57 protein-coding genes and 2 tRNA genes (1 of these 59 running past the window's edge) are annotated in these 57175 nt (G+C 55.5%); 30 read left to right on the top strand and 29 right to left on the bottom strand.

Features of this window, described 5'->3' with window-relative positions; all coding sequences use genetic code 11:
* Positions 1 to 430, bottom strand: partial view of an LL-diaminopimelate aminotransferase gene (locus AUP42_RS11835; protein ID WP_062951813.1) — the beginning only. The gene continues 812 nt to the left of window position 1, outside the view; only the first 430 of its 1242 coding nucleotides appear in the window; its start codon is at positions 428 to 430; its stop codon lies off the left edge, out of view.
* Positions 431 to 567: 137 nt separating this feature from the next.
* Positions 568 to 2070 carry an OmpA family protein gene (locus AUP42_RS11830; protein WP_062951812.1) on the bottom strand — a complete coding sequence of 501 codons (1503 nt, stop codon included), beginning with the start codon at positions 2068 to 2070 and terminating at the stop codon, positions 568 to 570.
* A 265-nt stretch (positions 2071 to 2335) separates the two neighbouring features.
* Here AUP42_RS11830 and AUP42_RS11825 point away from each other — a divergent pair, with 265 nt between their 5' ends.
* Complete coding sequence (locus AUP42_RS11825) at positions 2336 to 4138, top strand: PHA/PHB synthase family protein (RefSeq protein ID WP_062951811.1); 1803 nt, start codon at positions 2336 to 2338, stop codon at positions 4136 to 4138.
* A gap of 76 nt (positions 4139 to 4214) precedes the next feature.
* Positions 4215 to 5090, top strand: coding sequence for an NAD(P)-dependent oxidoreductase (locus tag AUP42_RS11820; RefSeq protein WP_062951810.1), 876 nt, complete (start codon positions 4215 to 4217; stop codon positions 5088 to 5090).
* 2 nt (positions 5091 to 5092) lie between these two features.
* Here AUP42_RS11820 and AUP42_RS11815 read toward each other — a convergent pair whose 3' ends face one another.
* From AUP42_RS11815 to AUP42_RS11805, 3 genes are all read right to left on the bottom strand, one after another.
* Positions 5093 to 6400: a cytochrome-c peroxidase gene (locus tag AUP42_RS11815; RefSeq protein WP_231858255.1), complete on the bottom strand. Its 1308-nt coding sequence runs from the start codon at positions 6398 to 6400 to the stop codon at positions 5093 to 5095.
* Between the two features lie 114 nt (positions 6401 to 6514).
* Complete coding sequence (locus AUP42_RS11810; RefSeq protein WP_062951809.1) at positions 6515 to 7414, bottom strand: DMT family transporter; 900 nt, start codon at positions 7412 to 7414, stop codon at positions 6515 to 6517.
* A 136-nt stretch (positions 7415 to 7550) separates the two neighbouring features.
* On the bottom strand, positions 7551 to 8084 hold the full coding sequence (locus tag AUP42_RS11805) for a gamma carbonic anhydrase family protein (RefSeq protein WP_082824756.1): 534 nt from the start codon (positions 8082 to 8084) through the stop codon (positions 7551 to 7553).
* Positions 8085 to 8226: 142 nt separating this feature from the next.
* On the opposite strand from AUP42_RS11805, the gene AUP42_RS11800 reads away from it, so the two are divergent.
* Positions 8227 to 9081 carry a substrate-binding periplasmic protein gene (locus AUP42_RS11800; RefSeq protein WP_062951807.1) on the top strand — a complete coding sequence of 285 codons (855 nt, stop codon included), beginning with the start codon at positions 8227 to 8229 and terminating at the stop codon, positions 9079 to 9081.
* Between the two features lie 14 nt (positions 9082 to 9095).
* Here AUP42_RS11800 and AUP42_RS11795 read toward each other — a convergent pair whose 3' ends face one another.
* Positions 9096 to 9971, bottom strand: a complete 876-nt coding sequence (locus AUP42_RS11795) for a DMT family transporter (protein ID WP_197468277.1) — start codon at positions 9969 to 9971, stop codon at positions 9096 to 9098.
* A gap of 109 nt (positions 9972 to 10080) precedes the next feature.
* Here AUP42_RS11795 and AUP42_RS11790 point away from each other — a divergent pair, with 109 nt between their 5' ends.
* Positions 10081 to 11490: a PLP-dependent aminotransferase family protein gene (locus AUP42_RS11790; RefSeq protein WP_231858254.1), complete on the top strand. Its 1410-nt coding sequence runs from the start codon at positions 10081 to 10083 to the stop codon at positions 11488 to 11490.
* Positions 11491 to 11556: 66 nt separating this feature from the next.
* Here AUP42_RS11790 and argC read toward each other — a convergent pair whose 3' ends face one another.
* The 3 genes from argC to AUP42_RS11775 all read right to left on the bottom strand — a co-directional run bounded on the left by argC (position 11557) and on the right by AUP42_RS11775 (position 15037).
* On the bottom strand, positions 11557 to 12603 hold the full coding sequence (argC, locus tag AUP42_RS11785; protein ID WP_062951806.1) for an N-acetyl-gamma-glutamyl-phosphate reductase: 1047 nt from the start codon (positions 12601 to 12603) through the stop codon (positions 11557 to 11559).
* A 184-nt stretch (positions 12604 to 12787) separates the two neighbouring features.
* On the bottom strand, positions 12788 to 14116 hold the full coding sequence (locus tag AUP42_RS11780; protein ID WP_062951805.1) for a hypothetical protein: 1329 nt from the start codon (positions 14114 to 14116) through the stop codon (positions 12788 to 12790).
* A gap of 27 nt (positions 14117 to 14143) precedes the next feature.
* Entirely contained in the window at positions 14144 to 15037 is an 894-nt protein-coding gene (locus AUP42_RS11775) for a GNAT family N-acetyltransferase (protein WP_062951804.1), read from the bottom strand.
* 387 nt (positions 15038 to 15424) lie between these two features.
* Between AUP42_RS11775 and AUP42_RS11765 the strand changes: the two genes are divergently transcribed.
* The gene (locus AUP42_RS11765) at positions 15425 to 16588 is read left to right on the top strand and encodes an alpha-hydroxy acid oxidase (RefSeq protein WP_062951802.1); all 1164 of its coding nucleotides are present in this window, start codon (positions 15425 to 15427) and stop codon (positions 16586 to 16588) included.
* Between the two features lie 177 nt (positions 16589 to 16765).
* On the opposite strand, the gene rpsI is transcribed toward AUP42_RS11765, so the two are convergent.
* The 5 genes from rpsI to AUP42_RS11735 form a co-directional block, all read right to left on the bottom strand.
* Positions 16766 to 17251 (bottom strand): 30S ribosomal protein S9, encoded by a 486-nt coding sequence (rpsI, locus tag AUP42_RS11760; RefSeq protein WP_062951801.1) that lies wholly within the window; start codon positions 17249 to 17251, stop codon positions 16766 to 16768.
* Positions 17251 to 17718, bottom strand: a complete 468-nt coding sequence (rplM, locus tag AUP42_RS11755) for a 50S ribosomal protein L13 (RefSeq protein ID WP_007091636.1) — start codon at positions 17716 to 17718, stop codon at positions 17251 to 17253. Before rplM ends, rpsI begins: the two co-directional genes overlap by 1 nt.
* Before the next feature lie 160 nt (positions 17719 to 17878).
* Positions 17879 to 18349 carry a PaaI family thioesterase gene (locus AUP42_RS11750; protein WP_062951800.1) on the bottom strand — a complete coding sequence of 157 codons (471 nt, stop codon included), beginning with the start codon at positions 18347 to 18349 and terminating at the stop codon, positions 17879 to 17881.
* Between the two features lie 153 nt (positions 18350 to 18502).
* Positions 18503 to 19105, bottom strand: a complete 603-nt coding sequence (locus AUP42_RS11745) for a hypothetical protein (RefSeq protein WP_062951799.1) — start codon at positions 19103 to 19105, stop codon at positions 18503 to 18505.
* A gap of 632 nt (positions 19106 to 19737) precedes the next feature.
* Positions 19738 to 20631: a hypothetical protein gene (locus AUP42_RS11735; RefSeq protein ID WP_062951797.1), complete on the bottom strand. Its 894-nt coding sequence runs from the start codon at positions 20629 to 20631 to the stop codon at positions 19738 to 19740.
* A gap of 154 nt (positions 20632 to 20785) precedes the next feature.
* On the opposite strand from AUP42_RS11735, the gene AUP42_RS11730 reads away from it, so the two are divergent.
* Positions 20786 to 21595: an enoyl-CoA hydratase gene (locus tag AUP42_RS11730; RefSeq protein WP_062951796.1), complete on the top strand. Its 810-nt coding sequence runs from the start codon at positions 20786 to 20788 to the stop codon at positions 21593 to 21595.
* An 88-nt stretch (positions 21596 to 21683) separates the two neighbouring features.
* Complete coding sequence (locus AUP42_RS11725; protein WP_062951795.1) at positions 21684 to 22319, top strand: LysE family translocator; 636 nt, start codon at positions 21684 to 21686, stop codon at positions 22317 to 22319.
* Here AUP42_RS11725 and AUP42_RS11720 read toward each other — a convergent pair.
* A complete protein-coding gene (locus tag AUP42_RS11720; protein WP_062951794.1) occupies positions 22291 to 23172 on the bottom strand; it encodes a sulfite oxidase heme-binding subunit YedZ in 882 nt (293 codons plus the stop codon). The genes AUP42_RS11725 and AUP42_RS11720 overlap by 29 nt on opposite strands.
* A gap of 208 nt (positions 23173 to 23380) precedes the next feature.
* Between AUP42_RS11720 and AUP42_RS11715 the strand changes: the two genes are divergently transcribed.
* Positions 23381 to 23824 (top strand): CoA-binding protein, encoded by a 444-nt coding sequence (locus AUP42_RS11715; RefSeq protein ID WP_062951892.1) that lies wholly within the window; start codon positions 23381 to 23383, stop codon positions 23822 to 23824.
* Positions 23825 to 23901: 77 nt separating this feature from the next.
* Here AUP42_RS11715 and AUP42_RS11710 read toward each other — a convergent pair whose 3' ends face one another.
* Positions 23902 to 24330, bottom strand: coding sequence for a hypothetical protein (locus AUP42_RS11710; RefSeq protein WP_231858253.1), 429 nt, complete (start codon positions 24328 to 24330; stop codon positions 23902 to 23904).
* A gap of 386 nt (positions 24331 to 24716) precedes the next feature.
* Complete coding sequence (locus AUP42_RS11705; RefSeq protein ID WP_062951792.1) at positions 24717 to 25616, bottom strand: OmpA family protein; 900 nt, start codon at positions 25614 to 25616, stop codon at positions 24717 to 24719.
* Between the two features lie 242 nt (positions 25617 to 25858).
* On the opposite strand from AUP42_RS11705, the gene AUP42_RS11700 reads away from it, so the two are divergent.
* The 3 genes from AUP42_RS11700 (at position 25859) to AUP42_RS11690 (ending at position 28026) form a co-directional block, all read left to right on the top strand.
* Complete coding sequence (locus tag AUP42_RS11700) at positions 25859 to 26854, top strand: mechanosensitive ion channel family protein (RefSeq protein WP_082824755.1); 996 nt, start codon at positions 25859 to 25861, stop codon at positions 26852 to 26854.
* A 164-nt stretch (positions 26855 to 27018) separates the two neighbouring features.
* The gene (locus AUP42_RS11695; protein ID WP_062951790.1) at positions 27019 to 27600 is read left to right on the top strand and encodes a DJ-1/PfpI family protein; all 582 of its coding nucleotides are present in this window, start codon (positions 27019 to 27021) and stop codon (positions 27598 to 27600) included.
* 39 nt (positions 27601 to 27639) lie between these two features.
* Positions 27640 to 28026: a ribbon-helix-helix domain-containing protein gene (locus tag AUP42_RS11690; protein ID WP_231858252.1), complete on the top strand. Its 387-nt coding sequence runs from the start codon at positions 27640 to 27642 to the stop codon at positions 28024 to 28026.
* 24 nt (positions 28027 to 28050) lie between these two features.
* Here AUP42_RS11690 and AUP42_RS11685 read toward each other — a convergent pair whose 3' ends face one another.
* From AUP42_RS11685 to pyk, 3 genes are all read right to left on the bottom strand, one after another.
* Positions 28051 to 28992 carry a hypothetical protein gene (locus AUP42_RS11685; RefSeq protein ID WP_062951788.1) on the bottom strand — a complete coding sequence of 314 codons (942 nt, stop codon included), beginning with the start codon at positions 28990 to 28992 and terminating at the stop codon, positions 28051 to 28053.
* A 5-nt stretch (positions 28993 to 28997) separates the two neighbouring features.
* Positions 28998 to 30461, bottom strand: a complete 1464-nt coding sequence (locus AUP42_RS11680; protein ID WP_062951787.1) for a DUF2336 domain-containing protein — start codon at positions 30459 to 30461, stop codon at positions 28998 to 29000.
* Positions 30462 to 30807: 346 nt separating this feature from the next.
* Positions 30808 to 32232 (bottom strand): pyruvate kinase, encoded by a 1425-nt coding sequence (pyk, locus tag AUP42_RS11675; RefSeq protein ID WP_062951786.1) that lies wholly within the window; start codon positions 32230 to 32232, stop codon positions 30808 to 30810.
* 309 nt (positions 32233 to 32541) lie between these two features.
* On the opposite strand from pyk, the gene AUP42_RS11670 reads away from it, so the two are divergent.
* The 3 genes from AUP42_RS11670 to AUP42_RS11660 all read left to right on the top strand — a co-directional run bounded on the left by AUP42_RS11670 (position 32542) and on the right by AUP42_RS11660 (position 34357).
* A complete protein-coding gene (locus tag AUP42_RS11670; RefSeq protein ID WP_062951785.1) occupies positions 32542 to 33036 on the top strand; it encodes a deoxycytidylate deaminase in 495 nt (164 codons plus the stop codon).
* Positions 33037 to 33314: 278 nt separating this feature from the next.
* The gene (locus AUP42_RS11665) at positions 33315 to 33809 is read left to right on the top strand and encodes a response regulator (RefSeq protein ID WP_007091654.1); all 495 of its coding nucleotides are present in this window, start codon (positions 33315 to 33317) and stop codon (positions 33807 to 33809) included.
* A complete protein-coding gene (locus AUP42_RS11660) occupies positions 33809 to 34357 on the top strand; it encodes a hypothetical protein (RefSeq protein ID WP_062951784.1) in 549 nt (182 codons plus the stop codon). Before AUP42_RS11665 ends, AUP42_RS11660 begins: the two co-directional genes overlap by 1 nt.
* A gap of 51 nt (positions 34358 to 34408) precedes the next feature.
* Here the strand turns inward: AUP42_RS11660 and AUP42_RS11655 are convergent, their stop codons facing one another.
* Complete coding sequence (locus AUP42_RS11655; protein ID WP_156484607.1) at positions 34409 to 34753, bottom strand: hypothetical protein; 345 nt, start codon at positions 34751 to 34753, stop codon at positions 34409 to 34411.
* Between the two features lie 256 nt (positions 34754 to 35009).
* Here AUP42_RS11655 and AUP42_RS11650 point away from each other — a divergent pair.
* The 9 genes from AUP42_RS11650 (at position 35010) to AUP42_RS11610 (ending at position 42649) form a co-directional block, all read left to right on the top strand.
* Positions 35010 to 35086, top strand: a tRNA-Asp gene (locus tag AUP42_RS11650).
* A gap of 332 nt (positions 35087 to 35418) precedes the next feature.
* A tRNA-Asp gene (locus tag AUP42_RS11645) sits at positions 35419 to 35495 on the top strand.
* Between the two features lie 299 nt (positions 35496 to 35794).
* Entirely contained in the window at positions 35795 to 37384 is a 1590-nt protein-coding gene (locus AUP42_RS11640) for an ABC transporter substrate-binding protein (protein WP_062951782.1), read from the top strand.
* Between the two features lie 15 nt (positions 37385 to 37399).
* Positions 37400 to 38467, top strand: coding sequence for an ABC transporter permease (locus AUP42_RS11635; RefSeq protein ID WP_082824745.1), 1068 nt, complete (start codon positions 37400 to 37402; stop codon positions 38465 to 38467).
* Positions 38468 to 38473: 6 nt separating this feature from the next.
* Positions 38474 to 39397 carry a nickel transporter permease gene (gene nikC, locus AUP42_RS11630; RefSeq protein WP_062951781.1) on the top strand — a complete coding sequence of 308 codons (924 nt, stop codon included), beginning with the start codon at positions 38474 to 38476 and terminating at the stop codon, positions 39395 to 39397.
* Positions 39398 to 39399: 2 nt separating this feature from the next.
* Complete coding sequence (locus tag AUP42_RS11625) at positions 39400 to 40242, top strand: ABC transporter ATP-binding protein (RefSeq protein ID WP_062951780.1); 843 nt, start codon at positions 39400 to 39402, stop codon at positions 40240 to 40242.
* A 7-nt stretch (positions 40243 to 40249) separates the two neighbouring features.
* Positions 40250 to 41023: an ABC transporter ATP-binding protein gene (locus AUP42_RS11620; RefSeq protein WP_082824744.1), complete on the top strand. Its 774-nt coding sequence runs from the start codon at positions 40250 to 40252 to the stop codon at positions 41021 to 41023.
* Between the two features lie 38 nt (positions 41024 to 41061).
* Complete coding sequence (locus AUP42_RS11615) at positions 41062 to 42078, top strand: dipeptidase (RefSeq protein ID WP_062951779.1); 1017 nt, start codon at positions 41062 to 41064, stop codon at positions 42076 to 42078.
* Between the two features lie 16 nt (positions 42079 to 42094).
* Positions 42095 to 42649 carry a hypothetical protein gene (locus AUP42_RS11610; protein ID WP_062951778.1) on the top strand — a complete coding sequence of 185 codons (555 nt, stop codon included), beginning with the start codon at positions 42095 to 42097 and terminating at the stop codon, positions 42647 to 42649.
* A gap of 88 nt (positions 42650 to 42737) precedes the next feature.
* On the opposite strand, the gene AUP42_RS11605 is transcribed toward AUP42_RS11610, so the two are convergent.
* Positions 42738 to 43163, bottom strand: coding sequence for an acyl-CoA thioesterase (locus tag AUP42_RS11605; protein ID WP_062951777.1), 426 nt, complete (start codon positions 43161 to 43163; stop codon positions 42738 to 42740).
* A gap of 291 nt (positions 43164 to 43454) precedes the next feature.
* Between AUP42_RS11605 and parE the strand changes: the two genes are divergently transcribed.
* Together parE and AUP42_RS11595 are read left to right on the top strand one after the other, a co-directional pair.
* Complete coding sequence (parE, locus tag AUP42_RS11600; RefSeq protein WP_062951776.1) at positions 43455 to 45437, top strand: DNA topoisomerase IV subunit B; 1983 nt, start codon at positions 43455 to 43457, stop codon at positions 45435 to 45437.
* Between the two features lie 86 nt (positions 45438 to 45523).
* Positions 45524 to 46444, top strand: coding sequence for a glutaminase (locus tag AUP42_RS11595; protein ID WP_062951775.1), 921 nt, complete (start codon positions 45524 to 45526; stop codon positions 46442 to 46444).
* Positions 46445 to 46483: 39 nt separating this feature from the next.
* Here AUP42_RS11595 and AUP42_RS11590 read toward each other — a convergent pair whose 3' ends face one another.
* Positions 46484 to 47008, bottom strand: coding sequence for a dihydrofolate reductase family protein (locus tag AUP42_RS11590; RefSeq protein WP_062951774.1), 525 nt, complete (start codon positions 47006 to 47008; stop codon positions 46484 to 46486).
* Between the two features lie 81 nt (positions 47009 to 47089).
* Here AUP42_RS11590 and AUP42_RS11585 point away from each other — a divergent pair, with 81 nt between their 5' ends.
* Positions 47090 to 47617 (top strand): TetR/AcrR family transcriptional regulator, encoded by a 528-nt coding sequence (locus tag AUP42_RS11585; protein WP_197467338.1) that lies wholly within the window; start codon positions 47090 to 47092, stop codon positions 47615 to 47617.
* 56 nt (positions 47618 to 47673) lie between these two features.
* Here the strand turns inward: AUP42_RS11585 and AUP42_RS11580 are convergent, their stop codons facing one another.
* The gene (locus AUP42_RS11580; protein WP_082824743.1) at positions 47674 to 48225 is read right to left on the bottom strand and encodes a cytochrome b; all 552 of its coding nucleotides are present in this window, start codon (positions 48223 to 48225) and stop codon (positions 47674 to 47676) included.
* A gap of 138 nt (positions 48226 to 48363) precedes the next feature.
* Between AUP42_RS11580 and AUP42_RS11575 the strand changes: the two genes are divergently transcribed.
* Both AUP42_RS11575 and AUP42_RS11570 read left to right on the top strand, forming a co-directional pair.
* Positions 48364 to 48978 (top strand): hypothetical protein, encoded by a 615-nt coding sequence (locus AUP42_RS11575; protein ID WP_062951771.1) that lies wholly within the window; start codon positions 48364 to 48366, stop codon positions 48976 to 48978.
* 324 nt (positions 48979 to 49302) lie between these two features.
* Complete coding sequence (locus AUP42_RS11570) at positions 49303 to 50142, top strand: substrate-binding periplasmic protein (RefSeq protein WP_197468276.1); 840 nt, start codon at positions 49303 to 49305, stop codon at positions 50140 to 50142.
* Here AUP42_RS11570 and AUP42_RS11565 read toward each other — a convergent pair.
* Both AUP42_RS11565 and AUP42_RS11560 read right to left on the bottom strand, forming a co-directional pair.
* Positions 50139 to 50876, bottom strand: a complete 738-nt coding sequence (locus AUP42_RS11565; protein WP_062951769.1) for an alpha/beta fold hydrolase — start codon at positions 50874 to 50876, stop codon at positions 50139 to 50141. The two genes, AUP42_RS11570 and AUP42_RS11565, sit on opposite strands and share 4 nt — an antisense overlap.
* On the bottom strand, positions 50873 to 51433 hold the full coding sequence (locus tag AUP42_RS11560; RefSeq protein WP_062951768.1) for a hydrolase: 561 nt from the start codon (positions 51431 to 51433) through the stop codon (positions 50873 to 50875). Before AUP42_RS11560 ends, AUP42_RS11565 begins: the two co-directional genes overlap by 4 nt.
* Positions 51434 to 51647: 214 nt before the next feature.
* Between AUP42_RS11560 and AUP42_RS11555 the strand changes: the two genes are divergently transcribed.
* A complete protein-coding gene (locus AUP42_RS11555) occupies positions 51648 to 53492 on the top strand; it encodes a DEAD/DEAH box helicase (RefSeq protein ID WP_062951767.1) in 1845 nt (614 codons plus the stop codon).
* A 91-nt stretch (positions 53493 to 53583) separates the two neighbouring features.
* Here the strand turns inward: AUP42_RS11555 and AUP42_RS11550 are convergent, their stop codons facing one another.
* Both AUP42_RS11550 and AUP42_RS11545 read right to left on the bottom strand, forming a co-directional pair.
* Positions 53584 to 54030: an Rrf2 family transcriptional regulator gene (locus tag AUP42_RS11550; RefSeq protein WP_062951766.1), complete on the bottom strand. Its 447-nt coding sequence runs from the start codon at positions 54028 to 54030 to the stop codon at positions 53584 to 53586.
* Positions 54031 to 54034: 4 nt separating this feature from the next.
* The gene (locus tag AUP42_RS11545; protein WP_231858251.1) at positions 54035 to 54532 is read right to left on the bottom strand and encodes a GNAT family N-acetyltransferase; all 498 of its coding nucleotides are present in this window, start codon (positions 54530 to 54532) and stop codon (positions 54035 to 54037) included.
* A gap of 481 nt (positions 54533 to 55013) precedes the next feature.
* On the opposite strand from AUP42_RS11545, the gene AUP42_RS11540 reads away from it, so the two are divergent.
* Positions 55014 to 55490 (top strand): Lrp/AsnC family transcriptional regulator, encoded by a 477-nt coding sequence (locus AUP42_RS11540; RefSeq protein WP_062951764.1) that lies wholly within the window; start codon positions 55014 to 55016, stop codon positions 55488 to 55490.
* 38 nt (positions 55491 to 55528) lie between these two features.
* Here AUP42_RS11540 and AUP42_RS11535 read toward each other — a convergent pair whose 3' ends face one another.
* The gene (locus tag AUP42_RS11535; protein ID WP_231858250.1) at positions 55529 to 56890 is read right to left on the bottom strand and encodes an MATE family efflux transporter; all 1362 of its coding nucleotides are present in this window, start codon (positions 56888 to 56890) and stop codon (positions 55529 to 55531) included.
* Between the last annotated feature and the right edge of the window lie 285 nt (positions 56891 to 57175).

Below are 57175 nucleotides of genomic sequence, written 5' to 3'. Positions count from 1 at the left end.
TGTGACGCAATGCCGCACCGGCAATAATGAAACCGAACGCATGGATCGGATAGGATGGGTTGGGCACCAGAATGATGTCACCGGGACTGGTGATGGCAGCCGCAAGGTTGGCAAGCCCTTCCTTGGAGCCCAACGTGACAACGGTTTCGGTCTCCGGATCGATATCCACCCCGAAACGACGGCCGTAATAGGCCGCAAGTGCCTTGCGCAGGCCGGGGATACCGCGCGACATCGAATAACCATGGGTGCGCGGGTTCTGGACGGTTTCAACCAGCTTGTCGACAATATGCTGTGGGGTGGCCGGGTCCGGATTGCCCATGCCGAAATCAATAATGTCCTCTCCCGCTCGCCGCGCCGCCGCTTTCATCGCATTTACTTCAGCAAATACGTATGGCGGGAGGCGTTTTATGCGATGGAATTCCTGGGACATTATCCTACATCCTCGTCACTTCGCCGATTTTCGAATTTTCTGCGAAAACCGGATCGTCGAATTGAAAAAAATTGCGCGCCACACGACAAAATGCGGGCGGCGCGCCGTACAATTCGAAGGATGTACCTTTTTTAGGATCAATAATCCATAAAGATTTCAACACGACGGTTTCCGGCCTCACCGGCAGGAACGCCTTCATAATAGCGCGGATCCGCCGATCCATCCGCCCCGACAAAGATCGCGTCAGGGTTAACACCGAGAGACACCAGTTCCGATACCACCGCCGATGCGCGCCGTTCCGAAACCTGACGGTTGATCGCCATGTGTTCTTCAAGGCTCATATTCGCGGTACGCATTGATGCATGACCGATAATCCGAAGGATCCCGCCCGTCTGACGCCATGCCTGGGCAACCTGGCTCAGGACATTGTTATCCGAACCCGACAGGTTGGACGAACCGTGTCCGAACTGGATTTGCGCAATCTGGACTCCGTTGACGCTTGGCCCCAGCGTATCGACGGAACGAACGCCAAGACGTGCGGCCAGAACCTCATTCGCGGTTTCAGCATAAGGCATGGCAGAATCGGACAGATAAGGATTGCCGCCACCGCCAAGCTGGCTTTCATCGACAATTACCGACCCGTTATCGGAATAAACCGAATAATCGAATGCCTGCGCCTGTGCTGCAGGCCCCGACCCCGGGGTCGGTTCATTGGCAAACACGCCTTCACCTTCGGCGAGGCGCTTGTTGTACTGATCCATCACCGGATCGCCGGAAGAGGCCGGGGCAGAACTGGCCGAAGACGCGGCATTACCGGCCTCCGCAGCAACAAGTGCAGCCTCCGCTTTGGCAATCGCAGCACGATCTTCATCGGTCATTTCGGGAGATGAGGGAGCAGCAGGTGCCTTTTCTTCCAGCACTTCCGGCTTTTCAGGTACGGGGGCCGGCGTCGGTACCGGTCCCGAAGTCGGCGCCTTGGCATTCCATTCATCCGCAATTTTCGAACCCGATTGTGCCGATGTTACAGCACTTCCCGTCGCCGCCCCGGCGGCACCTGCTGCTGCCGCGGTTTTGGTTTCAGCAGCCCTGGCTGTGGTTTCAGCCGATTTCTGCATTTCGGTTGCGGTTGATTGCGCTTCGGCAGCCTGTGCTTTTGGTTCTGCCATTGCACTGCTGCTAACCGCCGTCGTTGGTGCCGGGGTGATTTCCGGCTGATCGACATTTGCAGCACTTGGCGCCGGTTCAGGCTGAAGTGCATTGACCGGCGGGGTGCTTTGACGGCGGCCCGACTGGGTATATTGCGCATTCGCCCGGTCCGCAGCAAGCCCGGCAACAAGCGCATCACGTTCCGCATCGCCGGTAACAACCGGCTTGGCGGGTGTATCAGCCAGACGCGGGTAATCTTCGTCTTCACCCGGAATCGGCTGATCCGATTTGGCAGCAGTTTCATCTTCGCCGTCAAAGGCATCACCAATCGATTTGCCCCACTCAACCGGGTTGATCGCATCAGGGACCGAAGAACAGGCGCCCAGCATCAGCACAACAGCAAGCGCCGATCCGGCATGCAGCAATGGCCGCAATTTGATTTTCGCGGACCCGTGCTCCGACCACCGCCATGTCGTCGATTTCAGAACGCCCATTTGATTTCGCTGCTCCAAACTATGTTTTGTGTGACGTTGCCGTTGAAGATTGCGACAAATCCGTCACCTTATAATTCTTGTATTACCCCTCATCAGCGGGCTAGGCTAAGGCCATGATAAGCTTGGGATCAAGCAGAGTTTCAACCCGACACGCTGTTTGAGGGCATTGGATCATAAAACGGGAAAATGATTGCGATATCGCAAAGATCGAATTTCCTGCTTTATGTTCCTATGCTCAGGCGGCCGTATCATAAGGGAATGCGCCATGAACGATCAACAGGCCAAAGAAACCGAAATTCATCTTCCTGATCCCGAGGAACTGTCATCTGCTATGGCAGAAATAGCCGAGAGAAGTCAAAGACTTGTGTCTGACTTCCTCGCCAAACAGGCAGAAGATCCGGAAATTTCCGATCCTGATCCGCTCAATATCGGCTCGGCCTTTGTCGAACTGACCACCCATATGATGCAAAATCCGACCAAACTGGTCGAAGCACAAATGGATCTGTGGCAGCAATATTATATGCTCTGGCACAATACGACGATGCGCATGCTGGGGCAGGAATCGGAACCCGTCGCATCCCCGCAAAAGGGTGATCGCCGTTTCCGCGACGAGGCTTGGGAAAACAACGAATTGTTTGATTTCATCAAGCAATCCTATCTGCTGTCATCTCAATGGATGCAGAATGTCGTCCATAATGTTGACGGGCTGGATGAAAAAACAGCCCAGAAGGTCGAGTTTTATACACGGCAGTTTGCCGATGCGATTTCGCCGACCAACTTCATGATGACCAATCCGGAAGTTCTGCGCGCCACCATCGAAAGTGGCGGCGAAAACCTTCTTAAGGGGCTTAGCAACCTTCTGGACGATCTCGAACGCGGCAAGGGCAAGCTTCAGATCAAAATGACCGATCTGGATGCTTTCAAGATCGGCGAGAATGTCGCAACCACCGAAGGATCCGTGATCGGCCGAACGCCGTTGATGGAATTGCTGCAATACAAACCGGCAACAGACAAGGTCGCGAAGCGCCCGCTGATGATCGTGCCGCCATGGATCAACAAATATTACATTCTTGATCTGCGTCCGGAAAATTCCTTCATCAAGTGGGCTGTTGATCAGGGGCACACGGTGTTTGTCCTGTCCTGGGTCAATCCCGACAGCAAACTGGCCGAAGAAAGCTTTGAAGATTACGGGCGCGATGGTGTGCTGGCAGCACTTGACATGATCGAAAAGGCCACCGGCGAAAAAGAAGTCAATGCAATCGGCTATTGCCTTGGCGGCACGCTTCTATCAGCGATGCTGGCCTATATGGCCAAGGTTGGTGATGAACGGATCAAATCGGCAACCTTCTTTACCACCCTGACCGACTTTGAAAAACCGGGCGAACTTTCGGTCTTTGTCGATGACGAACAGATCGAAAGCCTTGAAAACCGCATGTCGAAAGAAGGCTATCTTGACGGTCGCGATATGGCGATGTCGTTTAACATGCTGCGCGCCAATGATCTGATCTGGTCGTTCGTGGTGAACAACTACATGCTGGGCAAGGACCCCTTCCCGTTCGACCTGCTGTACTGGAACTCCGATTCGACCCGGATGCCCAAAGCCATGCACAGTTTCTATCTGCGCAATATGTATAACAAGAACCTGCTGCGCGAACCCGGTGGCATTACGATTCTGGGTGAAAAGATCGACCTGCGCGATATCAAAATTCCGGTCTATTTCCTGTCCACCCGTGAAGATCACATCGCCCCGTGGCAGGCAACCTATGCCGGAACGCAACTGATGTCGGGTCAGGTGAAATTCGTCCTTTCGGCGTCGGGTCATATTGCCGGTGTGGTTAATCCACCCGCCGCCAAGAAATACTGCTACTGGACATACAACCGCAATCCCGCCAATCCCGACGACTGGATCGCCAAGGCCACCCAGCATGAAGGATCATGGTGGACCGACTGGCAGAACTGGATCAGCCGCCGTTCGGGTGGTCAGGTCGAAGCCCGCAAACCGGGCGACGGCAAGCTTAAGGTGCTTGGCCCGGCACCGGGTGAATATGTCAAAGTGCAGCTTTCCTGATTATCCGTCATAACTGGAATTTCCGGCCCGCCCGAGATGGCGGGCCGTTTCTTTGGCCCTAAGGACAATAGATATCATGCCTCAGAAAATCGGCTTCCTTGGCGCAGGACGCATGGCATCAGCAATGATTTCCCGCCTGCTGGAACAGGGTTATCCGGTCAAGGTCTGGAACCGCAGCCCGGAAAAGATCAAGCCACTCGCTGCCAAGGGTGCGACTGCCTGTAACACGCCGGCCGAAGCTGCAAATGATGTTGACGCCATCATTTCCTTCATGGCCGACGATATCGCTGCCGAAGCCGTCTGGCTCGGCGAAAATGGTGCGCTTTGCGCAATGACACCGGGCGCCCTTGCCATCGAATGTTCCACCCTTTCACACGGCTTCGTCCTGGAACTCTCAAACAAGGTCATGACTGCGGGCCGCCTTTATATCGATGCGCCGGTTACTGCTGTTCCGGCACAGGTCGCTGCAGGGGAAACAATGTTTTTGATCGGTGCGGAAAAAGTCGCCCTTGAACAGGCTCGCCCGATCATGGAAGCCGTTGCCAACCGTATCGTGCATTTCGGCCCTGTCGGATCGGGTACGGTCTATAAGCTGATGAACAACCTTTTGGGCGCGGTCCATATTGCTGCCGCCGCCGAACTGGTCGCGGTCGCACAAAAGGCAGGACTGGATGGCAATCTGGTTGCCGATGCATTTGCCAATGGTGCCGTCGCCAGCCGGGCCGGTGTCATGACAATCCCAGGCATGATCAGCGGCAATCATATCGAAGGCATTCATTTTACAACTGCGTTACGCGCCAAGGATGCCGGTTATGCCATGTGGCTTGCCGATGAACTTGGCCTTGACCTGCCAGTCGGCCGATCTGCCACCGAGATGTTTGATCGCGCAATCGAAGCTGGATTTGGCGACCTTGCGCAAAGTGCGGTGCTGGAAACAATTCGCGGCAGGTAGGCCTATTTCTTCTTGGCCTTGGCAGCGGCTTCTTCCTGCTCGGCCAGAAGCGGCTCGTATCGCGCATCGGTCAGCGTTTTAAGAAACGCGACCAGCGCATCAATGCGCTTGGTATCAAGCGCATCTCCCTGCTCCAGCTCTTTAAGGGAAATGGTTTCGGGGACCTCGGCATCACCCCAGGGCTGTTTGGTTTCCGGGTTAAGTTGGGCCGATTTCGCGCGGCTGTTATATTTGTTGTAGAATTTGATCACGGTCCGCAGATCGGCAAACACGCCGTTATGCATATACGGCCCGGTCACCGCGACATTGCGAAGCCCGGGCGTTTTGTATTTGCCCTTATGCGCAACATCATCAATCGCCGGATTATCCAGAAGCCCGTTATCGGTAAAATCGGGGTCCTTGTTATTCTCGTTGCGTACCGCCACGTTCCGCGGCACACCGATATTGTGATATTCGTAATTGGTGAATGTCTCGCCCTCTGCCGTAGGCGACGTTTTTAGCTGATGGCACACATTGCAATTGGTAAATTGCTGCGAGAAGAAAAGCACACGCCCCAATTCTTCCTGCGGCGTCATTTTGTATTCCCCGCGCAGGAACCGGTCATATTTTGAATCAAATGGCGAAAACTGATCAGTACGCTCGAACGCGGCAATCGCGTCCGTCATCGCCGCATAAGCACGATCCGTATCATTCCAGACACCGTCACCAAACAGCGCCTTGAAGCTTTCAACATAATCATCATCTTCCTTAAGACGCGCGACAACGGCTGCCTTGTCGGGCATGCCCATTTCAACCGGATTTAACGGTGGCCCGCCAGCCTGCTCTGCGAGATTCCTTGCGCGTCCATCCCAGAACTGCCCGCCAACCGGCGTCCCGTCCTCCTTGAAATGGAAATCGGGTGCGAACTTGGCATAAGCCGCCATTGGTGCATTGCGATCGCCAAGCGAGCTGCCATCATCGCCAAGCGAAAAGGCGCCCTTGGCTATTTCGCCACGCGGATCGCGGAATGCGGTTGTCGGTTCATGACAACTTGCACAGGCCTGCGTCCTGTTTTTCGAAAGATTGGTATCGAAATAAAGTGCCTCCCCCAACGCTGCCTTATCGGCAAACGGGGAGGTATTGCTTGCCAGTTCGCTCAGCAAGACAGCAGGCGGTTTTTGCATCTGTGTCGGGATGCCATCGGCTGCCTGTGCAGCGCTGTTAATAGCGCCAGTGCTGATACCAGCCATCAACATCGTGGTTGCGAAGACACAACCAAGGCCAAGAAACCTGCGAACAGGAAAGCTGGAAACAGACGGCAAGACAGGCATATTCGATATCCGGCATTCAATATTGGCCGCATTATCGCGACCAATAATCACTTACAACATCCTAATTGCACCTTGCCTTGATAAAGGTCAATGGTACCAGCCGGATAATTCAGCTTAGATCGCAACCTTGGGACGGCGCCCCATCATCGGCAACAATTGTACTCCGATGATCGCCGCAAGGATCACCCCGCAACCGGCATATTCGGCGGGTGCCAGTCGTTCTCCAAGGAAGAATGCCCCGGCGATTGCGGCAAATACCGCCTCCGCACTCATGATGATCGCGGCATCTGCGGCCTCGGTATAATTCTGGGCCACCGCCTGCAGGGTAAAGGCGATCCCCGCCGACATGATCCCGGCATAGAGGATTTCAAACCCGGCATTGTAGATATCGGCAAAGCTGAAAGTCTCAAGCATGCCGCCCATCGCCATGCCGAAAATACCGGTAATGAAGAATTGCACCGTCGCGACCAGTGCCGGGGCGTTGGTCCGGGTCACCATTACACCGATCATCACCACCTGAACGGCCCAGAAAAGCGCACTTCCCATGACCCAGAAATCACCGGCCCCAAGCGCCGACAGGTTACCACCACTCAGCAGATACGTACCGAAAACACACATCACGCCCCCCGGCCAAACCGACCAGTGGGGCTTTGTCCGAAACACCATAAAAGCCAGAACCGGCACCAGCGGCACATAAAATGCCGTCAGAAAGGCCGCATTGGTGACGGTGGTATCCATGATGCCGATCTGCTGAAGGATGCTGGCCAGATACATCGAAACGCCGGTAAAGATCAGGCCAAGCTTGTTAGCCCTCGAAAGCGTGCGTCCTTCGCGCTTCATTCTGCGCACTTCACGAAGGGCAAACGGCAACACCACAAACGTCCCCAACAGGAACCGTACACCGGTAAAATATTGCGGGCCGATATTGTCCATGCTGGTTTGCTGGACGACAAAAGTCGTACCCCAAATAAGGGCAACAAAAACGATTACGGCATTCGCCTGCCAACGCGTCATTTCCCGGTTCCGTTTTCTGGTCGCCGGGCGTGGTGGCGCGCGGCAGGTTATATGTTTTTATGGATATCTGAATTGCTTGCTAACGCAGGGTCCTGACGCAGGCAAGAAGTTCCTTGGCGTTCGACAATCGCAGTTGTCATTCAGATTTCAGGTCATCTGGAATTGTCACACGATATTCCTGCCCAAGATCGGCATAACGATCCGCGGAAACTTTGAAAAATTCGATTTCTTCCTGTGTCAGGTCACGCACCTTGCGCGCCGGAACACCGGCCCAAAGTTCCCCCGCCGGAATACGTTTCCCCGGTGCCAGAAGCGCACCGGCTCCAAGCATCGCCCCCTGCTCGATCACGCAACCATCCATGACAGTAGCACTCATGCCGACGAAACTTCTGTCTTCGAGCGTGCAGGCATGGATGACAGCAGAATGGCCGATGGTCACATCGTCCCCGATATAGGTGCCGAACTTGCCCTTGGCGACATGCACCATGGTCAGGTCCTGAATATTGGTGCGCGATCCGATGCGGATTTCATGGACGTCACCACGGATGACACAGCCAAACCAGATCCCGGTTTCCGCCCCGATTTCAACATCGCCGGTGATTGTCGCATTCGGCGCGATAAAGGCCGTTTCATCAATGGTGGGGCGCACCCCGCGATAGGTCAGGATCATGGTCTGACGACCTTTCAATTGTAGGATCATTTTTGACTGGCTCTGCACCTGCCCCTTACCGGGACAATAGCGGCATCTTGATTTGACAGTTTAAATTCTAACATGTGGATATGGAAACCCCGTTCTCATCCAAATCGTGATCATGCCAGCACATCGGAAATTTGACCTCCCAAAACGACCCAGACAGCTTGTCGGCTTCATTCTGCTGGCTGCGATCATTATTGTATGTGGTGTCGCAATTACCAGGGATGCGCGCGCGCAGTCAGAACCTCTTCGTCAGGGACAATTGCGTGCCGCTTTTTCGGTATGGGAACCGTTTGTGATTGATGACGCGTCGGGACCACACGGGATCGATATGGCGATCCTGACCGAACTGTCGCACCGTATGGGCAAGGTTCTCGTGCTTCAGCCCTGCCCGTGGCGGCGGTGTCTTAAAATGCTTGAAGAAGGTGATATCGACGTTCTTTCAAGCTTTGCCTACACAGCCGAACGCGAAAAATTCGCGTTTTACATCAAGCCCGCCTATAGCCGTGTCAGCCCGGTATTTTATGTCCGACAGGGCAAGAACACCCAGATATCACAATATAACGACCTCAAAACGCTTGCAGTCGGCTCCGTGGTTGACTCTCGCTATTTCGAGCCATTCGACAGCGACACATCACTGAACAAATTCGAAGCCAGCAGCGAAATGCTACTGCTGCGCATGCTCGAGGCAAGCCGTGTCGATGTCATTGTCGGGTCCGACGCCAATGTCGATTTTGAAATCCGGCGCAACAACCTTGGAGATATCATCCGCAAGGCCGATTTCAGACCCGATCATCACAATGATATCCATATCGCGGTATCACGAAATTCCCCATTGATGAGCCAGACAGATCAGATATCGAAAATCATCACCGACCTGCGCGAGGAAGGTTTCATTGCCCGGATCCATGCCCGGTACTGGCCCGCAAGTGACGATGCGAAATACCCGGACCAACTCGCACCAACCGAATAGCCAGATATTGAAACCTATCGGGCAAACCGTTTGGCCCCGGCAACACAGGCAACCACGCCGACTGTCACCACGATCATCAGGCCACCCACCGGCTCGGCCAGAAGCAACCCTGCCAGCAGCAGACCAAAGAACGGCTGCAGCAATTGCAACTGCCCGACCGCCGCAATTCCGCCCAGGGCCAATCCGCGATACCAGAAGAAAAACCCGATCAGCATGCTGAACAGCGAAACATAACCAAGACCAAACCAAGCGGGAATGCCAACTCCGGCAAAGCTATCCGGCAAGGTCGCAACACAAAGTGCAAGCATCGGCACCAGCGAAATCACCAGCGCCCAGCAGATCACCTGCCATCCACCAAGACATCGGGACAGTTTTGCACCCTCGGCATAACCGAGCCCGCAAACGATCACCGCCCCCAGCATGTAAAGATCACCGCGTAATGACCCTGCATTGCTTTCCATGGCAGCAAAGCCGGCGACAAGTGCACTGCCAAGAACCGAAAAAAGCCAGAACACGACCTTTGGCCGCTCACCACCGCGCAGCACACCGAAAATCGCCGTCGCCAGCGGCAGCAAACCGATAAACACAATCGATCTGGCCGAGGTGATATGTTCAAGTGCAAGGGCGGTCAGCAACGGAAAGCCGACAACAACCCCGCCCGCCACCACCAGCAATGACATCCAGTCCGATGCCTGCGGCCGGGCGGTTCGCGACACCACAAGCAATATGGCGGCCAGCAGACCGGCAATTGCCGCACGCGCAACGGTCAGAAACAGCGGATCAAAATCCATGACGGCAATCCGGGTGGCGGGTAACGACCCGCTGAAAATCAGGATACCGATCATCCCGCTGATCCAACCACCACTTGTCCGTTGCACTGCAATTGCCATCAAAACCTCCGTCATGTTCGAAGGTTTATCTATCGCTTGCCAGCCGCACATCGACCAGACACAATAAAATACAATTCAAACAAACTGTACTGATTACAGGAGCAATACAGTGGCACCTGACGGATCACCAAAACAGTCGGACAACGGAACACTTGTCGCCCGCGTCATGGCCGTAATCCGCGACCGGATTGGTGCACGCAATCTGCTTGCCGGGGATCGCCTGCCCTCGATCCGGGGGCTTGCGCGACAGATGAAGGTGTCAAACTCGACCGTGGTCGAAGCCTATGACCGGCTGGTGGCCGAAGGCATGATCGAGGCCCGCCGCGGATCTGGTTTTTATGTGTCAGGTCACACCGCACCGCTTTCGATTGCCCAAATCGGCCCGAAACTGGATCGGGCCATTGATCCGTTCTGGGTTTCGCGCCAGTCGCTTGATGCCCGACCGGATATGATCAAACCTGGTTGCGGCTGGCTTCCGGCGGACTGGATGCCTGAAACAGCCATCAGACGCGCGCTTCGCAATCTGTCACGCGCTGATGATGCCACGCTCGTCGATTACGGCACACCGCTTGGCCTGCCCGCCCTGCGCCAACTCCTGTCGCGCCGAATGGGCACCTATGGCATCAATGCCGATCCCGGCCAGATTCTGTTGACCGAGTCCGGGACACAGGCAATCGATATGCTGTGCCGGTTCCTGATCGAACCGGGCGATACGGTGCTGATCGATGATCCGTGCTATTTCAATTTTCAGGCATTGCTGCGCGCGCATCGCGCCAACATTATCGGCGTGCCCTTTACCGCCAATGGCCCTGATATCGATGCCTTTGCCCGGATTGCCGCCGCGCACAAGCCCCGCCTCTACATTACCAATTCCGGACTGCACAACCCGACCGGCGCGTCACTGTCGCCGATGGTCGCGCACCGCGTTTTGAACATTGCCGAAGAACATGACCTGATCATCATCGAAGACGATATTTTTGCCGATTTCGAAAACACCCCTGCCCCAAGGCTGGCAGCTCTTGGCGGGCTTGACCGGGTTGTCCATATCGGAAGCTTTTCCAAAACGCTTTCGGCCTCGGTCCGGTGCGGCTATATCGCGGCAAGTCCCGACTGGATCGAAGGCCTGACGGACCTCAAGATCGCGACGGGATTTTCAAGCCCGAATTTTTCGGCCGAACTGATTTTCTCGGTCCTGAAGGACGGCACTTATCGCAAACATATGGACGCCCTGCGCGACCGGCTGACGCGGACCATGTCCGTCACCGAAACCCGTCTTGGCGCGCTTGGCATCACACCGGCGATCAGACCCGATGCCGGGATTTTCCTGTGGTGTCACCTGCCCGCCCCCATCGATGCCGCAACACTTGCCCGCAATGCGCTGGCCGATGGTGTGGTTCTGGCACCCGGCAATGTTTTCAGCATCTCACAATCGGCCGGAAACCTGATGCGATTTAACATCGCACAATGCGAAGACGATCGTGTTTTCACCGTTCTTGAACGGGCGATCTCAAACGCATGATGCGGCCACGAAAAAGGGGCGCATCCAGACCGGACACGCCCCTTTTGACAGGATGCTGTCGCGCGATTACGGGAACAGTGGCTCGATCTCAAGCCCCATGGTTTCCGGCAGGCCCAGCATGACATTCATGTTCTGAACCGCCTGCCCCGATGCGCCTTTAACCAGGTTATCCTCGACCGCAACAATGATCACACGGCCCGGCACGCGATCCTTGACCACGCCAATCAGCACATAATTCGACCCACGCACATGACGGGTCTGCGGCGTCACCCCGAACGGCAGAACACGCACGAACGGCTCGTCGGCATAACGTTTTTCAAGGGCGGCCTGAATGTCTTCGGCCGAGGTGCCATCGGTCATTTTGACATAGATGCTTTCAAGGATGCCGCGGCTCATCGGCATCAGGTGCGGTGAAAAGTTCACCACAACATCCTGTCCGGCGGCCCAGGCAAGGCCCTGCTCGATCTCGGGTGCATGGCGATGCCCGCCGGTGCCATAGGCGTGAATGCCTTCGGTGACTTCGGCATACAAAATGCCTTCTTTCGGCGAACGGCCTGCACCGGTCACACCGGATTTCGCATCAATGATAATGTCATCGGCATGCACCAGCTTCTGTTCCAGAAGCGGCGTCAGCGAAAGCTGCACCGGGGTTGGATAACATCCCGGATTGGCAACAACGCGCGCCTTTTTGATCTTTTCACGGTGCAGTTCGGTCAGGCCATAAACGACCTCTTTCTGCAAATCCTGCGCGGCATGCTCCGCCCCGTACCACTCCTTGTAGGTCGCGGCATCGAACAAACGGAAATCCGCCGACAGATCGACAACTTTGACATGGTCCGGCAGACCGGCAATCACTTCCTGCGTCGTGCCATGCGGCAGCGCGCAGAAAATCACATCGACCATCGACCAGTCCGCATCCTCGATCCGGATCATGGTCGGTAATTCCAGATGGGCAAGATGCGGGAAAACCTCCCCGAACGGACGTCCGGCGCGTCGGTCTGCGGTCAGCAGGGTGATTTCAGAAGCGGCATGGTGCGCAAGAATACGAACCAGTTCCGCCCCGGTATATCCGCTGGCACCGAGAATTCCGACTTTGACCTTAACGTCGCTCATTTCAAATCTTGCTCCTATAGGCTCACCCTGACCTTCATGGTCACCGGGCGCGGTTAACGGGCGGATGTTGGCAAACAAGCCCCGCAGATGCAAGCCTTTAGGCGGCTTTTCCCCTGCATTCCCGGATCGGGACCCATGCAGTGATGACATGCATCACATTGGTCCCGCACAATCAACTCTTCGATCAAGGTCGTCGCGACTTGCGGACATTGGCCGGACAGGCGCGCTTATCCTCGGGCAGAACGGTATAAAACCGTTCGATCTGCTCAAACCCGGTCGGGGCTGCCACCGGGTAGCCCGAAACATAACGATGATCCGAAAGGCCAAAATCGCTGGCCTTTAACCCGGATCGTTGCTGCCAGATCCGGCGATGGGTATCCGATAACTTGATTTCGGGATCATCAATCAGGAAAATCGCATCGCGGGCGATCCGGTCGTTATATTTATGCTGGGACGGTAACCATGCCGCAAGCTGACGGCGCAATTCGCCGGGGCTTGGCACATTGCGCGTCCGGCTGGCGAAATTGACCATCTTTGCCGACAGATCGGAAACATTGCCGGGTGGTGCCATGCCGTGGGTCGCCATGTCGATAAAATAGGCCAGATCAATCTCGGTCGGATCACGGCCAATAACGGGTTTCAGGGCGGCATAAATCTTGAAAAACCGGGCGATTTTTCCGCCGTCGGCATTGGCAGCATCATAAACCCGGCGATAGGCACGCTGTACTTCGGGCAATGCGCCATATTGTGCAAACCGGGCGGTAAAATCGGCCCGGCGTTTCGGATCGATCCAGATCGCACACAGGATATCAAATGCGCTTTGATTGTTCCCCAGCGCCAGACGATGCATCGCATCCGTATGCGGGCCAAAGACGGCATTAAGCAGGCCGGGGTTGGCGCGTTCAGCGGCAAAGATGATCTGCTGGATTTCCGCCCCCGCCCCGGCGGTTGCCCCACGCGGCCCCCAGGTCAGATAGGCATTTGGATCATTGGTGTAACACCACGGATCGCCTTCCAGATACCGCTTGCCGCTCCGCGGGTTGCGCGACTGGCAGAAATTGAACTGAATGGCATCATAATCCGTGCCCTCAAGCGCAAAGGTCAGATGATTGGCCCGCGTGATCGCGTCGGGAAAGGGCTGCTCTGCTGGCATCAACAGTTTCCACAAACCGACCGTGATCGCGCCGGGGTTCCCGGCCCCGATGGCCGCTTTAACGCTTGAATCAAGGCAGGGCTGCAAATCCATGATCGCACGACGCGTCTTGTCCCCGACAATACCATCCGCCGCCCCATAGGCAGACGTACTGCCACGCTTGCAACTTGCCGCAGCAACAAACAACCGGCTCTGAAAATCGGCAATCGCACCGTATTTCCCTAAAACCAGCGGCCGGTCTTCGAAACGGTATAAAACCTGGGACAAATTCTGTGCGACTGCATCAATGGGCATTGCACCGGCAAATAGCCCTGCCGCCAGCCCAAGGACCGGCAGCAGGATTTGTTTAAAGCGCAGCAATCTCTCAGGCCCCGTCACGGGCGCACCTCATTGACATGAAAGCTCTCTGGTCAGCTTAACCGGGTTCGCCAGCAACGCCAAGCGATACGCCCCATCTCTCTCAAACCCGATCGCCTCATAAGCCTTTGCCGCGGCCGGGCTATCCGTTGACAGCACCGCACGGGTTACGCCACGCGCGCGAGCCGCCAGAAGCGTTTTGGCGACAAGAATACGCGCATAGCCGTTGCTGCGCTGTTCGGGCGGCGTCCAGACCGGGCCGATCTGGACCATGTCGGGCAGTTCGGCGTTGAACCCCGAAAGACTGACCGGAACGCCATCAACGACAAGCGCCCACATATTGCGGTCATTAAGTGCATGGACAAGGCGACTGGCGATCCGGCTATCAAGGGCTGGTGTATCCTCTCCGCCCAATGCCTCGATCTCGTAGGCGCGCAGCCAGCGCAGAAGCGTATTGCGATCAATCCGTTCCGCATCCACCATCTGGAAGCTGTCCGACCGCACATTTTGCGGCAGGATCAAATTGGCGAGATCAAGCCGATAAAAAGCATCGCATGCATTGATGGCAAATTGCGCATCGCCAAGCCCCAGAAGATCAATCACGTCCTGTGCCTGATCGGCCGGGCCAAAGAAACCGGCCACCGGTTGTGCATTTTCGGTACAAGACAGATCAATCAAACCACGCGGCACAGGCTTTCCGCCGGTTTGCACAAAGACATTGCCGTTGCCAAATATCGTCAAAACCGCCGTCACAGCACCATAGCCGGAAACTTCGCCGTAATAGCAGCCCGAAAGCGGATGATGACGTCGGTTCATGCCGATTTTTCGCAAATTGCTGCGCAGGACCATGCTGGTTTCGGCATGGGTTGCGAGAAATGCGTCAAGAGCATGAAGATCGTCATCTTGCAGCTTTCTGTACTGCATATCGGGGGTCCCTTTCTTTGGGCTTCAGGTAATTGCCAACCTTCCGAATTGGCATAAAAAAAGACCGCTCCATTAGCGGCCCTTCACATATCGCAAGGTAATCCAACAGAGGCTCAAACACTTATGTCTTGAAAGCTCGTCGCATCGTTCCGACCATTGGATGTCACCTTAAATTCAAAAAATCTCTCTTCGATGGATTCTTATTATCACAACCTTCCGAATTTTCGATCCTTCTTTTTAAAATTCTTTTCCAACCACAACATCACCCTGTTTCCGGAATCCGGAAACAGTTTGGGCCTTGCAAGAAGCTGATTTTCAATTCGGTTTGCGATAACCTCCGAAACTGGTATTACCATTACCAAGCGCATTTTATTCGGAGCTAACCTCATGCCAGTGATCACCTGCGTCGAAGACCTGAAACGTATCTATAAACGTCGCGCACCGCGCATGTTTTACGATTACGCAGAATCCGGAAGCTGGACCGAGCAGACATTCCGTGAAAACACCACCGACTTTCAGGATATTCACCTCCGTCAGCGGGTCGCGATCGACATGGCCGGGCGCTCAACCAAAAGCCGGATGATCGGTCAGGATGTAGCCATGCCTGTCGCCCTTGCCCCGGTCGGACTGACCGGCATGCAATGTGCAGACGGCGAAATCAAGGCTGCCCGCGCGGCTGAAAAGTTCGGTGTCCCGTACACATTGTCGACCATGTCGATCTGTTCGATCGAGGATGTCGCCGAAAACACCTCCAGGCCCTTCTGGTTGCAGGTTTATACGCTCAAGGACGATGACTTCATGAAGCGCCTGTTTGATCGGGCGAAGGCCGCCAAATGCTCGGCTGCGGTCATCACGGTGGATCTTCAGATGCTCGGCCAACGTCACAAGGATCTGAAGAACGGCCTCTCCGCCCCACCCAAACTGACTTTCAAATCGGTTACCAACATGATGACCAAAGTCCAATGGGGCCTTGGCATGCTCGGCACCAAACGCCGGTTCTTTGGCAATATTGTTGGCCACGCCAAGGGGGTTGCCGACGCATCATCGCTGACCACATGGACGGCCGAGGCGTTTGATGTATCCCTTGATTGGGAGCGTATTCGCGAGTTCCGCAAAATGTGGGACGGGCCCTTGATCATCAAGGGGATCATTGATCCGCGTGATGCCCTGGAGGCACTTAACGTTGGCGCAGATGCCATCATTGTTTCCAACCATGGCGGACGCCAGCTTGATGGCGCCCTGTCCTCAATCCGTGCATTGCCAGCCATCATGGATGCCGTCGGCGACAAGATCGAGGTCCATCTGGATAGCGGGATCCGTTCCGGCCAGGATGTGCTGAAAGCGCTGGCACTGGGTGCCAAGGGCACCTATATCGGGCGCGCATATGTTTATGGTCTGGGCGCTATGGGCGAAGCCGGTGTGACCAAGGCGCTTGAGATCATTCACAAGGAACTTGAAGTTTCCATGGCGCTTTGCGGCCATACTGACGTGACCAAAGTGGATCGCGATATTCTTATGATCCCGCGCGATTTCTCGGATCGCTGGCAATAACGCGCCAGAGACTGCTCAGCCTTTAAACGCGAAACAAAAACGGCGTCTTCCACTGGTGAAGGCGCCGTTTTTTTGTTCGCTTTTGCCACAGAAAAAGTCAAACCCGCAAAAAGAAAAAGCGCCACCCGAAGGTGACGCTTTTCCAATAAAATCGCGAGCCTGATGCCCGAAAACGAATTAACGTTTCGAGAACTGGAAGCTACGACGTGCTTTGGCGCGACCGTATTTTTTACGTTCGACTGCACGCGGGTCACGGGTCAGGAAGCCACCAGCCTTGAGCGACGGACGCAGTGCCGGTTCGAACAGGGTCAGCGCGCGCGAGATACCGTGACGAACAGCACCGGCCTGACCGGAAAGACCACCACCGGTAACGGTGCAAACGACGTCGAACTGATCTTTACGATTGGCAACGCCGAACGGCTGGTTGATCACCATGCGCAGAACCGGACGTGCGAAGTAATCTTCGAATTCGCGGCCATTGACGGTGACTTTACCCGAGCCCGGTTTGATCCAGACGCGTGCAATTGCGTTCTTACGACGACCGGTTGCATAGGAACGGCCCTGTGCGTCGATCTTCGGTTCCGGCAGGGTGCCTTCTGCAGCAGCAGCTTCACCGCCCTGTGCGAGATCCTTGAGATCTTCAAGAGTTTTGGTGTCGGCCATTACTTAGCACTCCGCTTATTCTTGTCGTTCATTGCGGCAAGATCGAGAACTTCCGGCTTCTGTGCATCATGCGGATGCTCGGTACCGGCATAGACGTGCAGCTTGGAAAGAACCTGGCTGCGCAGCGGACCACGGGACATCATACGCTCGACAGCTTTGATGATCACACGTTCCGGATGCTCGCCATTCAGCAGCTTGTCCATGGTGCGTTCTTTGATGCCGCCCGGATAACCGGTGTGCCAGTAAAACTTCTTGTTCTGAAGTTTACGGCCGGTCAGTTTGACTTTTTCGGCATTGACGATGACGATGTGATCGCCACAATCCATGTGCGGGGTAAACATCGCTTTGTGTTTACCACGAAGACGGTTGGCAACAACGGCTGCAAGACGGCCGAGTACGACGTCTTCTGCGTCGACTACAAACCATTTGCGCTCGATGTCACTCGGTGTCGCAGTGAAGGTTTTCATAATTTAATACTCGAAAACTGGGTTCCACGGAGGGAATCGCCCCTCGTTGAAAGTCGGCGCAGTATGCCAGCATTAAACAGGAAAGCAACAGGAATATTTCGTTATATTTCAACAACTTAAATCAATAGGTATTATTTTACCACACTGATTTTCATCATTTTCAGACCGGTTTTGGCTCGGTCCCATTTTCCGGCCCCTTTTCCGGTGGCATCGCATAGGTTCCGATGACATGCGCGCAAAGTGCGCCATCAACGGCAGACCGGATATGGCATTCCGCAATCAGAAGGCGCTTGCCTGCCTTGAGGATCTTCGCCTCCGCCAGCAAATCACCGGGCTTTGCCCCGGAAAGGAAATGCACCGTCGCCTCGGTCGTAACCGCCAGATCGGCCTTGGGTACCACAAGCCACGCCACCGCATAAAGCGCAATATCAGCCAGCGCAAAGATCGCCGGACCGCAAATAACATTGCCCGGCCGAATGTGCCGTTCATTGAATGGCAAGCGCAACAGGGCGCGATCCCCCGAAAGCTCCTCTGTCCTGACATTCATATCCCCGACAAACGGGACTTTTTCACGCATGATGGCGTCGAAGTCCGCCAATCCTATGCCGGTGCGGGGTGGCATGGCTGTCATATCGGGTTCCTCCCTGTCGCCAACCTTGGACGGATGGCCCTGTTCCCTTTGACCAACAGCCTGACATAACGTTTACGTTAACGTCAACTATTTCAGCATACCTGCCCCTTGGCATAAAGTCGCAAACCACCATGTCCGGCTCAGTGACCGCCTTTATCTGCCAAGGATTACCGAAAGCTCGATCACCGTCATCCAGATCACCGCAACAATAACGATCCCGGTAATCAGAAAGGAGCCGATATTGGGCAGCCATCTTTCCATGCCCCGCCGCCTGATGGCGAGTGTATGAACAGGTAATGCAGTTCTGACTTCCGGTGCGTTCCGTAAAATCCGACTGCCTTGATTGTCGGAACGATACCCGCCGGCTTGGCGATCATCCGCAGATACTGGAAATTCCGGGTTGTCATTCGGGGCTTCGCCCGATGGCATTATTGATGCAATGAAATTGATGAACGGGTGATCTTCCGGTCCCTCGTCCGATACCGCAACATTCGTCTTTCCATTTTTCACATCATTATCCGGATCGCGACCGGATTTGGACGACGTTGCCGTCTGGCTTTTGACATGGCGGCGATGTCCCGGGCTCTGATGGTCCGATTGTGGTTCCGGGTCCTGGCCACCGTTCTTCTGATCGGCAATATCGGGTTCCGGCGTCAAATCGCCCTGCCCGGGGCGGCGGCGATGAATGCCCGCAGACAGCGTTCTTGATGCCGAAGCATTATAGACACCCGATACACGCAATCTCTGGCTTTTCATCATCGTCTCCGTTGCCAGATGTTTTGTCCGGTATGTGATGACATCACCGGCCAAACAGACATACGCAATCAACGCGACAACAGAACAGCAAGCTCTGAATATGTCGCGAGGACAACACTCGCAATTACGATACTGACAATCAGGGACGCCCCGACGCGCGGCAGATTTTTCTGCATCCAATCGGTCAGATCAAAGTCAGAACCGGCACCTGAGCCGGACCTTCGAAATCTTGGCCTGACCGGGCCACGCAGGATAACTGTGGGCTTGTCCACTTCATCGTTGGACGCCCAATGATACCGGTTTTCCGGAAGATAAACCGGGTGTCGGTCTTCCTGACCTTTTACGTCACTTTCCATGGCGACTACGGCGGTACCTCCGCCGTCTCCTGCAACAAGGGTTATGTCACACTCTGACCACCTTTCATTGCCGACATACCTTGCCGGTCAATTCAGGCCATCACCCCCTCGTCGTCCAATCTCCCCATTATCTGATCTCGAAACACCGGACAATTTCGTCAAAAGCCCGATGCCTGTCACATGGTTCATTATGCAACAATTATACTAGACGTGAAGATTCGGGCAGGTTTGAGGCAAAATGCAGGATGCATTTTCTATTGCTGATTGTTCGTTCGCTTATCCGCCAATCAGTTTGCCAAGCTCGGTATAGACCAGCACCAGCACATAACCGACCGCAATGGCCGCCACCATATAGGCACCAAGTTTCGGCAGGACCTTGTCAAGCGCCAGCGCATTGCCCCGCGCCCTTGCCTTTTTTTCGGCCTTGGCCTGCCTTGCGGATTTTCGTTTGACGGAATGTGCCTGCGATTCCCTGGTCACATTGCGCCGCCGGGCTTCTTCCTGACTGACCCAGCTTGAACTGTTATCGGGTAAATCAATATTGCCCGATCCGGTTTTTGATGCCGATTTCAGATCATCGACGCGACCGGTAATATCATTGTGGATGTCCAGACCGGTTTTCGCATCGTCCCCCAAGCCTTCCAGATATTCGCGATATGCACTGCCGTCGGAATAATCGCCGTCCTGCCCGTCATTCTGTGGTGCCTCGGCCTGCGCCACATTCGGTCCCGCCTGATGCAGGGCGACATTGCTCGCAAGGAAATGACGATTGGGCTTGGGGCGATCCCCCTGCTTCGCGGCGTTGTGAAGGTCGCCTGCCGTTACCGGTCGGCTTTTTTTCGGGGCCGCCGGTTTGGGCCCGGCCATCGCCGCCCCGGAAATATCGCGCACGGCATCGGGATCAATGGTGCTGGCTTCCGGATCATCCGGATCCACTTCCGGTCGACGGGGCTGAAGAATTTCAGGCACGTCAAAACCGCGACTTAACAACCGCGCACGTGCTTCGGCACGCTGACGTTCCATGTCCCAGTCCATGACCTCCTTGCGGTCATAGCGTTTCATTTTCGTCTTCGCGACCGGCGAAACCGGTTTGCGTTTTTCAACGATCTCCTTGGTGGTGACAAAACGACCAGGAGCGCGTCGCGGCTTACGTTGTTCGTCGTTGCTCATTCCCAATCGTCCTCACATGGGATCGTCGCCCGGCATGAAGCAGTCTTTTTGCATTTTTGGTTTTCAACAAAACCGGGACGTGAAATTCTACAACGACAATATACTGACGCAAAAGTAAAAAACCTGCAGTGCGCGCCATCACAGGGAGGCCCGAATGACCAGCAATTCCCCCACCAGCCATACTGATGCAAACGAACTTGTCCTGCGCGAGGATCAAGGTCCGGTCGCGACACTGACCCTGAATGCCCCGCAAAGCCGCAACGCCCTGTCAGGGGCGATGATGGGAGCCCTCCATACAGCGCTGGACAAAATCGCCAATGACGAAACCATCCGTTGCGTGATCCTTGCTGCAAACGGCCCGGCCTTTTGCGCCGGACACGATCTTAAGGAAATGAACGGGATTTCAGCCTGTGACGGCCACGCCGCCCTGTTTTCACAATGCAGCGCCTTGATGATGCGGATTGTGACCCTGCCCCAGCCGGTGATCGCACGGGTTCACGCCGTGGCCACGGCCGCCGGGTGCCAACTGGTAGCAAGCTGTGATCTGGCGGTCGCCGGATCATATGCGAAATTCGCCACGCCCGGGGTCAATATCGGGCTGTTCTGTTCGACCCCGATGGTCGCACTCAGCCGCAATGTATCGCGCAAACACGCGATGCGCATGTTACTGACGGGCGACCCGATTGATGCGCAAACCGCCTGGCAGATGGGGCTGATTTCCGATGTCGTTGAAGATGACGATCTGATCACCGCCACCGATGATCTTGCCAAACGGATCGCATCGCGTTCGGGCATGACGGTCAAACTGGGCAAGGAAGCATTCTATCGCCAGCTCGAAATGCCATTATCGGCGGCCTATGATTACGCATCCGGGGTGATGACCGAAAACATGCAAAAACATGACGCCCGTGAAGGCATCGAGGCCTTTGTTGAAAAACGCCATCCGGAATGGCGCCACGAATGATTGCTTTGCTACCTGTGACTTTGCCCTCGACTTCGCAATCGGGATCAGGATTTATGATTGGATGAAAAGCACCTGAAGGAGGGTAAAGATGAATCTTGAAATCTGGCTGGCCTTCGTTCTGGCCTGCACAATCGTTCTGGCCATTCCCGGCCCGACCATCATGCTTGTGGTCAGCTACGCCCTTGGCAAGGGACGCCAGACCGCATGGGCAACTGTTCCCGGTGTGGCGCTTGGCGATCTGACGGCGATGACGATTTCGCTGGCTGGTGCTGGTGCATTGCTGGCGGCGTCGGCAAATGCCTTTACGGTGCTTAAACTGTGCGGGGCGGGTTATCTGATTTATCTTGGCATCAAGATGCTGCGGGAAAAACCGGGCACACTTGAAGACAATCCCGATGCCAAACGCAACCGGCCGTCCCGCATGTTCCTGCAGGCCTATATCGTGACGGCCCTGAACCCTAAGGGGATCGTGTTCTTTATCGCCTTTGTGCCGCAATTCGTGAATGCGTCAATGCCGGTTGTTCCCCAATTCGTCATCATGACGGCGACCTTCGTCTCGCTGGCGGCGGTCAATGTTGCGATCTGGGCAATCATGGCCGGTGCCCTGCGCGAAAAATTCCGTAACCCAGCCGCCATGCGCCGCCTGACGCGTGCCGGGGGTGCCGTCATGATTGGTGCGGGCCTTCTGACCGCCCTTACCCGCCGCGCGAGCGCTGCGGTCTGACAAACAGGCTCGATGCGATCTGGCCAAGCCATTCACGGCCAATCGCATCGCGCCCGAACAGGCTGATGACTGCAACGAACAACCCGCTCAGCAGCACATTCCATGCCGGGCGCAATGGCCACATGAATTCAAGATTGGCGGCAAAAACAGCCGATGGCGGTACACCGGTCGCCAATCCGTACCACGCATATTCGATCCCTGCGGTTGCCAGCCCCGCCAGAACCGCAATTGATACCAGAACAAGCGGCGATCGCAGCGACCAGTCACGGGCATGCGCTATGCGATACAGCATCAGGGCGACAAAGAATCCCGACATCAGGGTCGCTTCGCTGACATCAATTTTCGACTGCATGAAGAAATGAAGGGCCGCAAGAACACCGATGCCATAGCTGATGCTGTGCAATCGGCTCCAGTTCTTGCCCAGACTGCGCATCGCTGATTTGGTTGACGTCACCCCAAGGATGACAAGCCCCGTCAGCGCCACAAAGCCGATGGTCAGATAAATCCGCACCAGAATTTCATTGGCAACGCGCAAGACATCCCACGACTGGCTCAGCATATATAACAACAGATGGATCACGGCATATGCCAGGGCGGCCAAACCGACCTGACGCCGGATCTGGACAAGCTTGCTCGCGCGTGTAATCCGGCGAAGCGGCGTGATCAGAAGCGAGATCAGCAACATTCTGATTGCCCAGTCCCCGCTTTCAAGGATCGCTTCCTTGACCGGAATGGTCGCTCCGCCTTCGGCAATGACCGGCCATAGAATGAAACAGCCCGGCACAAGCAGCAAAACAAACACGGTCAGTTTGAAAACCGAAAATCTGCCGGACGGATCAAGCCACGGATACATGCAGGGCACCTTTGATATTTTGCGCGTTTGGAATCATATCCCTTACTCAACCCGGTTTTTCACGCCCCGTCAGTTAAATCCGCCATCAACTTTCTGCGAGCGCCGCGGCATCACACAATCCCGACGCCAGAAGATTGCGGCAGCAGATCAAAACCTTATGTATCATACAGATATAACGATGCCGTATCGCAAACCAAAGGCAGATGACATGAGCGATTTTAAAAATCCCGACGACAATGCCACCCAGGCACTGCTTGAACGTACCAGAACCATTGCACTGGTCGGTGCCAGCCCGAAACCCGAACGCCCGTCAAACGGCGTTATGAAGTTCCTGCTGTCGCGCGGCTATCACGTTATCCCGGTCAATCCCGGTCAGGCAGGTGGTGAGATCCATGGCCAGAAAGTCGTCGCCACCTTGGGCGATATTTCCGAACCGGTCGATATGGTCGATATCTTCCGCAATAGCGAGGATGCCGGTGGTGTGGTTGACGAGGCGATCGCGATAGGTGCCAAATCCATCTGGATGCAGCTTGGCGTGATCAATGTCGGTGCCGCGACCCGCGCACAGGATGCCGGGCTTGATGTCGTGATGAACCGCTGCCCCGCGATTGAAATTCCCCGGCTGTTTGCCCCGGACTGGAAAGTCGCCTGAGCAATCATTCACCGGGACAGAAAAACCAAAAGGCACTGCATTAGCAGTGCCTTTTCTTTGCTCTCAGCAGGCCATCATCAGCCGCGACCGCAGATTTTCATAAGATCGGGGACAAGCCCCTGATTGCCGATAAAGACCGGCTGTACCGCGCTTGTTACCGTATAGGTGGTCGTGGCTTCGTTCACCAGCGGATCGTAAAGACCGGCCGTTTCCATAACCAGCGACATCACACCATCGGACTTGATCCGAAGTGCTGCAAACCCGTTGGCATATTCGGTACGCGCGCATTCTTTGCCAAGAATCTGGTCAAACTGTTCGACCAGCGCATAACGCGGGTTTTCGACCAGATGATCGCGTTTGGCGACGGCTCCGGCAATCAAACCCGCACGGGGGATATATTTGCCAAACCGGACTTGCGATTGAACGATATATCCATCGGGGAAATAGACCGCGACATCTTCCGCAAGAAGAATCCGGTCGCCAACAACCTGGCCGGACCGCAGCAACGCCTTGATTCGTTTGCCGGGTATTTCGCCAGAGAATACATTGAAGCTAAGATATTTTCCGTCACCGCGCTCGGCAGCATACAACTTCTCAAAAGGAACCGGTGGCGTCTTATCTGCAGCTTGACCTTGCTCGGCGAAACTTCCTGAGATTACCAAAACGGCCATCGCGCAGATACCGGCACCGCGCAATGAACGGCACAAATTTCTGATCATTTTCCCCCGTCTCTCCCTTTCGCGGCTGGGATGTCTCGCAGACATTAGGTGTATTGCGCCCAATTTCAACCGTTATTCACATGCCCGACTGTGTATTTGATCGAGTTTCCATAAAAAACAACGGGGTGGCATAATGCCACCCCGTTGCCAAAGATTTGGTAAATGACCGCGAATTAGTCGATCGAGATCGTCACACGACGGTTACGCGGTTCGCGAACACCATCCGGAGTCGGGATCAGCAGTTCGCCTTCACCAACGGCCTCGCTGTCGACCTTGTCAGCCGTAACACCACGATTGGTCAGCTCGGACAGTGCTGCGGCCGCACGACGCTCGGACAGGCCCTGGTTGTAGGTTGCCGGACCAGACGCATCGGTATGGCCAACAACGGTAACGTTGCTCATGCTCGAAGCCCACTGCTCGGCAGCGGCATCAAGAACACGCTCGGAAACCGGGGTGATGGCGGTGCTGTCAAAGTCGAAGAAGATGGTGAACAGACGCGGTGCTGCTGCAACCGGTGCCGGGGTGGCAACCATTTCAGGCTCCGCACGAAGTTCGGCCATCGCGGCTTCGAAATCTTTCCAGCACTGGCTGATCAGCTCGGTCTGCCAACCTTCTTCGCTTTCTTCAATCCAGCAATCGTAACGGGCCTGCGCAATTGCGGCAGTATCCGGTTTTTCTTCACGCTTGCCATCGTCAAGAAGCGCGATCAGTTCATCACGAACTGCACGTTTCTGTGCGATTTCTTCGGCGTCAAAACGCCAGTTGGCCGGATCTTCCGGAAGGATGGTTTCGTTTTCAGCGACTTTGCCTGCTTTCTTCGCAAAGAAGTCGGCGTCGAAGAAATCGTACCATTCGTCGGCTTCACGCTGTGCGTAGGCGATATATTCGGCTTTAAGCGCCTTGCCAAATGCGGTGGTCGGCTCGGCACCGGTCACGGCTTCATTGACAGAGCTGCCATAGGTCAGCGGGTTACCACCGTACATGACGGCCGTACCCGAATTGTCGACACTGCTACACGCGCTAAGAAGGGCGACGCCCCCGATAGCACAAATAAAAGACGGACGAAGCTGCATGTTTTTGCCCCTATAGTTCAGGTTGTTATTCAGTAACCTACAATATCACCAATGATGGTCATATTATGTCTCTAAACGACCGAAAATGCGAAAAGTTCCATGACATTAGGTTCAAGTGGTATTTTGAGGTCACTTTTCAAGATCGCCTAAACCTGCGATGCTACCAGTTAATACGGTAGTATGATTAAACTAGACTACAACTTTGGCACCGAGCAAGCGAGGTTTAAATGATGGAAACAGATATGGCGACAATTGCAGAGATGCTGAAAGCATTTGCGCTGGGGTTCGGACTGGACCTGCTTGGCGCAATTCTTATTCTGATTGTCGGCTGGTGGGTTGCCGGTCGTGCGGCAGCATTGGTTCGTCATTCTCTCAGAAACGCAAAATTTGTCGACACGACGATCAAGCCGCTGGCCGCAAGCATCGTACGCTATGTGATTCTGATCATTGTCCTGATCGCAGTCCTTTCGAACTTCGGTGTGCAAACCGCAAGCATCATCGCCGTTCTGGGTGCCGCCGGTCTCGCCATCGGTCTGGCTCTGCAAGGTACATTGTCCAATATTGCCGCCGGTGTAATGATCCTGGTCCTGCGTCCGTTAAAGGTCGACGAATTTGTTGAAGCAGGTTCCGTTTCGGGCACGGTCGTTGAAATCACCCTGTTCACCACACTGTTTAAAACAGCCGATGGTGTGTTTATTTCCGCCCCGAATTCGCAAATCTGGAACAGCGCGATCAAAAACTATTCGCGGAATCCGACCCGCCGTCTGGATATCAAGGTTGGTATTTCCTATGACGATGATGTCGATGCCGCACTCGACTTCCTTAAAAATCTGGTCGCAAGCGATCCACGCGTCTTGAAAGATCCGGAACCCATGAGTTTCGTTGCGACCCTTGGCGAAAGCTCGGTTGATCTGACCGCACGCGGCTGGACCAATACGGCGGATTTCTGGGTGACCTTCTGGGACCTCAGCCGCCGCTCGAAAACCGAACTGGAAGCAGCCGGTTTCTCGATTCCCTTCCCGCAACGCGATCTGCATATCAAGGAAGGTGCCGAAACGGCATCAACGGCCGCTCCGGCCAAAGCTGCCCCTGCCACATCGACCCCGGCGAAAAAGCCCGCAGCGCGCAGCACCGCAGCCAAACCGGCAACCAAGACAGCCGCGACAAAAACCGCCGCAACCAAATCCACGGCTGCCAAAAAACCCGCAGCCAGCAAATCAACAACGACCAAAAGCTGATTTGTCATAAAAATTTGATCTGCCAAAGGCGGCCCCACCGGGCCGTCTTTTTTTATTTTGCGCAGCCCTTCCCAATCGTTTTCGCGCGTAGTAGCCCGCTGTTACCCGCTGATCCCCGCCATGGTCTATAGTTTCAGGATCACACCAAACGGGAGGATAAAATAATGTCAGCGAAAAAAATCCTGATGCTGGTCGGCGATTATGCCGAAGATTACGAAACCATGGTTCCGTTCCAGACCCTGCTTGCCGTCGGTCATTCGGTTGATGCTGTCTGTCCGGACAAAAAGGCCGGTGACACCGTTGCAACCGCCATTCACGACTTTGAAGGCGATCAGACTTACAGCGAAAAACGTGGTCACAATTTTGCACTGAATGCCGATTTCGCCAAAGCCCGCGTCGAAGATTACGACGCCCTTCTGATTCCTGGCGGCCGTGCACCGGAATATCTGCGCCTGAACGAGGATGTCATCCGTCTGGTCCGTGACTTCAACGATGCCGACAAACCGATTGCCGCCGTCTGCCACGGTGCGCAAATTCTGGCCGCTGCCGATATCATCAAGGACCGTCGTGTATCGGCTTACCCGGCCTGCGCCCCCGAAGTACGCCTTGCTGGCGGGACCTATGCCGAAATCGCGATTGATGATGCCTGCATCGATGGCAATCTCGTCACCGCCCCGGCATGGCCAGCCCATCCGAAATGGCTGGCCGGGTTCCTGACCTTGCTGGGTACCGAAATCACCCACTAAGGTGTTTTCGCGCAATCACTGATTGCGTTTCCGGGCCATATGCCGGACCATAAACCTGTAACCGACCACCGGCGTCATATCGCCGGTGGCAAAACAGGAGAGGTCGTCATCATGTGTCAGATCTATTCCGGCACCGATCCCGAACTTTATCAATCTGTCAGTCGCTCGCTTCGCATCAATGGCATGGTCACGAGTGTCCGGCTCGAACAACGCTTCTGGCAAATCCTTGATGAAATTGCCGCCGGCGAAGGGTTCAGCACACCGCAATTTCTGGGCAAACTGCACGACGAAGTCGTCAGCCAGCGCGATGACATTCCCAACTTCGCATCGCTTCTGCGCGTGGTCTGCACCGTCTATCTTGAACATCAGGCGGGGATCGCGGTCACGCCGGAAACGACAAAACCCGCCAGACGTCTGGCGGGCTGATCAGTTTTTCGGTGTTGTGGTCTGTCAGTTAAGCCAGGACGCAATTTCGCGCGTGCTGAAACCGCCACTTGACTGCATGGATGGCACGCCAGGGCGCCTCAGGACTGGTTGCTGCGGCTTGATGATCGCGTTGCGGCTTTGCAAGCCTGCCGCTGCGCCATAATCCAGTGACGAGCCACCAAACCAGTTTTTTGACGTTTCCGGCACGTCTGTTGTGGCCGTTTTTGCCCGTGCCTTGCTTTCGTATATCCAACGCAATTCCTGTTTCAGGGTCTGGTATTCCGGCGTATCGGGGGCAGAGTTAACCTCGTTAACAATCTGCACCTTGACCATCTGCGGAAACTTGTCGAGCCGCTCCAGCAGCATGAATTTCACGCTTGGCCGCACCGCATCCGAACGCATCAGTTTCATCACCAACCGGCGATAAATATCGATCCGCAGATTGCCATGCGACGCTAGTTCGATAAATTCCTCGACAAATTCACGGGCCGCCATCTTGCCATCAAGAAGGGCACGCAAATTGCCCGCCATAGCCCGGCGATAGGCTTCGCGTATTTCAACAACATGGTTGCTTGCACGATTGCGTACAAGCTGGAAGGCTTCCGGACTGAATGCATTGCGCGACAACAGCTTGGCGCAATCCGCCACCAGCTCGTGCTTGGTTGCATCCGATACGACTTCAAAAACCCCGGTAATCAGTTCCTTGCATTTGGCGTGCGGCCCCATGCGGATCGCCGCGGCCAAGGCCATCGGGCTTTCCGGGTCCTTGGTCGCAATCACGGCAAGCGCAAGCGGATCGTCATACTGCATCAATGCCAGATCATTGCTCAGCAAATGCTCCGGCATCAAAAGGCGCTGCTGCGCCCCTGCCCCCATAACAGTCAGTGGTTCACCGCTAAGATAATTGTCTTTGATGGAAAGGGCATATTTCAACCCGTCGTAGGAGATCCCGAGATCCTTGCGCATCCCGTTTATTCTCCCTTCGGCCCCTGGGGTCGTTCATCCGACAGGCGGCGTGTACGACCAGACTTTTCCGGACTACGTGACGATGTCGCACCCGCAGCACGACCACGTGGTCCGGAAGGCTGAAGCTCGTTGAAGAAATCGATATACCAGTCCATATCCGTCGATGCCATGGCATAACGGCCGCCCGCAGCCGGACGCTCGATGCTGTCTTCGGGGATTGCAGCACTCATCTGCAAAACGACGGCTGACGGGGCTGACATGCCCGCACGCCATGCCAGCGCGGTGATCGCGCGTGCACTTCCCGAATCAAGGATTTTGGAAACGATTGCCGCAGGCATCTGCGCATAATGCGCAAGGCTCTGAACCACAAGGGCGTCTTCATTGCGCGAGAGCGCATCAAGAATGTAATGATCAATGGTTACCGGCTCGGCAACGCCGCCCTGCTCGCCCGCGTCATCCTGCATCGCATCGTCAAGATCATGCTCGGACGATACCGGTGCCGTGCGATTCACGATACGGTTTTCGAACTTTGCCTTTTCAATGCGCTGACGCACCGACTGGCGCATGGCACGCGCCACTTCGGCCCGCATACGGCCCCGTTCAACCAGCGTATCAAACAGCGACGCCAGAATGAAATGCGCCACACGGCGTTGTGCCTGGCGCGAAATCTTGTTGCGGCCATCCATCATCTCACCAAGCGGTGTTTTGCTGGATGTCTCTTTCTTGCTGCCGAACTGCGGCGTCAAGGCAACCACATTGCGCGGCGCGTCATCCGATGACAGCAACCGGTTCAGCAACCCGCCCTTTTCCTTCTCCGAACGATCCCGTGCCAGACGTGCCTGTGCGGCGGCTTCCTGTTCGGCTTCAAGTTTTTCGGCCGCGGTCTGAACGAATTCGCCGCGCCCGCGCAGAATATCAAGGAAATCCGCATCGCTCAGAAGTTCAACATATTCCCCAAGCGACACCCGGCCAATCGCCGCAATATCCTGACGCAGGCGCATCGCGGCCTGGCGGGTCATATAGGGTGTGTGGCTCAGTTCCTGCTCGATCAGGGCGATGACCTGCGGGCGATAACAATCTGCCATATTGCCGATTGCGGTAACAAACTCCTCGACCATGTCGAGGCGCTCGGACGGGCTAAGCTCGCTCAGATGGCGCCGCAGGCGGCGCGCCACATCCATGCGGACATCGCTGTCAAAATCAGGCTGGCCGTCCTGATCCTCGTCATCATCGACAAGATCGGCAGACATGCGCGCGGCATAATCGATGCCGCTTTGGGCGGCCTGATCATCAGAATCTTTTTTACGCGGGATTCGGGCTGCACGCGAATTTGCCTGCTCCGCCGCGCCAAACTCGTCTGGCGCGATGCTCCGGACCGTTTCCGCCAGATCACGAAGCTTGGCCGCCGACTTGTCGTCAAGCGCACCGTCATCCTTCGATTTCTGCCGATTGAACATCCAGTTCAGCATTATCGCAGCAATTCCCCTGATCCCCTGCCTTGCGGCATATCGGCGCCAACCCCTTGCAACACCGACGTTTTTTATCTGGCCTTGGATTGCTTATAGCAAAGCAATCCTCCCCAAACAACAATACAAGAGCCAAAAACCTTTTAAACTCATGGTCATGGCTCAATCCCCGCAAAACACGAAGATATATGCCATAACACTCTGACTATTACGGCAAACACTCAAAAAAGCATTAACAATACAGTCCACTATCCGGCGATATAACGGGCTTCCCGGTTTTATTCATGCATCGGCATAAAAAACGGGCGGCATATTGCCGCCCGTCCCGTTTCATCGCGCAATGGCCTGATCAGTTTTTCGATGTCAGCCACGCAATGCGCAGAATATTGGTAGCCCCCGGCGTACCGAATGGCACGCCAGCCGTAATCACCAGCGAATCACCGGCACCTGCAAATTCCTCGCGCTTGGCGACTTCGCAGGCAATGCCGACCATTTCGGCAAAGTTGGTGGCATCACGGGTGAATACCGCATGCACGCCCCAGCAAAGCGTCATGCGACGGGCTGTCTGGATTTTCGGTGTCAGACCAAGGATCGGAACTTCCGGCCGTTCACGCGCCGCACGAAGCGATGTCGATCCCGACGTGGTATAGGTCACCACCGCCTTGGCACCAATCGTACCGGCCACCTGACGGGCCGCCGCACTGATCGCGTCCGGCGCGTTATGTTCGGGGTCCGGACGGTTGGCATCGCGCAGACGATAATAAAGTTCGTCCTGTTCGACCCGGATCATGATCCGGTCCATGATGCTGACGGTTTCGATCGGATATTTGCCAACCGCACTTTCCGCCGAAAGCATCACCGCATCGGCACCATCATAAATGGCGGTTGCAACGTCGGATGCCTCGGCACGGGTCGGTGCTGGGTTGCTGACCATAGAATCCAGCATCTGGGTCGCAACAATCACCGGCTTGCCGGCTTCGCGACAGGCCTTGATGATACGTTTCTGCAGGATCGGAACATCTTCCGGCGGGCATTCAACGCCAAGATCGCCACGTGCGACCATGATGATGTCCGAAAGGGCGACGATTTCGTCAAGATGTTCAATCGCCTGCGGCTTTTCCAGTTTGGAAACAATCGCCGCACGACCATTGATAATCTTGCGTGCTTCAGCAACGTCTTCGGGACGCTGGACGAAGGACAGTGCGACGAAATCAACACCCATCTCAAGACCGTAATCCAGATCGATGCGATCCTTATCGGTCAGGGGGGACATCGGCAACATCACGTCAGGCAGGTTAACGCCCTTGCGGTTCGAAAGCGGACCACCGGTGATCACCGTGCATTCGGCCGACTTGCTATCACATTTTTCCACCCGCATGCGCAGCTTGCCATCGTCAAGCAACAGGTTCGCACCTGGCTTGAGTGCTGCGAAAACTTCGGGATGGGGCAACGAAACGCGGTTTTTGTCACCCGGCTTCTTGTCCATGTCAAAATGGAAGGTCGCACCGGCTTCAAGTTCGATCTTCTCGTCGGCAAAAGTACCGCACCTGATCTTCGGGCCCTGCAAATCCATCAGCACGCCAATCGGACGGCCAAGCTTGGCCTCGACTTCACGGATTGTTTCAAAACGCGCCTGATGCTCCGCATGCTCACCATGCGAGAAATTCAGCCGGAATACATCAACACCCGCCTTGACGATCTTTTCCAGAGTTTCCGGATGCGAGCTCGCTGGCCCCAGGGTTGCGATGATCTTCGCCTTACGTTGTCGGCGCATCGGCTATTACCTCTTGTTTTTCGGTTTCCATTGGGTCTCTTCGCTTCGGCCATAGCTTCCCGGCGAGGCGTCGAGACGTCCTGATTTTTTTCTGGGGGTAACCCCTTAATAGTCAATCAAGCCCTGTTTGAATAGGGACTTTTCGCCAAATGCCTTTACAAAAATGTGATTTTTCGCTGGACAATTACAAGCAGGCACTCCTTTAAAGAAGCAGTGCAGCATTTCAAAGCTGGCCGCCGGCCCTGCCCGGCAATCGCATTGGCACCCACGCGATAGAAACAGCGCGCAGACAGATCGGGGACCGGACAAATGAGCAAATGGCATCATCGTTTTCTGGGACTGGCATCCCATATTGCCGAATGGTCAAAGGACCGCAGCACCCAGGTCGGCGCCGTTGTCATCGGCCCCAAAAAGGAAATTCGCGCCGTCGGTTATAACGGTTTTCCGCGCGGCGTTGACGACAATATCGAAAGCCGCCATCAGCGCCCGGAAAAATACGCCTATACCGAACATGCCGAACGCAATGCGATTTATAATGCCAGCTACACCGGCACATCGCTTGACGGGTGCGCACTTTATGTCACCCACTTCCCGTGCTGTGACTGCGCACGCGCCATCATTCAGGCAGGCATCGCCGAGGTCTTTGTCGATAAAAGCAAACTAACACCTGATTTTCTGGAACGCTGGCAGCAGGACATGATCATCTCGACCGAAATGTTTGGCGAGGCAGGTGTCGCCGTTAAGGTCATTGACGAAGAAGGCACAACCGAACCCCTTCCCGATGCCGTTCCGGATCATTCGTGATCGCCCCCTTTTAATTTTGTCCGCTCGCCCAATATACGGTGATCCGTGGGATTACGAGCACGAGCAAAAAGAACGTAAACGTCGTTTGTTCAATACCTGCACAAGGTTAGGCGTCAGTATTTGTCAGATTTTCCTGCTGATAAAACACCGCTTTGGCCTTGCCGCTAATCAGACAAAGGTATAAGCATTTAGTACCACGGTAGTACGATCATCACGCAAAAAAGGTCCTGACCGGAACAAGGACCGGGATCGTGACGACGCACAGGATAGAAGGCCGGATGAGCGCAAAGATCGATTTCAGTAAAATCAGTTTTCTGGTCGTCGACGGCGACAAGATTTCGGCCCAGGTAGTCTTCGATACCCTTTCGTATCTTGGTGCGACAGCCGTACAGCGTGTGCGATCCCCGAACGATGCGTTCGAGGTTCTCCGAACCCAGCAGATTGATATCATCGTCACGGAATGGCGCCTGCGCGGGATGGATGGTCTTGAATTCCTTGATGTTCTCAGGAATTCCGTCAATTCGCCCAACCGCTTCATTCCGGTAATCATGTTGACGGCACATTCGGAGCAACGATACGTCACAACTGCGCGTGATCTCGGCATTACGGAATTTCTTGCCAAACCGTTCAATGCCAAGGCACTTTACAGCAGACTGGTATCGGTCATTACCCGTCCGCGGCATTTCGTGAATACTGGCACCTATTTCGGTCCGGATCGCCGCCGCAGACAGGTCGCCTTCGATGGGCCCGACAGACGGAGCCCTGATGATTAATGACCCATTATGATTGGGGGACCGGAGCAATCGTGACGCCCGAAAAGAAAAAGAAAAAAGCCCAGATCATTCCGCCTCAGACGGATCTGAAGCGGCGTGCGGTCAATTTCGTCAAGGGCTTTGACATCAATCTGTCCCCTGAACAGCTCGAAGAACTCGAAAAAGTCGTTCAGCGCAGCACCGAGACTTTCGTTCGCGATATCGGCAAGGAACTTGCCGATTGCCGGAAACTCGTGGTCGAGGCTGTCAGCAACAACTCAAAGGCACCGGCCGCACTGGAAAACAGTGCCGACCTCGCCTATTCGGTCAAGGCACTTGGCGGCACGTTCCAGTATCCGCTGATGACGCAAATTGCAAAATCGCTTGAGATTTTTGTTGCGGACCGGACGACTGCCAACATGAAGCAGCTTCTGGTCATTCAGCTTCACATTGATTCTCTTTATGTCATTCTGGCAAGCCGCGTCACCGGGTTTGGCACCACCGTCGAACAGGCAACTGTCGCCGCCCTGACAAAGCTTGCCGAACGCTACGAATTACCGCGCGAATAACCGGATTTTCGGGATGCGGTGACAGCCCGCCATCGGCAGCACATTTCAATTTCACTGTGCATCCCTGCCCCCGTTTATTACCGGGAAAATCATCTGCCTGGCCGCATTCCGGTCGTCGTCATCAATGGCGCGGTCGATATGCGCATCAATCCGTTCCAGCCGTTCGGTAATATCGGGCAGACGATCCATGATCCATTGCCGGACATCATCATTGTCCCCGGTCAATGCCGCGTTCTGCCCACTCCACAACAGGACCAGACTGCGCACGATACGCAGATCGCACATCGCCATATCGCCCGGACGGGTCGAATACGCCGCCTTTGATGGCTTTGTCGCAAGATGGGTCGCCAAACCGGCGTCTATGTCGTCAAGCACGGCAAGGATCGTATCGGTCATCAGGCCCCCGCTTCGATTATCCACCATCAGGGCCCCCGCCCCGTTTTTGAATCATCCCAAACTTTTACATCTGCTTGCCCGCCTGTACTTTGATCAGCATCAAACAGGCCCCAACACAATCTGCCACCACCCAAGGGATACATTTTACACGACACAAAACGCGCCATGGTGTAGACATCCAAAAAAGTGTCGAACACGATCAAAAAAGGTCTTGCGCCCCCTCGGAGCTGCTGTTAGAAACCGCGCCACACACCGAGCGGGTGTAGCTCAGTTGGTTAGAGCGCCGGCCTGTCACGCCGGAGGCCGCGGGTTCAAGTCCCGTCACTCGCGCCACTTTCCTCCTGATGGAAAGTTCAAAAAAGACGCCACGGTTCGCCGTTGGCGTTTTTTTGTTTCTCATCCCCTTTTTCGTATTGAACTGACATGCCGACGAGCGACTTGGCGTCCATCGCTCATGCGCAACACGTCGCAAAAACAGCCAAGTCGATTTCCCAATCCTGTGCCGCGCGAAAACGGCATTTCCACCCCACCGTCCACGCATTCCGACATCCGGTTTTCAACGCATTTGCAATGCCCCTTTTACCCTGACCAATCAGGGCTTCATTTTTTTGAAAAAAAGCCCTTGCCAGACCGAACCACCCCTTATATAAACCGCGCCACACCAAGCGGGTGTAGCTCAGTTGGTTAGAGCGCCGGCCTGTCACGCCGGAGGCCGCGGGTTCAAGTCCCGTCACTCGCGCCACTCTTCTTAAAGAGTACGGAAAGTCGCTTTAACAGCGGCTTTTTTTGTGCCTGAAATCTGGCCCCTTCTCATCCCAAACTGCTCTCCGGGCCATCCCCGATCCAGTCGTCACAACCGACACGAGAACATGCAAGATACCACATAATATCTTGCGTGCTTTTTAGGCATTCCTGACCGTCTGGTCATTGATTAATCGTATAATTTATGCTTCGCTCTGCAGGTTCTAGTCGAAGATCACGCAGGTCGCCCCACTTAGAATGGCCTGCTGACCCAACAAACAACAAAACGGGAGGCGCAAAATGCGCAGACTGATCGCAGGGCTGGTTCTGGGAACCGCACTGGCTACCACGCCAATGGCCGCACAGGCCGAAACACCGAAAAATGCACTCGTCATGGCGTTTGCCATCGACGATCTCATCACACTTGATCCGGCCGGAATGTTCGAATTTTCCGCCCTGGAATATGCTGGCAACACATATGATCGCCTGATCGGCTTCGATAATGACGACGTCTCGAAAATTTACGGTGTCGTCGCCGAAAGCTGGGACGTCTCCGAAGACGGCCTGACCTTTACCTTCAAGATTCGCGACGGCATCAAATTCGCGTCGGGCAATGACCTGACCGCCGAAGACGCTGCCTTCTCGCTGCAACGTGTTGTCCTGCTTGATCAGTCCCCGGCCTTCATTCTTGGCCAGTTCGGCTTTACCGCCGATAACGTCAAGGACAGGATCCGCGCAACCGACGAAAACACGCTGGTCATGGAAGTCGATCAGCCCTACGCACCAAGCTTCGTGTTGTACTGCCTGACCGCGGGCGTCGGTGCCGTTGTCGACAAGAAAGTCGTTCTTGAACACGAAAAAGACGGCGACCTTGGCGCAGAATGGATGAAAACCAACTATGCCGGTTCCGGTCCGTTCGCCCTGAACAAATGGACCCCGGGTGAAAGCCTCAGCCTGACGGCAAACGAAGATTACTGGGACGGCGCACCGGCCATGAAGCGCGTCATCATCCGCAACGTCAAAGAAGCCGCATCCCAGCAGCTCCTGTTGCAGAAAGGCGATATCGATATCGCGCGTAACCTCGAAGCCGATCAGCTTGCCTCGGTCAAGGGTGACGAAAACATCAAGCTGCTGTCCAAAGGCAAAGGCGCGCTCTGGTATCTTGGCCTGTCGCAGAAAAACGAATTCCTGTCCAAACCGGAAGTTCGCGAAGCGCTCAAATACCTTGTCGATTATGATGGCATCACCCAGACCATCATGGCGGGCCGCGCTCAAACCCATCAGGCATTCCTGCCCGAAGGTTTCCTTGGCGCCTACAACGAAAACCCTTACTCGCTTGACGTCGAAAAAGCCAAGTCGCTGCTTGCTGACGCAGGCCTTGCCGATGGCTTCAAGGTGACCATGGATACGCGTAACACCACGGCAGTGATGTCGATGGCACAATCGATCCAGGCGACCTGGGCACAGGCAGGTATCAATCTGGAAATCATTCCGGGTGATAACAAACAGACCCTGACCAAATACCGCGCCCGTCAGCACGATATCTATATCGGTCGCTGGGGCCCGGATTATCAGGATCCGCACACCAACGCCTCCACCTTTGCGTGGAACCCGGACAATTCCGACGATGCATCGGCCAAGCCACTTGCATGGCGCAACTCCTGGAATCCGGGTGACATGACCGCCGAGGTCGATAAGGCCATTCTTGAACGTGATGGCGAAAAACGTGCTGCAATGTATGTGGACCTTCAGAAAAAGGTTCTCGAAAGCGGTCCGTTCGTGATCATGTTCCAGGAAACCGAAATCGCCGCGATGCGGGGCAATGTGAACAATCTCGTCCTCGGTCCGTCGTTCGATAACAACTATTATCGCTTTGTAACCAAGGACTAAGGAGACAACGGTCGAATGTTCGCCGTTACTCGAAAGGCATCGGACGGGCGCAAACGCGCCCGTCTCTTTTCCCGCACCGGCGCAAGCCTTGTGCGGATCGTCTTCTCGCTGCTGATCACTTTTATCGGCCTGCTGCTGGTCACCTTCCTGATCGGGCGCGTCCTGCCCATTGACCCGGTTCTGGCCGCCGTTGGCGATCATGCCTCCGAACAGGTCTATCAGCGCGTCAAGGAAGAAATGGGCCTGAACCTGCCACTTTGGCAGCAGTTCTTTGTCTATATCAGCAATGTGGTTCAGGGTGATTTCGGAACATCGGTTCTGACGTCAAACCCGGTCCTCGAAGACATCAAGCGCGTCTTCCCCGCCACACTGGAACTGGCCACCCTTGCCACCATCATCGGTGTTTTCCTTGGGGTTCCGGCCGGTGTCTTTGCCGCGATCAACAAGGGCAAATGGCCCGATCATATCGTGCGCATTATCGGGCTTGCAGGGTATTCAATGCCGATCTTCTGGCTGGGCCTGATGGGCCTTCTGGTATTTTACCTGAAACTCGACTGGGTTGCCGGCCCGGGCCGACTGGATGCCTTTTATGTCGATTTCATTGAACCGACCACGGGGCTTATGCTGATCGATACCCTGATCGAAGGCGATATGGATCTGTTCTGGAATGCGGTATCGCATATCATCCTGCCGGCCTCCATCCTTGCCTATTTCTCGCTGGCTTATATCGCGCGCATGACGCGTTCCTTCATGCTCGAACAGCTCAGTCAGGAATACATCCTGACCGCACGGGTAAAGGGTATCTCGGAAACCCGCATCATCTGGCGTCATGCCCTTGGCAATGTGATGGTGCCGCTGGTTACCGTGATTGCGCTGTCTTATGCCAACCTGCTCGAAGGATCGGTTCTGACCGAAATCATCTTTGCCTGGCCGGGACTGGGTCTTTACATCACCAATTCGCTGCTCAATGCCGATATGAATGCGGTTCTGGGCGGTACCGTCGTCGTGGGTGCGGTGTTCATCGGGGTCAATATGCTGTCCGATGTGCTCTATCGCCTGCTTGACCCGCGCGCACGGAGATAGGTCACCATGAATATCTCAAGCACCACCGCAAAACCCGGCCTGAAACAATGGCTGACATCCGATACCCCGCAATCGCGCTGGCAGGCAAAATGCGGTCGCGCATGGCTGGGCTGGCTTAAATTCACGGAAAACAGGCTCGCCATGATCGGCCTGTCGATCGTGCTGGCCCTGATCCTTGTCACCATCTTTGCCCCGCTTCTGGCCCCATATGACCCGCTGGCGGCGGACCTTACAAACCGTATTCAGTCACCCAGTGCCGAACACTGGTTTGGCACCGATCAATTGGGTCGTGATATCCTGTCGCGTCTGATTTACGGCGCGCAATACACCCTGATGATCGTTGCCCTCGTGGTGATTACCGCAGCCCCCGTCGGGCTTCTGGTCGGAACCGCTGCCGGGTTCTTCGGCGGCTGGATTGATGCGACATTGATGCGCATCACCGATATCTTTCTCGCCTTCCCGAAACTGATCCTGGCGCTGGCCTTTGTTTCCGCATTGGGACCGGGGATCGAAAATGCGGTTCTGGCCATTGCACTGACCGCATGGCCACCCTATGCCCGTATTGCGCGCGCCGAAACCATCACCGTCCGCAAATCCGACTATATCGAAGCCGCCCGTTTACAGGGTGTCTCGAATATGGGTCTGATCCTTGGCCACATCACCCCGATGTGCATAAGCTCGCTTGTGGTGCGTGTTACGCTTGATATGGCAGGCATGATCCTGATTGCGGCGGGTCTTGGCTTCCTTGGCCTTGGCGCACAGCCGCCGATGCCCGAATGGGGCGCAATGGTGTCCGAAGGCCGCCAGTTCCTTCTGGAACAATGGTGGGTATCGACCGTGCCGGGCCTTGCAATCTTTATCGTCAGCCTTGGATTCAACCTGCTGGGCGATGGCCTGCGCGATGTTCTTGACCCACGCGGAGGTGACTGATCATGTCTAGCGACACCCTTCTGTCTGTCAAAAACCTCGCCATTACCTTTTCGACCTCCAAGGGACCAGTCCATGCCGTGCGCGGCGTATCGTTCGATCTTGGACGTGAACGGCTTGGGATTGTTGGCGAATCCGGTTCGGGCAAGTCCCAGACAGGGCGCGCCATTCTGGGCCTGACGGCGGCGAATGGCAAAATCACCGCCGATCAGATGCAATTCCATGATCTGGACCTGCGCAACCTGTCCAGACGCGACTGGCGCAAGGTCCGCGGTGCGCGCATTTCCATGATCATGCAGGACCCGAAATATTCGCTAAATCCTGTGATGACCATCGGCGATCAGATCATCGAAGCCTACCGCGAACATCATAAGGTCAACGCGCAAGAAGCCAAACGTCGCGCCCTTGATATGCTGGCCGCGGTTAAAATCCGCGATCCGGAACGCGTGTTCAAATCCTATCCGCACGAAGTATCGGGCGGGATGGGCCAACGCGTCATGATCGCCATGATGCTGATCCCCGATCCGGAAATCCTGATTGCCGATGAACCGACATCAGCCCTTGATGTCACGGTACAGCTTCAGGTGATGGCGATCCTTGATGATCTGGTGCGCGAACGCGGCATGGCGCTGGTCTTCATCAGCCACGACCTGCATCTGGTCTCAAGCTTCTGCGACCGGGTTCTGGTAATGTATCAGGGCCATGTCGTCGAAGAAATCCGCGCATCCGAACTGGATCAGGCCAAACACCCCTATACGCAGGGCCTTCTGAACTGCCTGCCGAAGATGGATGGCAATCATGCCGAACTTCCCGTCCTGACCCGCGAAGCCAGTTGGGCGGAGGCCTGAGATAAAAATGACTGCCATGATTGAAATCACCAAACTCAACGCCTGGTTTGATGACAACCACGTCCTCAAGGATATCGATATTTCGATCCCGGCCAACGGATCATTTGGTCTGGTGGGCGAGTCAGGATCGGGCAAATCAACCGTCCTTCGCACCATCACCGGCCTTGTCGATGACTGGGAAGGCAACATCCTTGTGAATAACAAGGAACTGACCAAAAAGCGCGACAAGACATTTTACCGTCTGGCGCAGATGGTCTTTCAGGACCCGTTCGGATCGCTTCATCCGCGTCACACGATTGACCGCATCCTGACCGAACCGGTCAATATCCACAAACTCGGCAATTCGGATGCCCGCGTGGTCGAGGCGCTAAAACAGGTCGGGCTCGATAATTCCTTCCGCTTCCGCTACCCCCATCAGCTTTCCGGCGGGCAGCGCCAGCGTGTCGCGATTGCACGTGCGCTTATTCTCGAACCGAAAATTCTGCTGCTCGATGAACCGACCTCGGCCCTTGATGTCTCGATCCAGGCCGAAGTATTGAACCTGCTAACCCGGTTGCGCAATGATCTGGGCCTTACCTATATCATGGTCAGTCACGATCTCGCCGTGGTCGCCCATATGTGCGACGATATCGCGATCATGAACCACGGCCGTATCGTCGAACGCGCCACCGCGGGCCAGCTTGCCGACGGCAAACTGGAAAATCCCTATTCGCAGCAGCTTTTCAAGGCCGCCGGGGGATATGACCGCGCCGTCATCGACAGTTTCGTGGATTGGGACTGAACACCGGCCCCGCACGCGCCAGAAGAACAAGGGACATCATGAACGTCACCACCGCCCCGCATACCCCCGCCAACCCGTCACGCCATCGCCCCGCCTTCACGTGGGATGCGCATGCCTGTCTGCCGCTTGATCCCAAAACCCCGATCAGCCTGCTTGATAACTATGTCGCGGGCGATGTTGATTATGTTTGCGTCAATGTCGGCATGGATATGAATTCCGTTGCCCATATCCTGCGCGTGATTGCCGCCTTCCGGGCCAAAATCGCCGCCCACCCCGACAAATACATGCAGATCGAATGCTTTGATGATCTGGCAATTGCCAAATCAAAGGGGTTGCTGGGGGTTGGTTTCGACCTCGAAGGCTCGGTCATGTTGCAGGACATGCCCGAAATGGTCCCGGTCTTTGCCAAACTGGGCGTAAAGCAGATCCACTTTGCCTATAACCGCAACAATTCGGTGGCGGGCGGTTGCCATGATGACGATATCCCGCTCACCGCGCTGGGTCATGCCATGGTCCGGGCTGTTAATAACGGCGGCATGATCATGGATTGCTCGCATACCGGTCGTCAAAGCAGCCTTGATATCATGAAGGCATCGATCAAACCGGTCGTCTTCAGCCACGCCAATCCCAAGGTGCTTGGCGGGCATGAACGCTGCATTGATGATGAACAGATCAAGGCCTGTGCCGATACCGGTGGGGTGATCGGCATTTGCGGCTTCCAGCGCTTCATCAAATCGCCCAACGCCCCCGAAGTCCCCGATATGATCCGCCATATCGACTATGCGGTAAAACTGGTCGGCGTGGATCATGTCGGCATCGGCCTCGATACGATGCCCAGTGTCGCGGGCACCAACGACTTCCCCGATGGCGTTGACCGCGCCTATTACTGGCCCGCCGAACGCGGCTATGGCCCCAATGCGGGTGGTGCCGCGGTGTTCGACCCGAAAAAGCTCCCCGCCCTTGCCGACGCCCTGATCGCCGGGGGCTACAAACCCGACGACGTCGACAAGATCATGGGTGAAAACTTTATCCGCGTGGCAAAGGAATGCTGGTAGTGGATCAATCTGGGCAATGAGAACACAAAACGGCCTTCCTGATATCGTGACACACAATTATGATCCCATCAGGGGCCGTTTCCAGAACATCTGCGATTTACCAAGATCAGAAGCTGAACGCATTCTTCAGGAAATTCGCCAGTCGCACCAATCACGACTAAAGGCGAACTATCTTGATCGCCGATTGCATGTTGAGAAGTGGTTGCGAACGGAACGTCAGAAGCTGATTGGTTCGACAAGCCGAAATATACCAATCTATTTTTTCGTCGGTGACTTCGCTGACGGTAGGGACCCGTTGCGTCCAAAATCGCTTCGAATGCGTTTGGACACCTTTCCAGAAGATGTTGTTACCTTCACCTACTCGGACAGCATGAGTTGCTTCGAAAGCGCGAACGCAAGTGACGAACAATCGCCACCTTTTCCCAGAAAGCTGTTCACTCTGAAAAGTTTGAAAGAGGCCCTTCAAAATTGGGGCATGCCGACAAACTTTTCCTCTACGCAGTCCGGGCGGCAGCCATTCATTGAAATGCAGTTATGGGACGACGCGCCGCTGCACCAGTTTCCGACTTAAAGTCCTGCCTGACAGCATCGTAATCACAAAAGCACGTTTCGGATGGGATGCGCCAAAGCAGGACTCTTGAAACTGTTGGCGGGCAAACTCAGACCGCAACCTCGTCCTTGCGCACCGGGCGTGGACGGCCTTCGGCGTCAATCGCGACAAAGGTAAAGGTTGCCTCTGTCACCTTGATGCGCGGCGGCTGGTTTTTGCGCAGCACCCAGCTTTCAAGATGCAGCACCATCGATGTATTGCCGATCCGTTCGATATCGCCATACACGCACACCACATCCCCGACATAGACCGGACGATGGAACGTCATGCCGTCAACCGCGACCGTGGCAACGCGCCCCTCGGCAATCTGGCTTGCCATCACCCCGCCCGCGATATCCATCTGCGACATCAGCCAGCCGCCGAAAATATCACCGCTCGGGTTGGTGTCGGCGGGCATGGCAAGGGTTCGGGTGCACATGTCGCCGCGCGGCATGGTGTTGTCGGTACCGTGTGTGGTCTCACTCTCATTTGCCATCGGGCTTACTCCTGTCTGGGCGCGCCATTCACGCGGGCCGATATTTTTATTGGACCTGACGGTCTCGGTTTTCGTGACAAGTCTGGCACCGTTTTCTGCGCTGCCACAACGAAATTATGATCTCTGGCAAGACCACCGCTTGCATTCACGCCCAAAAAACATTTTTATGGGTCGCATCTGAAAACATATGATACTCGTTAAGCCTAAAGGCATCCAACCCCGTAAAATCAATCAACAGATATGCGTCGTTGGACCTTGTTTTAACATAATAAAGAAGTTGCGTTCCGGGGCATGACCGACCTTTTCGAAGATTCAAACCAATCGACCACAAACGCCTATTCCGCCAAGGATATCGAAGTTCTCGAAGGCCTGGAGCCTGTGCGCCGCCGTCCCGGTATGTATATCGGGGGCACGGACGATGCCGCACTGCATCACCTGGTTGCCGAAATCCTCGATAACTCGATGGACGAGGCCGTCGCCGGCCATGCCGACTGGATCGAGCTGGAACTCAGAACCGACAACACCGTCATGGTGCGCGATAACGGGCGTGGTATTCCGACCGATCCGCATCCGAAATTCCCCGATAAATCAGCGCTTGAAGTCATCCTGACCACGCTTCATTCGGGCGGCAAGTTTTCGGGCAAGGCCTATGAAACATCCGGCGGTCTGCACGGGGTGGGTATGTCGGTCGTGAACGCGCTGACCGACAAATTCCGGGTCGAAGTCGCACGTGATCGCAAACTGGTGTTTCAGGAATATTCCAAGGGCACCCCGCTCGGTCCGCTTCAGGATGGCGGTGCGGTCAATAACCGCCGTGGCACCACGGTCATCTTCCGCCCCGATCCCGAAATTTTCGGCAACCGGGCCAAGCTGAAACCCGCCACGATCTTCCGTATGGCGCGGTCCAAGGCGTATCTGTTCAAGGGTGTTGAAATCCGCTGGTCGGTCGATCCGGAATTGCTGACCAGTGATGATCCGACCCCGCAGAACGAAGTCCTGAAATTCCCCAACGGGATTCTCGATTACCTGAACATGACCATCGAAGGTCGTGATCTGATCACCGAACGCCCGTTCGCAGGCGAAGCCAAGTTTTCCGAAAGTGCCGGTCGCGTTGAATGGGCGATCGCATGGCCAGATGGCGGCGAAGGGTATTTCCATTCCTATTGTAACACCGTCCCGACCCCGCTTGGCGGCACGCACGAGGCCGGTTTCCGCTATGCCCTGACCAAGGCGATCAAGACTTATGGCGACATGGTCGGTCAGAAAAAGGCCGCGGCCATCACCGCCGAGGACGTCTTTGGTGGCGGTTGCATCATGCTCTCCGTCTTCATTCCCGATCCGCAGTTCCAGGGCCAGACCAAGGAAAAGCTTGGCACCGCATCGGCCACCAAGCTGGTTGAAACCGCGGTTCGCGACCATTTCGATCACTGGCTGACCGGTGATACCGAAAATGCCAAGCGCCTGCTTGAACGCATCATCCTGCGCGCCGAAGAACGCCAGCGCCGCAAGGAAAAGAAAGAAACCAAACGCCAGTCGGCGACCCGCCGCCTGCGCCTTCCGGGCAAGCTTGCCGATTGCTCACGTTCCATCGCCGCCGGAACCGAAATCTTCCTCGTCGAAGGTGACTCGGCAGGTGGTTCCGCCAAACAGGCACGTGACCGTGAAACGCAGGCCGTTCTGCCGCTGCGCGGTAAAATCCTTAACGTGGCGTCCGCGACCCGTGAAAAGATGATGGCCAACCAGGAAATCAAGGACATGATCGAAGCCTTTGGCTGCGGTTCCGGCTCCGATTTCCGGCTTTCCGATCTGCGCTATGAACGCATCATCATCATGACCGATGCGGACGTCGATGGCGCGCATATCGCATCCCTTCTGATGACCTTCTTCTATCAGGAAATGGCTGGCCTGATTGAAAACGGCAATCTGTATCTTGCCATGCCGCCGCTTTACCGCCTGACACAGGGCGGCAAATCCATCTATGCGATGGATGATGCGGAAAAAGAGGTCCTGCTCGATACCGAATTCAAGAACCGCGGCAAGGTCGAGATTTCCCGATTCAAGGGTCTGGGTGAAATGCCGCCCCAGCAGCTTCGCGAAACCACGATGGCGCCGAAAAAGCGCACCTTGCTGCGTGTCTGCCTGCCCGATGCGGCCGAACCCGATGCCCGTGGCCAGACCAAGGATCTGGTCAATCGCCTGATGGGCAAAAAGCCGGAGCTTCGCTTCCAGTTCATTCAGGAACATGCCCGCTTTGTCGAGGATATCGACGTCTGATCGGATTAAAATTCTTCATCATCAAACCCGGTGTCCTGCACCGGGTTTTTTGTCCCTGACAGCCTGACAAACAAAGCGGACACATAATGACCCACAATTATGCCGCCATCCTCCAGGATATTTCGGACGCGATCCACCAGACCGATTTTGCCGATGCCCGCAAGGTCGACTACATCCCGGCCCTTGCCAGCGTCCCGGATGATCACTTTGCCATGGTTCTGCGCACCGCAGGCGGAAACGAACTTGCCATTGGCCAGGCCGACCTGCCCTTTTCCATCCAAAGCATTTCCAAGGTCTTCGCCCTTGTGCTGGCCCAGCGCGCGCACGGCGATGACTTATGGAAAGCCGTCCGGCGCGAGCCATCCGGTTCGGCCTTCAATTCCCTGATCCAGCTTGAACAGGAACACGGCATCCCGCGCAATCCCTTCATCAATGCCGGGGCGATCCGTGTTGCGGATCTGATCGCATCACGCTACGCCAATCCAGATCGTTCGGTGGCCGAATTCCTTGGCCAGCTTTGCGGCAATCCCGGCATTCGCGTTGATAACGATGTCTATCTGTCCGAGGATCAGCACGGTGATCGCAACCGTGCCATTGCCTATCTGATGAAAAGCTTCGGCAAACTTGATAACCCGGTCGAAGACGTCGTGCGCGCCTATTTCAAGCAATGTTCGGTCGCCATGACGGCCCGTGAAATGGCGCGCGCCGCCTTCTTCCTTGCCAACAAGGGTGTCGACATCGATGACCGCACCGTGATCGCCCCCGAAGAAACCAGCCGCGTCAACGCCCTGATGCTGACATGTGGCATGTATGACGGGGTCGGTGATTTTGCCTTTACCGTCGGCATTCCGGCCAAAAGCGGGGTTGGCGGCGGCATCATCGGTGTCATTCCCGGTGAATTTTCCGTCTGTGTCTGGTCCCCACGCCTTGACGCACGGGGTAATTCCGCGGCCGGTATCAGGGCGCTTGAAATGCTGATCCGCGCCATAGGACGATCCGTTTTCTGAGCCGGACAACAGGCCGACGCTCAGCCCTACAGGAGGTCTCTAGAACCGGTAGTGCAACCGCACACACCCACGATCAAGCGCCTGCACACTGATCAGCGTCGGGCTGGTGCGAAATCCCGTCATTGGAAAAAGCTGTCTTCCACCGCCAAGCATTTCGGGCATGACGTAAATTTCGATTTCGTCCAGCGCCCCGCGTTCCAGAAATGCCATCTGCAGTTGCCCACCACCCAACATCCAGATATCCCCGTCATCAAGCGCACGAAGCTCCTTGATCAAGGCATCGACATCACTGCGCACTTCAATTTCCGCAACAGGATTCTCAATCGGACGCGATGTCACAACAATCACTCGTTGCGCACCGTATGCCCAGTCTGATGGCTGTCGGGCAATGAAATCATAAGTCCTCCGCCCCATCACAACGGTACGAATGCGCTTGAGAAACTTGTTATAATCATGATCACCAAGTTCCATGCCGTCATATGCAAAAAGCCAGTCAAGGTTGTCATCCTGATCCGCAATCATTCCGTCCAGACTGCTGGCGATATATCCAAGAATTCTAGCCACAATGAATTCTCCATTGATTTATAAATGAACATACATTTATAAATCTTTATGGCAAGAAGCAAGACGATTCCCGATGACCAGGTGCTCGACACCCTTTTTGAAACCCTGCTGGAAACCGGCCCGGCCGGGCTGACTTTTGCACGAGCGGCAAAATCATGCGGCCTGTCCCCGGCAACACTGGTACAGCGATATGGCAATCGTGATGCACTCGTTTTGGCTATTCTGCTACGCGCATGGGACCAGCTTGATACTGAAACGTCCACTGCGGATATGCAGGAACCACTAACGCCAGACGGCGCCATCGCCCTTTTGATGCGCCTGATGCCGCCCGAAACGGCAGAACGCGATACCACTGACGGCCTTCTTTTGCTGCGTGAAGATATCCGCAATCCGATACTGCGCGAACGCGGGGCCGCATGGGGGCACCGCCTTGCCGAAATACTTGGCCGCCGCCTGTCGGACAACCAAGTAGAAGGCAAACAGCTTGGCTGGCAAATGGCAAGCATCTGGCAAGGTGCCCATACATGGTGGGCATTTACGCGTGATCAGTCGGCCGATCACGCCATCCGGACGGCCTTGCGAGAATGGGTAACACGAGTCATCAAATAACAAATCTCAAAACCCGACATGTTGGCCGGGTTTTGAGATTGATGCCTGGCTGTTTATCACTTCCGCAACCACGGCACATAGCGCGCCAGAACCTCATCATGGCGGATAAAGTGATGCCAAATGGCGGCAATCACATGCAACGCGACCAATGTCACCAGAACCGGGACAAAAAATTCGTGAATTTCCTCGCCCCCTTCATGAAGCCATTCGATCCGCCCCAGATCGGGTAATGAAAACAATCCGGCGACCGAAAAACTGCGCCCCGATGTCATCACCGCCAAAAGCCCGGTGACCGGCATCGCAATCATCACCAGATACAGCAAACCATGCGCGATGCGTGCCATTATTTTAACGATACGCGGATCATCGCCCACCGCCACCGGGGATTGGCGCAAGACCGCCCAAATGCGCGGCAGGAAAAGAACCAGCACCGAAATCCCCAGCAGGGCATGATATCCCATCATGGCCCCCCGTTCAGAGCGCGGGAAATCCTCCATGACCTGACCAATGACAAAGGCACCGATGATCAGAAGCACCATGATCCAGTGCAATACCGGAACCGACCAGTGCGGCCATCGCGAAATTTGCCTTTCAGAGATAACAGACATAATTGTACCCTCATGACGCAATATGATGAAACTGATCCCGCCCAAACTTTAGGTGCAAAGTTTCGCAAGGGTTTGTCGCATCTGTATCAATTTGTCGCAGACCGGAATTTTATCGCCCCACACCCGTAAGGAGCCCCCATGAGCCCCCTTTCCAACGCTTCGAAACAATTGTCTCCGCGCGCCATTTTGCGCGTGCTTGCGGGCGGCGTTATGGGAAGTGCCTTGTTGCTGGCGGGGTGCAGCAACATGACCGTGGTTGAATATCCGAACTATCATGTTGCCGAAGTCGAAAGCTTCAAAACCTATGGCGCGCCAAGCCGGATCATGATGGTCGAAGTTCATGACAGGGAAAACCTTGTCACCCCGGAAACATGGGCATCTGCACTGTCCAATCACGGTTATCCGCCACGTCTTGATTTCATTACTGATGCCGGTGATCTCGCCCCGAATCAGACCCTGCGCGATGGCTATCGCGTCGTCGTTGCCGTCAGCCCATCGCAAACAACCATGGGCGAAAAAATGTGTACCTCGCCCGAGACTACCGATTATCCCGCAGACACAACCCGTATCCCGGTCCGGATTGCATTCTGTGCGGGTGACAGCCCGATCTCCGAACTCCGCGCGCACTTCATAAAAGATGAATTCGAACAACACCTTATCGAAAACGGGGATACAATTATCTACCAACTGTTTCCCCGCTATATCCGTGATGACGATGACCATCGATGCGGCATGAGGCGCGCGGACTGCTAAACCAAAAATAGCAATTGGTATAAATCCCGCCGGATCACACTTGCTCTTGCTCTCCATTCCGGGCAACCTGTCTTCAACTACCCACAAGGGTAGGCATCAGGCATGAAAATAAATGCCGATAAAAACAGGGAAGACTACTCGAATGGGGAATGACCGTTGCCAGAAATGGCACGTAATGGCGGATTGCGCGCGCCCATCTGGTTGCCTTTGGCACTGGCTGGCGACCCTGAAATGAAAAACAGGGTAAACTTGAAGTCTTCTGTCCTGTCTGTGTGGCCTCTGATCCTGCCATATCTGCGTGGCATGGTTTGCACCGGATTTATCATGATCATGGCATGCGCCGCGGGGCCGGGTTCGGCGGCGAAGGCCAATGACAATCATCCCGATCCCGTTAATGCTTATGACCTGAGCCTGACCATCCTTGCCGATCAGGAAGCCTTCCCGCAAAGCTATCAGGTCAATGGCCATGCCAGTGGTGCGCTTTACGACCTGCTGCATGATTTCAGCAAACTTCAACAGATCGACATGACCTTCCAGAATTTGCCGCTGAAACGCGCACTCGAAGACAGTCATAATAACCCGACCGGGTTCATCGGCATTCCCGGAGACACCAAAACCGGTGCCTTCATCCTGTCGGACGGCATCAGCACCACAAGCCTGCATGCGATCACCCTCAAACAACGTGATCTGGTGATCAAACGCCCAGCCGACCTTGACGGCCTGCAGGTCTCCATGGCGCGCGGCCTGCAACTGCATGGTCAACTCGCCCGCCATCGCGACGAGGGACGCTTTGACGTCATCTGGTTCAACTCGATCCGTCAATCGATTGCCCTGCTGCTTGCCGGGCGGGTTGATGTCGCACTGATCTATTGCGGCTACGCGCAAAAGGCATCGCTAAAGCAGGTTACCCATTTGACCGATGATGAAATTGCCGCATTGTCGATCCACCGCACGCCGCTGATGAATACGATCAATCGCCTTGCATTGCCGGCAAGCCCCGTCAATGCTCGCCTGATACGACGTTTTAACAGCTACCTCGCCAGACAGCGCAGCAACGGCGCACTTGAAAAGCTCTATGCGCAGTATCTGACCGATGAAAACACCATCGAAATGGTTCTAAGCGATACGCTCGTCCCGTCCGACACCAGGATATCAACACCCTAGGTCACAAGTTCGCATAAGGCATCGGCAAAGATGTCGGGTTGTTCCAGGGGGACATAATGCCCTGCCCCGGCAACATCAATCATCGTCGCACCGGCAATACATGCCGCCATTTCATGATGCGATGCCAGGCTGATCACCCGATCAGCCTCCCCGACCATCACGGTGCAGGGCATATCAAGTTCCGATAACAGCGCCATGCTGTCCGGGCGGTTGGCAACCGCCGTGATCTGGCGCCTGAACACATCAACACCAAAATCCTCTGCCATATCCGAAAGCAGGCCGATCAGTTCCGCATCATGGCGATGATCGGGATGGAGCATGTCATCAAGCATCGCGTCATTCACCCCCTGAAACGGCAGGCTCCGACCGGAAATCCGTGCGAGTAACAAGCGACGCCTGCGCATCGCCGGGTCGTCTTTCGTCGCCCGCGTATTCACCAGCATCAGATGCGAAACGCGCCTGCGCGCCATGCGCAGGATTTCAAACGCGACATACCCGCCCATCGACATCCCCACCAGCGCAAACCGGTCTGGCGCCTGATCAAGGACGGATCGCGCCATCGCCAGCACATTGTCCTGCATATCAAGCGGGGGAATGATCGGCATGATTGCCGGGCATGGCATCAATCCTTTGCGTGCGGCCAACCGGTCGATAACCGGCTGCCACATCCGCTGATCGGCCAGCATGCCCGACAGAAAGACGACCGGAATGACCGGTTTGGGCTCCGCCGTCATTTGATCAGCGCGCTCAGTTCCTTGAATTCCGGGGTTCCTGCCACGCGCAGCCATTCAAACATAACGCTTTCCCGCGTCACGATTTTCGCCCCGGCATCGCGCATCCGTTCCAGCCCGAAAATCTTGTCATGCATGCTGCGCGATGTCACCGCATCGGCGACCACATAAACCTCGCGCCCGCGATCAATCAGTTCCATCACGGTCTGAAGCACGCACACATGGGTTTCCATCCCGGCAATGACGATCTGATCACGCCCCGGTGTTTCTTCGATCTTTTCCATGAAGCCGTCGGCCGGCACGCTTGAAAAACTGACCTTGGAAACGACATTGCCACCATCGGCGGTATCGGACGCCTTCATCATCAGATCAAGGATCGCGGGGGCCGTATGGCCAAGCCCCTTGGGATATTGTTCGGTGACAATGACAGGAACATTCAAACGGTTGGCGCATTTGACAAGAAAGCAGCAATTCTCGACAGTCTGGTCAGGGTCCTGACAGGCCGGATAGAGCTTTTCCTGAACATCGATAATCACCAGACTTGCACGTGATGCGTCCATCAACACCGTTTTTCTCCCTGTTTCATTATGTATTTCACCAGATTACGCTTCCGGTCTGTGGCAAACAAGCCTCTCGCACAGGGTTAAATTGCCTCTTTAACCCTTTTTTGAGGCGTTTTTCTTGACTTAATTAAGGCTTCGCTTTACGACGCAAGCTGCTTTATCGCAGCGATAATCACATCATAACGCATTCTATTGCGGGAAAACGAACCATATGAATTTCGCCGATCTCGGTCTGAGCGAAGATATCCTCAAAGCCGTCGCAGACGCCGGCTATGATACCCCGACCCCCATTCAGAGCCAGGCCATTCCGTCCGTCCTGATGGCACGTGACATTCTGGGCTGTGCACAGACAGGTACGGGCAAGACAGCCAGCTTTACCCTGCCGATGCTCGATATTCTGCATCATGGCCGTGCGCGCATGCGGATGCCCCGTTCGATCATTCTCGAACCGACCCGCGAACTCGCGACCCAGGTAGCAGCAAACTTCGACACCTACGGCAAATACATGTCGTTGTCCAAGGCGCTGATCATCGGCGGGGAATCCTTCGTCGAACAGCAGAAAATCCTTGAAAAGGGTGCCGACGTCATCATCGCGACCCCGGGTCGCCTGATCGATACCTTTGAACGCGGCAAACTGCTTCTGTCGGACTGCAAACTGCTGGTGATCGACGAAGCCGACCGCATGCTTGATATGGGCTTCATTCCCGACATTGAAAAAATCGTCAATATGCTGCCCAAGCAGCGCCAGACGCTTTTCTTCTCGGCGACCATGCCCAAGGAAATCCGTCGCCTTGCCGACAAATTCCTGTCCAACCCCAAGGAAATCACCGTTTCCCCGCCCTCGACCATGGCGACCACGGTGGAACATAAACTCCTTGTCATGGATGAAATGGACAAACGCGAAGCCCTTCGCAAACTTGTCCGTCAGGAAAACGTCAAGAACGCCTTCGTGTTCTGCAATCGCAAAAAAGACGTCGATATCCTGTTCAAATCGCTGACCAAGCACGGCTTCAATGCCGGTCGCATGCATGGCGATCTGGTCCAGAGCGAACGCACCGAAACGCTTGATAAATTCAAATCGGGCGAAATCACCCTGCTGATCTGCTCGGACGTGGCCGCACGTGGTATCGACGTTGCCGATGTCTCGCACGTCTTTAACTTCGACGTGCCCTTCAACGCCGAGGATTACGTGCATCGTACCGGTCGTACCGGTCGTGCCGGCCGCGCAGGCAAGGCCTTCATGCTGGCCGTGCCCGAAGACGGCAAACTTGTTGCTGCGATCAACAAATCCATCAACATGGACATTCCCCTGACCGAGCTTGAAGGCATCGAAACCCTTGAACTTGACTTCACCGGCAAAAAACGCCGCACGAAGAAAAGCCGCAAGGCACCGGTGCGTGACGCCTCCCCGCGCAATGATCGTCCGGCACGCAACAGCAACCGTGACGACCGCGCTGAGCGTGACGCCAAAGCCGCTGCCCCTGCCCGTAACGAGCCAAAGCAGGATGCACCGGCACAGCCGCCGCGCGAAAATGCGCCACAGCGCGATACAAAGCCGCGCAATGATCGTTCCAGCCGCCCGGCCTATCAGGACCGCGACCGCAATGCAGGACGTTCATCGTCGCGTCGTGACCGGGATGATCGTTATGACCGTGACGACAAACCGGTGATCGGTCTTGGCGATCACGTTCCGGCCTTCCTGCTGACCCCGGTTCCGGCATCAAGCCTCGGCAAGCCACGCGCCGACGAGGTCGAGAAGAAGGCACCGGCCAGGAAATCACCGGCAAAAGCCACGCGCGCCAAACCGGCCCGCACCAGAACGTCCAGGGCCGCCGCCAAGAAAGAAGCCCCGGCACCCGAGGCAAAGGACGAAACGGTCGCATCTTCTGCACCAGTGGCAACTCCGGCTCCGGCAACTGAAGACGCCCCGGCCAAGGAAGAAAAGCCAAAGGCCGCCCGTCGTCCACGCAAAAAGGCTGCTCCGAAAAAACCCGCCGCGAAAAAGGCTGAAAATGCCGACACCGCGCAAAGCGATCCCGTGACCAGCGAAAGCTGATGCTGCGGGAACCTTCCGGGTTCTGAAAATCAAAAAGGCCGTCAGAGAAATCTGACGGCCTTTTTGTTTATGCGATGATCGCAAACGGCACTTAAACCGCGCGGAACAATCCGGTCGAACTCGGCTTTTCCGGGCGGCGCTTGCGCATCAGTTTCAGCATGGTTTCAATCGAAATCGACAGCAGCGTCGCATGGGTGATTTCCTCGATCTCGTCCATCACCAATGACAATGCTGCACCGGCATTGGTTTCCTGCACAATGCCGCTTGTCGGACCTGCCCCGACCTCTTCAAACAGCCTGACAACATCCAGAAGCGTCGTGCGCTTGGCATTACCACAGAAACGATAACCGCCACCGGCCCCGCGGACCGATTCAACCAGCCCCGCCCGGCCCAGATCGCGCAGGACCTTTGCCAGATGGTTGGTCGAAATATTGTATCTTTCGGCGATTTCGGATGCCGAAAGCTGCCGGTCGGTATCCTCGGCCAGTTCCAGCACGGCATATAATGCGAACAGGGTCGCCTTCTGCAAAGACATCATGGCGTTACACCCCTTCGTCCATATCGGTTTCAAGCTGGATAAAGGGTCCGGCCATCATGCCCTGCGCGCGGAAGAACGACATAAGGTCAGTCGCATCGCGCGGGATCATGGTGCGGATCTTGGTCACGCCGGCCTTGCGGAAACAGCGACAGATTTCCTTGTAAAGAATGCTGCCGATCCCGCCCATGCGCAAATTCGGCTCGACACTGACGGTACCGACCCAGCCGCACGGGACCGAGTTGAATTCCCACGACCGGACTTCACCGAAAATGCAGCCCAGAAGCGTATCGCCTTCTTCGGCAATCAGGAAAAACCGGGAATCTTTCCGGTTGCCATAACGGGTGAACAGATCATCCCAGTAATCGGGCTTGCGAAGGCCCGTTGTGCGATCATCAAGATCGACAACATTGGCAAGGTCATCTTTGACTGCCGGACGAATATTGATTTTATGCTCGCCAATCGTGACCAGGTTATATCCCGGTGTATCTTGCGCAGCGTCCACCACGTAATGCCTTTCTTGTCCTGCAGGTTGGCAAAACCCCAACCCCCCAGCTCCTGACAGGAGAATACCCATAGTAAAAATACGTAAATTGGTACGATTATACTACACTGTCATTACCACGCGCGGCAACGATAAGTTCCGCCGCAGGTGCGAACAAAGCAAAGCAATGCAAGGATTTGAACCACCTAACCCCGATATTTGTTCTGTGCAAGTCCTAACGTTTTCGGCACTGCAAACCAGACTATCCTGACATGCTCCGCAACCGGGAATTTCGCCTTCCTCTGGTCCGGCTTCGAAATCACAATCTGTTACCGTAAAAACATCGCGCACGGATCACGCAAAGATTGACAGGAACGCGAAGTCATGGCTTATCGCGCAGCATGATTTTTGCGCTGGCGGGTAATTTATGCAAAGCCCGCAATGCTGCAAAATCAACCCGGATCACAATAATATCTATCGAGTACAAGGAGTGGGGCACGCCATGGCGCGCAACGGTTTCGACGCAATTGATCGCAAAATTCTTCGCGAAATTCAGGAAGACGGGCGCATCTCGATGGTCGAACTGGCCGACAAGGTTGGTCTTTCCGTCTCTCCCTGCCTGCGTCGCCTGCGCAAGCTCGAAGAAAGTGGCGTGATCCGTAAATATGTCGCCCTGCTGGCCCCGTCACATCTGCGTCTGGGAGTGAATGTTTTTGTCACCGTGTCCCTGACCCAGCATGACGAACCGTCGCTGCGCCGTTTTGAAACCGCCGTGCAGTCCCACCCGGAAATCGTTGACTGCTACGCCATGGTCGGCAATCAGGATTACATGATGCGCATCGTCGTGCAGGACCCGGCCGCCTATCAGCGTTTCCTGTCCGAAGTCATGATGAAGCTGCCCGGTGTCGCCAATATCAAATCAAGCTTCACCCTGCACGAAGTCAAAAACAGCACCACCCTGCCCGTACCCGAGGCATAAGGCACCCTATATTCCGGCGCATATGGCCGAAATCCGCCCTAAACCGTGGCAATCCGGCGATCGGGAATGATCGTCGGAAACAGCACCGCAAGCGTCACCCCGCGCAGCAGGAAAAACGCGTTAAACGACGCCCACAGCAGATGGTTGCTGTCCACCACCACCGCCCCCCACGCCATCCCGGCATAGATCGCAACCGACAAAAGCATCATGTTGCGCCAGTGCTTGGTCTGCATCGCGCCCAGAAATACCCCGTCAAACTGAAAACCAAGCACCCCGGTAATCGGCAACATCACCGCCCACAGCAAATAGCTGTAAGATGCATCGCGCACTTCCGGGATCGACGTCAGGCCATCAATGATCCACGGCCCGGCAAGGCCAAAGATCGCCGCCATCACCACCGCCGATGCAATCGCCCAGATCGTTGTCTTTCGCACCGCCCACAGGAACTGTTTGCGCCGTTCCGCCCCATAGGCCTGCCCGACAAGCGTTTCCGCCGCATGGGCAAACCCGTCCAGCGCGAATGACCCGAACATCAGGAAATTCTGCAACACCGCATTCGCTGCCAGCGTCACCTCGCCAAAGCGGGCGGAAAAACTGGTGAAAATTGCAAAGGCCGATGTCAGCGCCATGGTGCGCACAAAGATATCACCATTGATTTTCATCAGGCGCGCCAGTTGGGTGCGATCAAAAATACCGATCCCGCGCCACGTCCCGCCAAGCCGTTTGAGATGCGGCTGCATCAGGAACCAGCCCAGCATCACACCGGAATAATCGGCAATCACGGTTGCCCCGGCAACCCCTTTGACGTCCCAGCCAAAGCCCTGCACAAACAGGATATCCAGAACCATGTTCAGGCTGTTTAACACCACCTGGAAAATAAACACCGCGCGCGCGTCGCGCATCGCCAGCAACCAGCCCAGCATGCAGTACTGCATCAATGTCGCGGGCGATGCCCAGATGCGCACATGGAAATAATCCCGTGCTGCCGCCTCGACCGCCGCGGTCGGCTGGATCAAGGCCATTGCAAGCTCGATGATCGGCCATTGCAGCACCATGACCGCAAGCCCCGCCGTCACCGCAATCAGGGCCGCCCTAGCAAAAACCGCCCTTACCCCGTTCGGATCACGCCGCCCGTAGGCCTGTGCCGCAAGCCCGGTGGTCGCCATGCGTAAAAAGCCAAAGCTCCAGAACACATAGGAAAAAATCAGCGCCCCGACCGCGACCGCCCCGATATAATGCGGACTGTCCAGATGGCCGACCACTGCGGTATCAACCGCACCCAGCAACGGAACGGTGGCATTGGACAGGATAATCGGCAGGGTCAACGCCAGAACGCGTCGATCCCCCTTGCCGACCCAGCGGCGCGTACGGCTCAGACGGGAACTCGTCGGGGAACTCATCGGGGCCTCGGAAAATCTTCTTCGGATGGGGCGAATTCCGGATCATCCGGAGGACTTCTTGTGACACAGTTTGCACAGGTGCAAAAGGCACCTTTGGAACTGTTATGCATCAAAGAATCCACATTGTGGAATACCATCCACCCCTCATTCACCCTTTAGGCGATTTTTCTCCGCCTGCCCGACCCTCTCAAAACCCGCCAGGCACGCAAATTCATGTCATGATTTTTTCACAATTTCCGACAAATGACTGTGAAATCGCAATAAATTTGTGACAGGAATTTCGAC

Source organism: Thalassospira lucentensis (genome assembly GCF_001613805.1).
Classification (GTDB): Bacteria; Pseudomonadota; Alphaproteobacteria; order Rhodospirillales; family Thalassospiraceae; genus Thalassospira; species Thalassospira lucentensis_A.
The sequence above is the reverse complement of the archived record's forward strand: the minus strand, read 5'-3'. Positions and strand labels throughout refer to the sequence as shown.

Bases quoted from the DNA above. Each gene is read 5' to 3' on its own strand.
- AUP42_RS11565 (WP_062951769.1), bottom strand. From the start codon at position 50,876: ATGACGGCGGAGCCCAAACCGGTCATTCCGGTCGTCTTTCTGTCGGGC.
- AUP42_RS11765 (WP_062951802.1), top strand. From the start codon at position 15,425: ATGCCAGTGATCACCTGCGTCGAAGACCTGAAACGTATCTATAAACGT.
- AUP42_RS11560 (WP_062951768.1), bottom strand. From the start codon at position 51,433: ATGGACGCATCACGTGCAAGTCTGGTGATTATCGATGTTCAGGAAAAG.
- AUP42_RS11655 (WP_156484607.1), bottom strand. From the start codon at position 34,753: ATGACCGATACGATCCTTGCCGTGCTTGACGACATAGACGCCGGTTTG.
- AUP42_RS11795 (WP_197468277.1), bottom strand. From the start codon at position 9,971: ATGGCAATTGCAGTGCAACGGACAAGTGGTGGTTGGATCAGCGGGATG.
- AUP42_RS11580 (WP_082824743.1), bottom strand. From the start codon at position 48,225: ATGTCTGTTATCTCTGAAAGGCAAATTTCGCGATGGCCGCACTGGTCG.
- AUP42_RS11820 (WP_062951810.1), top strand. From the start codon at position 4,215: ATGCCTCAGAAAATCGGCTTCCTTGGCGCAGGACGCATGGCATCAGCA.
- AUP42_RS11685 (WP_062951788.1), bottom strand. From the start codon at position 28,992: ATGCGCAAGGATCTCGGGATCTCCTACGACGGGTTGAAATATGCCCTT.
- AUP42_RS11615 (WP_062951779.1), top strand. From the start codon at position 41,062: ATGAACGTCACCACCGCCCCGCATACCCCCGCCAACCCGTCACGCCAT.
- AUP42_RS11670 (WP_062951785.1), top strand. From the start codon at position 32,542: ATGAGCAAATGGCATCATCGTTTTCTGGGACTGGCATCCCATATTGCC.
- parE (WP_062951776.1), top strand. From the start codon at position 43,455: ATGACCGACCTTTTCGAAGATTCAAACCAATCGACCACAAACGCCTAT.
- AUP42_RS11595 (WP_062951775.1), top strand. From the start codon at position 45,524: ATGACCCACAATTATGCCGCCATCCTCCAGGATATTTCGGACGCGATC.
- AUP42_RS11725 (WP_062951795.1), top strand. From the start codon at position 21,684: ATGAATCTTGAAATCTGGCTGGCCTTCGTTCTGGCCTGCACAATCGTT.
- AUP42_RS11680 (WP_062951787.1), bottom strand. From the start codon at position 30,461: ATGCTGAACTGGATGTTCAATCGGCAGAAATCGAAGGATGACGGTGCG.
- AUP42_RS11620 (WP_082824744.1), top strand. From the start codon at position 40,250: ATGACTGCCATGATTGAAATCACCAAACTCAACGCCTGGTTTGATGAC.
- AUP42_RS11720 (WP_062951794.1), bottom strand. From the start codon at position 23,172: ATGTATCCGTGGCTTGATCCGTCCGGCAGATTTTCGGTTTTCAAACTG.
- AUP42_RS11825 (WP_062951811.1), top strand. From the start codon at position 2,336: ATGAACGATCAACAGGCCAAAGAAACCGAAATTCATCTTCCTGATCCC.
- AUP42_RS11640 (WP_062951782.1), top strand. From the start codon at position 35,795: ATGCGCAGACTGATCGCAGGGCTGGTTCTGGGAACCGCACTGGCTACC.
- AUP42_RS11805 (WP_082824756.1), bottom strand. From the start codon at position 8,084: ATGATCCTGACCTATCGCGGGGTGCGCCCCACCATTGATGAAACGGCC.
- AUP42_RS11665 (WP_007091654.1), top strand. From the start codon at position 33,315: ATGAGCGCAAAGATCGATTTCAGTAAAATCAGTTTTCTGGTCGTCGAC.
- AUP42_RS11830 (WP_062951812.1), bottom strand. From the start codon at position 2,070: ATGGGCGTTCTGAAATCGACGACATGGCGGTGGTCGGAGCACGGGTCC.
- rpsI (WP_062951801.1), bottom strand. From the start codon at position 17,251: ATGGCCGACACCAAAACTCTTGAAGATCTCAAGGATCTCGCACAGGGC.
- AUP42_RS11745 (WP_062951799.1), bottom strand. From the start codon at position 19,105: ATGAAAAGCCAGAGATTGCGTGTATCGGGTGTCTATAATGCTTCGGCA.
- AUP42_RS11550 (WP_062951766.1), bottom strand. From the start codon at position 54,030: ATGATGTCTTTGCAGAAGGCGACCCTGTTCGCATTATATGCCGTGCTG.
- AUP42_RS11810 (WP_062951809.1), bottom strand. From the start codon at position 7,414: ATGACGCGTTGGCAGGCGAATGCCGTAATCGTTTTTGTTGCCCTTATT.
- AUP42_RS11730 (WP_062951796.1), top strand. From the start codon at position 20,786: ATGACCAGCAATTCCCCCACCAGCCATACTGATGCAAACGAACTTGTC.
- AUP42_RS11705 (WP_062951792.1), bottom strand. From the start codon at position 25,616: ATGCAGCTTCGTCCGTCTTTTATTTGTGCTATCGGGGGCGTCGCCCTT.
- AUP42_RS11800 (WP_062951807.1), top strand. From the start codon at position 8,227: ATGCCAGCACATCGGAAATTTGACCTCCCAAAACGACCCAGACAGCTT.
- argC (WP_062951806.1), bottom strand. From the start codon at position 12,603: ATGAGCGACGTTAAGGTCAAAGTCGGAATTCTCGGTGCCAGCGGATAT.
- AUP42_RS11690 (WP_231858252.1), top strand. From the start codon at position 27,640: ATGCCGGACCATAAACCTGTAACCGACCACCGGCGTCATATCGCCGGT.
- AUP42_RS11605 (WP_062951777.1), bottom strand. From the start codon at position 43,163: ATGGCAAATGAGAGTGAGACCACACACGGTACCGACAACACCATGCCG.
- AUP42_RS11735 (WP_062951797.1), bottom strand. From the start codon at position 20,631: ATGAGCAACGACGAACAACGTAAGCCGCGACGCGCTCCTGGTCGTTTT.
- AUP42_RS11610 (WP_062951778.1), top strand. From the start codon at position 42,095: ATGAGAACACAAAACGGCCTTCCTGATATCGTGACACACAATTATGAT.
- AUP42_RS11715 (WP_062951892.1), top strand. From the start codon at position 23,381: ATGAGCGATTTTAAAAATCCCGACGACAATGCCACCCAGGCACTGCTT.
- nikC (WP_062951781.1), top strand. From the start codon at position 38,474: ATGAATATCTCAAGCACCACCGCAAAACCCGGCCTGAAACAATGGCTG.
- AUP42_RS11700 (WP_082824755.1), top strand. From the start codon at position 25,859: ATGGCGACAATTGCAGAGATGCTGAAAGCATTTGCGCTGGGGTTCGGA.
- AUP42_RS11540 (WP_062951764.1), top strand. From the start codon at position 55,014: ATGGCGCGCAACGGTTTCGACGCAATTGATCGCAAAATTCTTCGCGAA.
- AUP42_RS11635 (WP_082824745.1), top strand. From the start codon at position 37,400: ATGTTCGCCGTTACTCGAAAGGCATCGGACGGGCGCAAACGCGCCCGT.
- rplM (WP_007091636.1), bottom strand. From the start codon at position 17,718: ATGAAAACCTTCACTGCGACACCGAGTGACATCGAGCGCAAATGGTTT.
- AUP42_RS11695 (WP_062951790.1), top strand. From the start codon at position 27,019: ATGTCAGCGAAAAAAATCCTGATGCTGGTCGGCGATTATGCCGAAGAT.
- AUP42_RS11775 (WP_062951804.1), bottom strand. From the start codon at position 15,037: ATGCAGTACAGAAAGCTGCAAGATGACGATCTTCATGCTCTTGACGCA.
- AUP42_RS11815 (WP_231858255.1), bottom strand. From the start codon at position 6,400: ATGCCTGTCTTGCCGTCTGTTTCCAGCTTTCCTGTTCGCAGGTTTCTT.
- AUP42_RS11570 (WP_197468276.1), top strand. From the start codon at position 49,303: ATGATCATGGCATGCGCCGCGGGGCCGGGTTCGGCGGCGAAGGCCAAT.
- AUP42_RS11535 (WP_231858250.1), bottom strand. From the start codon at position 56,890: ATGAGTTCCCCGACGAGTTCCCGTCTGAGCCGTACGCGCCGCTGGGTC.
- AUP42_RS11575 (WP_062951771.1), top strand. From the start codon at position 48,364: ATGAGCCCCCTTTCCAACGCTTCGAAACAATTGTCTCCGCGCGCCATT.
- AUP42_RS11625 (WP_062951780.1), top strand. From the start codon at position 39,400: ATGTCTAGCGACACCCTTCTGTCTGTCAAAAACCTCGCCATTACCTTT.
- AUP42_RS11555 (WP_062951767.1), top strand. From the start codon at position 51,648: ATGAATTTCGCCGATCTCGGTCTGAGCGAAGATATCCTCAAAGCCGTC.
- pyk (WP_062951786.1), bottom strand. From the start codon at position 32,232: ATGCGCCGACAACGTAAGGCGAAGATCATCGCAACCCTGGGGCCAGCG.
- AUP42_RS11750 (WP_062951800.1), bottom strand. From the start codon at position 18,349: ATGACAGCCATGCCACCCCGCACCGGCATAGGATTGGCGGACTTCGAC.
- AUP42_RS11660 (WP_062951784.1), top strand. From the start codon at position 33,809: ATGACCCATTATGATTGGGGGACCGGAGCAATCGTGACGCCCGAAAAG.